This is a genomic window from Actinomadura fibrosa (assembly GCF_900659615.1).
Classification (GTDB): Bacteria; Actinomycetota; Actinomycetes; order Streptosporangiales; family Streptosporangiaceae; genus Spirillospora; species Spirillospora fibrosa.
Genome location: NZ_CAACUY010000060.1, coordinates 1 through 45,073, shown reverse-complemented (window position 1 = coordinate 45,073; position 45,073 = coordinate 1). Strand labels below are relative to the sequence as shown.

At 70.9% G+C, this 45,073-nt stretch carries 45 protein-coding genes; 16 read left to right on the top strand and 29 right to left on the bottom strand.

Annotated elements, in window-relative coordinates; translation table 11 throughout:
• From E1300_RS21535 to E1300_RS21525, 3 genes are all read left to right on the top strand, one after another.
• Positions 1-1,402 (top strand): GlnX family signal transduction membrane protein (locus E1300_RS21535; RefSeq protein ID WP_131758828.1); only part of this gene is annotated, 1,402 nt, incomplete at its 5' end.
• Between the two features lie 17 nt (positions 1,403-1,419).
• Positions 1,420-2,280, top strand: coding sequence for a glutamate ABC transporter substrate-binding protein (locus tag E1300_RS21530; RefSeq protein ID WP_131758827.1), 861 nt, complete (start codon positions 1,420-1,422; stop codon positions 2,278-2,280).
• A 161-nt stretch (positions 2,281-2,441) separates the two neighbouring features.
• The gene (locus E1300_RS21525) at positions 2,442-3,635 is read left to right on the top strand and encodes a hypothetical protein (RefSeq protein WP_131758826.1); all 1,194 of its coding nucleotides are present in this window, start codon (positions 2,442-2,444) and stop codon (positions 3,633-3,635) included.
• A gap of 54 nt (positions 3,636-3,689) precedes the next feature.
• Here E1300_RS21525 and E1300_RS21520 read toward each other — a convergent pair whose 3' ends face one another.
• A complete protein-coding gene (locus E1300_RS21520) occupies positions 3,690-4,319 on the bottom strand; it encodes a hypothetical protein (RefSeq protein ID WP_242619302.1) in 630 nt (209 codons plus the stop codon).
• A 196-nt stretch (positions 4,320-4,515) separates the two neighbouring features.
• Here E1300_RS21520 and E1300_RS21515 point away from each other — a divergent pair, with 196 nt between their 5' ends.
• Entirely contained in the window at positions 4,516-5,019 is a 504-nt protein-coding gene (locus tag E1300_RS21515) for a PH domain-containing protein (RefSeq protein WP_131758832.1), read from the top strand.
• 86 nt (positions 5,020-5,105) lie between these two features.
• Positions 5,106-6,287: a serine hydrolase domain-containing protein gene (locus tag E1300_RS21510; protein WP_131758825.1), complete on the top strand. Its 1,182-nt coding sequence runs from the start codon at positions 5,106-5,108 to the stop codon at positions 6,285-6,287.
• 24 nt (positions 6,288-6,311) lie between these two features.
• On the opposite strand, the gene E1300_RS21505 is transcribed toward E1300_RS21510, so the two are convergent.
• The 5 genes from E1300_RS21505 to E1300_RS21485 form a co-directional block, all read right to left on the bottom strand.
• On the bottom strand, positions 6,312-7,154 hold the full coding sequence (locus tag E1300_RS21505) for an ABC transporter permease (RefSeq protein ID WP_131758824.1): 843 nt from the start codon (positions 7,152-7,154) through the stop codon (positions 6,312-6,314).
• Positions 7,151-8,032 (bottom strand): ABC transporter permease, encoded by an 882-nt coding sequence (locus E1300_RS21500; RefSeq protein WP_131758823.1) that lies wholly within the window; start codon positions 8,030-8,032, stop codon positions 7,151-7,153. Before E1300_RS21500 ends, E1300_RS21505 begins: the two co-directional genes overlap by 4 nt.
• A complete protein-coding gene (locus E1300_RS21495; RefSeq protein ID WP_242619301.1) occupies positions 8,032-9,276 on the bottom strand; it encodes a polyamine ABC transporter substrate-binding protein in 1,245 nt (414 codons plus the stop codon). Before E1300_RS21495 ends, E1300_RS21500 begins: the two co-directional genes overlap by 1 nt.
• Positions 9,273-10,424, bottom strand: a complete 1,152-nt coding sequence (locus E1300_RS21490; RefSeq protein WP_131758822.1) for an ABC transporter ATP-binding protein — start codon at positions 10,422-10,424, stop codon at positions 9,273-9,275. The genes E1300_RS21495 and E1300_RS21490 overlap by 4 nt, the downstream gene beginning before the upstream one ends.
• 166 nt (positions 10,425-10,590) lie before the next feature.
• On the bottom strand, positions 10,591-12,024 hold the full coding sequence (locus E1300_RS21485) for a gamma-aminobutyraldehyde dehydrogenase (protein ID WP_131758821.1): 1,434 nt from the start codon (positions 12,022-12,024) through the stop codon (positions 10,591-10,593).
• Between the two features lie 163 nt (positions 12,025-12,187).
• Between E1300_RS21485 and E1300_RS21480 the strand changes: the two genes are divergently transcribed.
• Positions 12,188-12,676 (top strand): Lrp/AsnC family transcriptional regulator, encoded by a 489-nt coding sequence (locus E1300_RS21480; protein ID WP_131758820.1) that lies wholly within the window; start codon positions 12,188-12,190, stop codon positions 12,674-12,676.
• A gap of 81 nt (positions 12,677-12,757) precedes the next feature.
• Positions 12,758-13,015 carry a type II toxin -antitoxin system TacA 1-like antitoxin gene (locus E1300_RS21475; RefSeq protein ID WP_131758819.1) on the top strand — a complete coding sequence of 86 codons (258 nt, stop codon included), beginning with the start codon at positions 12,758-12,760 and terminating at the stop codon, positions 13,013-13,015.
• Positions 13,016-13,025: 10 nt separating this feature from the next.
• On the opposite strand, the gene E1300_RS21470 is transcribed toward E1300_RS21475, so the two are convergent.
• Positions 13,026-13,451 carry an HIT family protein gene (locus E1300_RS21470; RefSeq protein WP_131758818.1) on the bottom strand — a complete coding sequence of 142 codons (426 nt, stop codon included), beginning with the start codon at positions 13,449-13,451 and terminating at the stop codon, positions 13,026-13,028.
• A gap of 89 nt (positions 13,452-13,540) precedes the next feature.
• On the opposite strand from E1300_RS21470, the gene E1300_RS21465 reads away from it, so the two are divergent.
• From E1300_RS21465 to E1300_RS21455, 3 genes are all read left to right on the top strand, one after another.
• Entirely contained in the window at positions 13,541-14,254 is a 714-nt protein-coding gene (locus E1300_RS21465) for an ABC transporter ATP-binding protein (protein WP_131758817.1), read from the top strand.
• Positions 14,251-14,940, top strand: coding sequence for a hypothetical protein (locus E1300_RS21460; protein WP_131758816.1), 690 nt, complete (start codon positions 14,251-14,253; stop codon positions 14,938-14,940). The genes E1300_RS21465 and E1300_RS21460 overlap by 4 nt, the downstream gene beginning before the upstream one ends.
• A gap of 194 nt (positions 14,941-15,134) precedes the next feature.
• Positions 15,135-15,650, top strand: coding sequence for a GNAT family N-acetyltransferase (locus tag E1300_RS21455; protein ID WP_131758815.1), 516 nt, complete (start codon positions 15,135-15,137; stop codon positions 15,648-15,650).
• Between the two features lie 38 nt (positions 15,651-15,688).
• On the opposite strand, the gene E1300_RS21450 is transcribed toward E1300_RS21455, so the two are convergent.
• The 6 genes from E1300_RS21450 to rlmN form a co-directional block, all read right to left on the bottom strand.
• Positions 15,689-16,408 (bottom strand): helix-turn-helix domain-containing protein, encoded by a 720-nt coding sequence (locus tag E1300_RS21450; RefSeq protein WP_131758814.1) that lies wholly within the window; start codon positions 16,406-16,408, stop codon positions 15,689-15,691.
• A gap of 1,267 nt (positions 16,409-17,675) precedes the next feature.
• Entirely contained in the window at positions 17,676-18,200 is a 525-nt protein-coding gene (locus tag E1300_RS52645; RefSeq protein WP_242619300.1) for a DUF2064 domain-containing protein, read from the bottom strand.
• 5 nt (positions 18,201-18,205) lie between these two features.
• The gene (locus tag E1300_RS52640) at positions 18,206-18,361 is read right to left on the bottom strand and encodes a hypothetical protein (RefSeq protein WP_242619299.1); all 156 of its coding nucleotides are present in this window, start codon (positions 18,359-18,361) and stop codon (positions 18,206-18,208) included.
• Positions 18,362-19,099: 738 nt separating this feature from the next.
• Entirely contained in the window at positions 19,100-19,927 is an 828-nt protein-coding gene (locus tag E1300_RS21430) for a DUF1963 domain-containing protein (protein ID WP_131758813.1), read from the bottom strand.
• An 80-nt stretch (positions 19,928-20,007) separates the two neighbouring features.
• Complete coding sequence (locus E1300_RS21425) at positions 20,008-20,514, bottom strand: DivIVA domain-containing protein (RefSeq protein WP_131758812.1); 507 nt, start codon at positions 20,512-20,514, stop codon at positions 20,008-20,010.
• Positions 20,515-20,575: 61 nt separating this feature from the next.
• On the bottom strand, positions 20,576-21,778 hold the full coding sequence (gene rlmN, locus E1300_RS21420; RefSeq protein WP_131758811.1) for a dual-specificity RNA methyltransferase RlmN: 1,203 nt from the start codon (positions 21,776-21,778) through the stop codon (positions 20,576-20,578).
• Positions 21,779-21,905: 127 nt separating this feature from the next.
• On the opposite strand from rlmN, the gene E1300_RS21415 reads away from it, so the two are divergent.
• Positions 21,906-23,051, top strand: a complete 1,146-nt coding sequence (locus tag E1300_RS21415) for a suppressor of fused domain protein (protein ID WP_131758810.1) — start codon at positions 21,906-21,908, stop codon at positions 23,049-23,051.
• A 64-nt stretch (positions 23,052-23,115) separates the two neighbouring features.
• Here E1300_RS21415 and E1300_RS21410 read toward each other — a convergent pair whose 3' ends face one another.
• The 5 genes from E1300_RS21410 to rpsB all read right to left on the bottom strand — a co-directional run bounded on the left by E1300_RS21410 (position 23,116) and on the right by rpsB (position 27,585).
• Positions 23,116-23,889, bottom strand: coding sequence for a phosphatidate cytidylyltransferase (locus E1300_RS21410; RefSeq protein ID WP_242619298.1), 774 nt, complete (start codon positions 23,887-23,889; stop codon positions 23,116-23,118).
• A gap of 320 nt (positions 23,890-24,209) precedes the next feature.
• Positions 24,210-24,767 (bottom strand): ribosome recycling factor, encoded by a 558-nt coding sequence (gene frr / locus E1300_RS21405; protein ID WP_131758809.1) that lies wholly within the window; start codon positions 24,765-24,767, stop codon positions 24,210-24,212.
• Positions 24,768-24,821: 54 nt separating this feature from the next.
• On the bottom strand, positions 24,822-25,616 hold the full coding sequence (pyrH, locus tag E1300_RS21400; protein WP_131758808.1) for a UMP kinase: 795 nt from the start codon (positions 25,614-25,616) through the stop codon (positions 24,822-24,824).
• A gap of 54 nt (positions 25,617-25,670) precedes the next feature.
• Positions 25,671-26,507: a translation elongation factor Ts gene (gene tsf / locus E1300_RS21395; RefSeq protein ID WP_131758807.1), complete on the bottom strand. Its 837-nt coding sequence runs from the start codon at positions 26,505-26,507 to the stop codon at positions 25,671-25,673.
• A gap of 85 nt (positions 26,508-26,592) precedes the next feature.
• Positions 26,593-27,585 carry a 30S ribosomal protein S2 gene (rpsB, locus tag E1300_RS21390; RefSeq protein ID WP_131758806.1) on the bottom strand — a complete coding sequence of 331 codons (993 nt, stop codon included), beginning with the start codon at positions 27,583-27,585 and terminating at the stop codon, positions 26,593-26,595.
• 398 nt (positions 27,586-27,983) lie between these two features.
• Here rpsB and E1300_RS21385 point away from each other — a divergent pair, with 398 nt between their 5' ends.
• The gene (locus tag E1300_RS21385) at positions 27,984-28,670 is read left to right on the top strand and encodes a murein hydrolase activator EnvC family protein (RefSeq protein WP_242619297.1); all 687 of its coding nucleotides are present in this window, start codon (positions 27,984-27,986) and stop codon (positions 28,668-28,670) included.
• A 227-nt stretch (positions 28,671-28,897) separates the two neighbouring features.
• Here E1300_RS21385 and E1300_RS21380 read toward each other — a convergent pair whose 3' ends face one another.
• The gene (locus E1300_RS21380) at positions 28,898-29,809 is read right to left on the bottom strand and encodes a tyrosine recombinase XerC (RefSeq protein ID WP_242619296.1); all 912 of its coding nucleotides are present in this window, start codon (positions 29,807-29,809) and stop codon (positions 28,898-28,900) included.
• A 154-nt stretch (positions 29,810-29,963) separates the two neighbouring features.
• Between E1300_RS21380 and E1300_RS21375 the strand changes: the two genes are divergently transcribed.
• The 3 genes from E1300_RS21375 to dprA are packed head-to-tail and all read left to right on the top strand — an operon-like array spanning position 29,964 to position 33,023.
• Positions 29,964-30,317, top strand: a complete 354-nt coding sequence (locus E1300_RS21375; RefSeq protein WP_131758803.1) for a YraN family protein — start codon at positions 29,964-29,966, stop codon at positions 30,315-30,317.
• A gap of 1 nt (position 30,318) precedes the next feature.
• The gene (locus tag E1300_RS21370) at positions 30,319-31,866 is read left to right on the top strand and encodes a YifB family Mg chelatase-like AAA ATPase (RefSeq protein ID WP_131758802.1); all 1,548 of its coding nucleotides are present in this window, start codon (positions 30,319-30,321) and stop codon (positions 31,864-31,866) included.
• Entirely contained in the window at positions 31,863-33,023 is a 1,161-nt protein-coding gene (gene dprA, locus E1300_RS21365; RefSeq protein ID WP_131758801.1) for a DNA-processing protein DprA, read from the top strand. The genes E1300_RS21370 and dprA overlap by 4 nt, the downstream gene beginning before the upstream one ends.
• 135 nt (positions 33,024-33,158) lie before the next feature.
• Here the strand turns inward: dprA and E1300_RS21360 are convergent, their stop codons facing one another.
• Entirely contained in the window at positions 33,159-33,473 is a 315-nt protein-coding gene (locus tag E1300_RS21360; RefSeq protein WP_131758800.1) for a DUF2469 domain-containing protein, read from the bottom strand.
• A complete protein-coding gene (locus E1300_RS21355; RefSeq protein WP_131758799.1) occupies positions 33,470-34,195 on the bottom strand; it encodes a ribonuclease HII in 726 nt (241 codons plus the stop codon). The genes E1300_RS21360 and E1300_RS21355 overlap by 4 nt, the downstream gene beginning before the upstream one ends.
• A 979-nt stretch (positions 34,196-35,174) precedes the next feature.
• Here E1300_RS21355 and E1300_RS54000 point away from each other — a divergent pair.
• Complete coding sequence (locus tag E1300_RS54000; RefSeq protein ID WP_165502923.1) at positions 35,175-35,348, top strand: integrase core domain-containing protein; 174 nt, start codon at positions 35,175-35,177, stop codon at positions 35,346-35,348.
• 300 nt (positions 35,349-35,648) lie between these two features.
• On the opposite strand, the gene lepB is transcribed toward E1300_RS54000, so the two are convergent.
• The 8 genes from lepB to E1300_RS21315 form a co-directional block, all read right to left on the bottom strand.
• Positions 35,649-36,524 (bottom strand): signal peptidase I, encoded by an 876-nt coding sequence (lepB, locus tag E1300_RS21350; RefSeq protein WP_242619295.1) that lies wholly within the window; start codon positions 36,522-36,524, stop codon positions 35,649-35,651.
• Between the two features lie 169 nt (positions 36,525-36,693).
• The gene (rplS, locus tag E1300_RS21345; protein WP_131758797.1) at positions 36,694-37,044 is read right to left on the bottom strand and encodes a 50S ribosomal protein L19; all 351 of its coding nucleotides are present in this window, start codon (positions 37,042-37,044) and stop codon (positions 36,694-36,696) included.
• A 117-nt stretch (positions 37,045-37,161) separates the two neighbouring features.
• A complete protein-coding gene (gene trmD, locus E1300_RS21340; protein WP_131758796.1) occupies positions 37,162-37,944 on the bottom strand; it encodes a tRNA (guanosine(37)-N1)-methyltransferase TrmD in 783 nt (260 codons plus the stop codon).
• Complete coding sequence (gene rimM / locus E1300_RS21335; RefSeq protein ID WP_131758795.1) at positions 37,941-38,453, bottom strand: ribosome maturation factor RimM; 513 nt, start codon at positions 38,451-38,453, stop codon at positions 37,941-37,943. The genes trmD and rimM overlap by 4 nt, the downstream gene beginning before the upstream one ends.
• Positions 38,454-38,614: 161 nt before the next feature.
• Entirely contained in the window at positions 38,615-38,857 is a 243-nt protein-coding gene (locus E1300_RS21330; RefSeq protein WP_021598307.1) for an RNA-binding protein, read from the bottom strand.
• A gap of 1 nt (position 38,858) precedes the next feature.
• Entirely contained in the window at positions 38,859-39,305 is a 447-nt protein-coding gene (gene rpsP, locus E1300_RS21325; protein WP_131758794.1) for a 30S ribosomal protein S16, read from the bottom strand.
• A gap of 785 nt (positions 39,306-40,090) precedes the next feature.
• The gene (gene ffh, locus E1300_RS21320; RefSeq protein WP_131758793.1) at positions 40,091-41,671 is read right to left on the bottom strand and encodes a signal recognition particle protein; all 1,581 of its coding nucleotides are present in this window, start codon (positions 41,669-41,671) and stop codon (positions 40,091-40,093) included.
• Between the two features lie 677 nt (positions 41,672-42,348).
• Positions 42,349-45,073, bottom strand: a 2,725-nt coding sequence (locus E1300_RS21315) for a [protein-PII] uridylyltransferase family protein (protein ID WP_242619294.1), incomplete at its 5' end; no start/stop codon positions are given.

Here is a 45,073-nt window from a genome sequence, read left to right as displayed (position 1 = left end):
CGAGCCGGCACCGGCGCCGCGGGGGCTGCGGCGGGCGCTGCCCCGCACGGTCGCGGGACGCGTCCGGGCGCTCACGGCGCTGACCGTCGTGCTGCTCGTGGTGCTCCTCGCGGTCACCTGGGCCGCCGTCGCGAACGCCCGCGAGGGCGTGCGCGTCATCGGGCACGACGCGGGCCCGCAGGTCGTCGCGACCGGCGACCTGTACTTCCAGCTCACCAACATGGACGCCCAGCTCGCGAACGCGCTGCTCACCGGCGACGCGGCGGGCGGCGGCCGCGACCGGGCCCTCGCCGGCTACGACCAGAGCCGCTCGAAGGCGGGCCAGGCGCTGCTCCAGGCGTCCAAGCTCGCTGACGAGACCACCGAGGACAACACCGCCCGCGAGCTCGTGTACGGGCTCGGCCAGTACGAGCGGCTCGCCGGCCAGGCGATCCTGCTCGACCAGCAGTCCTCGCACGGGCCCGGGTCGCCGCCGGAGAACGTCCTCAAGCTGTACCGGCAGGCGACCGACCTGATGAAGCTGGACCTGCTGCCCAAGGCGTACAACCTGACGCTCGACAACGGCACGCTCGTCCGGCACACCTACGAGGACAAGCGGTCGAACGTCCTCGCGGGGCGCACGTGGATCCTCGTCTCCGGGCTCGCGCTCCTCGCCGCGCTCGCCGGCCTCCAGGTCTACCTGGCCGTCCGCTACCGGCGGATGCTGAACCCGGCGCTGGCCCTGGCGACGCTCGGCACGCTGGTGCTGGTCGTGGCGGCCACCGTGATGCTGTCCGGGCAGGCGAGCCATCTCCGGGAGGCCAAGGAGGACGGGTTCGACTCGATCCTGGCCCTGTCCCGGACGCGCGCCATCAGCAACAGCGCCAACGCCGACGAGACGCGCTTCCTGCTCGACCCGCAGCGCGCCGACGCCTACGAGCAGGTGTTCCTGAGCAAGTCGCAGACCGTCCTGTACCTGAAGGCCGGGAACCTCAACGAGTACAACACCGCCGTGCAGAAGGGGCTCGCGTTCGAGCCGGGGCGCGCGCCGTTCCTCGGGTTCCTCGGCACGGAGGCCAACCGCTCCGACGAGCCCGAGCAGAGGCAGGCGCTCGTCAGGGTGCTGGACGAGTTCAAGCGGTTCCAGCAGAACGACCGCGCGATGCGCAACCTCGTGAACGGCGGTCAGCGGGCCCAGGCGGTGTCGTCGCGCGGTACGGCCGCCGCGGACTACGTCCGCTACGACAAGGCGCTCCAGGACCTGATCGGCACGCACCAGGCGTCGTTCAGCGAGGCCGTCGACGACGGTGACGGCGGGACGAAGGGCTGGTACGCGGTCCTGCCGATCGCGGGCGTGGTCATCGCCGGGCTCGTGCTGGCGGGCGTGCGGCCCCGCCTGGCCGAGTACCGGTGGTCCAAGTGAACCGGAGGGGGACGGCCATGCGCCGCGCAATGTGGCGGGGGACGCGGGCTCGGCGTTCCGGGGCGGCGCTACTCGCGGCGGGCTCCGTCCTGGCGGCCGGGGCGTGCGGCGTCGCCGACGCGGGCGAGACCTCCGTCGCGAAGAAGGACGCCCTCGTCATCGGTGTCAACGCCGACCAGCCGGGCGTCGGCCTACGCAGCGGCGACGGCTACGCGGGCTTCGACATCGACGTCGCCAGGGAGGTCGCCCGGCGGCTCGGCGTCACCGGAAAGAACGTGACCTTCCGGACGGTGACGTCGGCGACCCGCGAGTCGCTGCTGCGGACCGGCCGGGTCGACCTCGTGGTCGCGAGCTACTCCGTCACGCCCGAACGCAAGGTGAAGGTGGCGTTCGCGGGTCCGTACTACGTGGCGCACCAGGACATCCTCGTCCGGGCGTCCGACGACTCCATCAAGACCGTGCACGACCTCAAGGGCAAGCGCCTGTGCCGGGTCTCCGGTTCGGTGTCGTTCCCGCGCGTCCACGACGAGAAGGGCGTCGCCGCCGTCCCCGTCGACGCGGACGGCTACGAGGGCTGCCTGCGGGCGCTGTCCGCGGGACGGCTGGACGCCGTCTCCACCGACGACCTGATCCTCGCCGGGCTCGCCGCGCAGGCCGCTCGGGACGGCGGCAAACTGAAGGTCGTGAACGCGCCGTTCTCGGACGAGCCGTACGGCATCGGCATCAGGAAGGGCGACACGGACGGCTGCGAGGCCGTCAACAAGGCCGTCACGGGGATGTACCAGGACGGCACGGCGCCGCGGCTGCTGGCGAAGTGGTTCGGGCCGGTCCGGCTGAGGGTCACCACGACCGTCCCGCAGTTCGAGGGATGTGACTGACCGCGCCGCGCCCGCCACGGCGCGTCGCCCGTCGGACAGGTCGGACCGGACGGTCACTGAGATCAGTCGGTTACGTAAGTTCCGGTCGGCGCGCGTGATCGTAAGTTATGGTCGCGATCAAAACCCGCATCGGTGAGAAATCGGGCCGGCCGAGGAGTGGCATGACGACGGTCATCCTGGTGGTGATGTGCGTCGTGGTCGGGGCGCTTGAGCTGTACGCGGGCAAGCAGAGCCGCGATCAGGCCAACGCGTTCACGCGCCGGATCGACGAGCTGAACGAGCAGGTCACCAAGCAGAACAACGTGCTCGTCACGGTGGGCGAGCAGCTCACCGCCGAGCTGTCGCGCGTCAAGCGCGAGGTGCTGCCCGCCCTCGACACGCGGCTGCGGCAGAACACCGGGCAGGTCGAGGAGCTGGCGGACCTCGTCCACCAGGCCGACGACTACCTGCGGACGCAGGCCGGGCGGCTGCACGACCTCGAACAGCAGCGGATCACGCTCGCGGCGCTGCGCCGCAAGCTGACCGAGGTCGAGACGTCCGTGCGCGGCGCGGTGGGGACGGCGCAGGGCGGCGCCGTGGAGGGCAAGGTCGACGCCGCGCTGGACCGGCTCGCCGACCTGGAGCGCGGCGGCGAGGAGATCCTGGAGCTCCAGCGGACCCTCACCCGGACGCTGGAAGGCGTGGAGGACGTCGTCGCCGAGCTCCTCCAGTACACCGAGGGCGAGCTGGACGACATCGTCGCCGCGGCGCTGACCGGCCGTCCGCGCCCGTCCGCCGACGGCGCCGCGGTCACCGCCACGGGACGGCTGTGGACGCGCGACGGGCAGCTTGAGGACATCCTCACCGACATGTACGAGCGGTGCGTCCGCGCGAACCGGCTGAACGTCCGGTTCCGCACCGCCGAGGGGACGGACGGCACCGCGCCCGGCTCGCCGGAGCGCCGCCGCTACTTCCTCGGCGGGCAGGCGGCCGAGGACCTCGCGGGCGCGTTCACCGCGCTGCTCATCTCGACGGGCGCCGACCTCCCCCACAACGGCAACGGCAGGCGCGGCCTCGCCCGGGTGGAGGCGGGCATGCCGTCGGGCGTGGAGCCGGTGCGCCGCCCGGAGGACGAGGCGGCCCTCAAGGCGCTGCTCCGCACTCTGTACGAGAGCACCGGCGCGGTCGCGCAGATCGGTCCGCTCATGGCCGTCCGCACGCGGGACGAGCTGCTCTGCGCGGTGCTGACCGCGGGCCAGTCGCTGGAGCTGGAGAGCGACGAGGTGTTCTGGGATCCGTCGGCGGCGACCGTCCGGCTGCGGCGCCTGCCGTCCCATCAGCTCTGGGATCTGACCGCCTGGGCCTCGACGCCCTGAGACCGGCCGCGGGGGCCGCGCCCGGAGGCGTCCGGGAACGGCTGAGGCGGTCCGTCAGGCCATCGCGTAGGCGCGGACGGTCCGGTCCACCGGCGTGCCGAGGCGGACGTACAGCGGGCATCTGAGGGACCGCGTCACGGGCTCCACCTCCGCGCACAGCCCGATCCCGGCCGCCCGGTCGAGGAACACCACGTTCTCGACCGCGCGCGCACCGCGCACCGCGTACGGCACCGACTCGGCGTCGGCGGTGTCGAAGAGCTCCTCGAACGTCAGCCGCCGCGCGAACCGCATCAGCGCGGACGCGTCCACAACCCGGCTGCCGATCGCGGCCGACGGCCCCGCGACGACGATCCCGAAGCTCGGGTTCTCCCGCCCCCGGACGTAGATCTCGCGGTCGGGCTCCAGCCCGCGCCGCCGCTCCGGCACCTGCACGCCGAACCCGGCGTCGCCGTTCAGGAAGGCGGGCGGCCCGAAGCCCCGCGCGGAGCCGCCGGGCACGGGCAGCACCCCCGCGGGCGTCTGCCAGCCCGGCAGGTAGACGCCGAGGCCGCGGAGCAGGAGCCGCCAGATCGGCCGCGCCGTCACGTCCCGCCCCGGCTCGGGCCGCGGGGCCCCGCCGTCCGCGAACCCGTCCGCGAACCCGCTCCCCGGCTCCGTCACGGGCTCCCCCCGAACGCCGTCCATGTCCAACATCATCAGGTTCCCGCGTCGCGCGCACAAGGCCGGTGGCCGCGCATCGGCGGCGCCCTTCACGGGGCCTCCGCCGACGCCGCCGGAGGCCCGTGGCCCTTACCGTGCGGCCTCTGCGACGGCGCCGCCGCGTCGGCTACGGTTGGGGCACCCGGATCATGACGAGGACGCCGCCGTGAATCTGCAGGACATGATGGTGTACCGCGACAACTCGACGCGGACCATCGACAAGTACCTGATGGCCTACGAGGGGCGCGTCATCGCTGTGCGCAGGCACCCCGCGGTCCTCAGCGTGCCGGTGGCGATCGTCGTCGGCGGGCTCGTCGCCTGCAGTGCCGTGGGCGTGGTCACCGGCGTGCTGTGGATCTGGTGGCTGTGGGTGCTGACGCTGCTGTACCTGGTGTGGAAGGTCCTCGCCTGGTCGATCGAGTTCTTCCTCGTCACCGAGCACCGGGTGATGCTGATCAGCGGCATCCTCAACCGCAACGTCGCGATGATGCCGCTGGCGAAGGTCACCGACATCGCGCTGGAGCGGTCGGTCGCCGGCCGGATGCTCGGGTACGGCGAGTTCATCATGGAGTCGGCCGGGCAGAAGCAGGCGCTCCGCAACGTCGGGTTCATGCCCTACCCGGAGCAGCTGTACCTGGAGGTCTCGTCCGTCATCTTCGGCACGATCGACCAGTCGCCCGACTGACGGCGGTGAGTTCCGTCCCCGCGCCGGGTCTCCCCTGAGGAGCACGTAGCGGCCAGTACGCACGGAACAGGGACGGAGCACGGGACATGACCTTCGCCAAGGCACGGCTCGACCAGATGCGCGACATCCTGCGCGGCCACATCGAGCGGGACGCGGCGCCAGGCGCCGTCACGCTGCTGGCCCGGCACGGGGAGGTCCACGTCGACGCGCTCGGGGCGACCGCGCTCGGCGGCGACGCCCCGATGCGTCCCGACACCGTCTTCCGGATCACGTCGATGACCAAGCCGGTCACCGCGGCGGCGGCGCTGATGCTCGTCGAGGAGTGCCGGCTGCGCCTGGACGACCCGGTGGACCCGCTGCTGCCCGAACTGTCCGGACGGCGCGTCCTGCGCCGCTTCGACGGCCCCCTGGACGACACCGTCCCGGCCGCGCGTCCGCTCACCCTGCGGGATCTCCTCGACTACCGCAGCGGCCTCGGCTTCGCCCTGGACGGCTCGACGTTCGGCACCCCGTTCGACGACGCCGTGCGCGAGATGGACCTGATGGGTTTCGGACCCCCGCGCCCGGACGCGCCACACACGACGGACGAGTGGCTGAGGGCAGTCGGGACACTGCCCCTGCTGTTCCAGCCCGGCGAGCGATGGCTCTACAACACCGGGTCCACCATCCTCGGAATCCTCATCGAGCGCGCCTCCGGGCAGCCTCTGGAGACCTTCCTCCGCGAACGCCTTTTCGGACCGCTGGGCATGAAGGACACCGGTTTCCACGTCCCCGCCACCGACGTGCACCGCCTCGCCGACGCCTACCTGTGGGACGAGAACGGCGCGCTCGCGCACCACGACGCCCCCGGCGGCCGGTGGAGCCGGCCGCCCGCCCTGCCCGACGGCGCGGCCGGGCTCGCCTCCACCGCCGGCGACTATTACGCGTTCGCCCGCATGCTCGCGGACGGCGGCGTCCACGACGGCGAGCGCCTCCTGTCGCGCCGCACCGTCGAGCTCATGACCACCGACCAGCTCGCGTCCGGCCAGCACGCCGCCGCGCTCGGCCGGAACCGCGGCTGGGGGCTCGGCGTGTCCGTCGTCCTGCACCGCGACGACCTGCATGCCACGCCCGGCCGCTACGGCTGGGACGGCGGCTTCGGGACGTCCTGGGCCAACGACCCCGCCGAGGACCTCGTCGCGATCCTGCTGACGCAGACCCCGATGCCCCCGGGAGCCGCCCCCATCTACACCGACTTCTGGACGTCGGTGTACCGCGCGCTGGACTGACCAGGATCAAGCGGATCAGCCGGATCAGCGGGACGCGCGGAGGCTTCGCCGCGCGGACACCACGGCGATCACGACCCCCACCGCGAAGATCAGCGTGCCCATCACGTTGACCTGCGGCGGCGTCCCGGTCCGCGTCGACCCGTAGATCCACAGCGGGAACGTGACGGTGGCGCCGCTGGTGAAGTTCGTGATGACGAAGTCGTCGATCGACAGCACGAACGACAGCAGCGCCCCCGCGACCACCCCCGGCATGATCATCGGTAGCGTGACCAGCCGGAACCGGGTCCACGGCCCGGCCCCGAGGTCCTGCGCGGCCTCCTCCACGGCCGGGTCGAGGCCCACCACCCGGGCGCGGACGGTCACCGCGACGAAGGCGATCGAGAACATCACGTGCGCGACCAGGATCGTCAGGTAGCCGCGCGGCAGGTTGAACGTCACGAACATCGACAGCAGCGAGGCGCCCATCACGATCTCCGGGCAGGAGATCGCCATGAACAGCACGAGGTTCGTCACCCCCTTGCCGCGGAACCGGTGACGGCCGAGCGCGAGGCCCGCGAGCGTCCCGATGACCGTGGTGATCAGCGTGCTGAGCAGCGCGATCGTCAGCGAGTTGACCAGCGCGGTGGTCAGGTCGCTCTTGTCGAACAGGTGGACGTACCACCTGAGGGTGAAGCCCTCCCAGCGGAAGTTCTGCTTGCTGTGGGTGTCGTTGAACCCGAACAGGATCATGATGGCGATCGGCAGGATCAGCCACGCGATCAGCAGCAGCGTGTAGACGTGCAGGACGGCCGGGCGGCGGCGCCGCCGGACGGCCGGCGCCGGGTCCGCCGGCGGCGCGGGGGCCGGGTCCGTGGTCAGGGTGGTCATCGTCCCGCCGCCTCCAGAACGTCCTGGGTACCGAGGGCCCGCGCGTAGGCGAAGATCCCGAGCAGCAGGATCGCCATCAGCACGAACGACAGCGCGGACGCGACCGGGTAGGCGCTGTTGTCGAAGTACTCCGACTGGATCACGTTGCCGATCATGGTGTTGCGGGGGCCGCCCAGCACCTCGGCGTTCACGTAGTCCGCCGAGACCGGCACGAACGTCATGATCACGCCCGCGAAGACGCCGGGCAGCGACAGCGGCAGCACGACCCGCGCGAACGCCTGGACGCGGCTCGCGTACAGGTCGTGCGCCGCCTCGACCAGCCGCGGGTCGATCCGCTCCAGCGCCACGTAGATCGGCAGCACCATGAACGGCAGGAAGTTGTACGTCAGCCCGGACACCACCGCGAAGCCCGTGTCGAGGACGTGGAAGCCCGACGGCAGGACGCCGTGGTTCCGCAGCGGCCCGAGGACGGGCCCGTTGTCGGTCAGCACCAGCTTCCACGACACCGTCCGGAGCACGAACGACACGAAGTACGGCAGCAGGAGCATGAACAGGTACGTCGACTTGTGGCGGCCGCCCCGGAACGCGATCCAGTACGCGGCGGGATAGGCGAGCACGATGCACGCGACCGTCGCGAGCAGCCCGTACCAGAGCGACCGGCCGAACTTGTCGCCGTAGGTGCTGAGGCCGTCGGTGTAGTTCTGCCAGTGGAACGTCTGCCGGAATCCGTCGACGAGGTTGCCGGTCTGGAGCGACAGCGACACCATCAGCACCATCGGGATCGCGAAGAACGCCAGCAGCCACAGCCCGCTCGGCAGGACCAGCAGGTACGGCGTGAACCGGCCCCGCCCGCGGGCCCGCCCGAGTCCCCCGGCCATCACGACCCCTTGGCGATGGGCTCGAAGATCTTCTGGTACTGCGTCTCCTCCGCCTGCGTGAGCCGCCGGTAGTGCCGCAGCCGCGCCATGTCGGCCGGGGACGGGTACACGAGCGGGCTGGTGCTGAGCCTCGTCAGCTCCTTCTTCTCGTCGCCCGTCGCCTTCGCCGCCTCCGCCGCGATGATCTGCTGCGTGCCGGGGACCGGGGTGATGTAGTTGACGAACTCCGTCAGCGGCGCGTTGTTCGCCGGGACGTACAGCCAGTCCATCAGGGTCAGCGCGTCCACCGGGTTCTCGGCGGTCTTCGGGATGCACATGTTGTCCGTCCAGATGGTGCCGCCCTCCCTCGGCACGACGAACTTCACGTCCGGGCTCGTCAGGCTGTAGACGTCACCGGACCACGCCATCGTCATCCACACGTCGCCCTTGCTGACGGCGTCGACGTAGTCCTGCGTGTAGTACTTGCGGACGATGCCCTTGTCGCGCTGCTCGCGGAGCTTCGCGGCGGCCTTCTCCCAGTCGGCCGGGGTCGACTTCTCGGGGTCGATCCCGAGCAGGAACATCCCGAAGTTCCCGAGCTCCTGGGAGTCGCCCATCATCCCGACCTTGCCCTTGTACTTCGGGTCGAAGAGCTGGGCGATGCTGGTGATCTCGTCCTTGACGTACTTCGTGTTGTAGGCGATCCCGGTGATGCCCGACTCGTACGGGATCGTGAACGCGTTGCCGGGATCGTAGGACGGGTTCTTGAACCCGGCCCCCGCGTTCGCCGCGAAGTTCTTCAGCCGGGACGGGTCGAGCGGCGCCAGGTAGCCGAGCTGCCGGCACTTCTCCAGCTGGATCCCGTTGGTCATGACCATCAGGTCGAAGCCGATCGACTGCCCGGCGGCCAGCGGGGCCTGGATCTTGCCGAACCACGGGCCGCTCTCCTGGATGACCTCCTTGTAGGTCACCTTGATGCCCGTGGCCTTCTCGAACGCCTTGATCGTCGCGTGGTCATCCTGCATGTACCCGGGCCAGTTCGCCCAGTTCAGCTTGCCGGTCTTCGCCTTGCCCGCCCAGTACTTCTGCACGTCGGACTGGTCGACGTTCGCCTTGCCGCCCTGCCCCTTCACACCGCAGGCGGACAGGGCGAGGCCGGCGCCCGCGGCGCCCATGAGCCGCAGGACGTCCCGGCGGGACGCGTCGGAACGCGCCAGGCGCGGACGGGTGAGTCCGCGCAGCAATGCGGGGTCGATGTGGGTCACCGGGCTGCTCCTATGGCGTACGAGTGGCGCGGCTCCCACGACAGCCAGACGCTGTCCCCGCGCACGGCGATGTCCTCCGCCGACGTGGCGTTCTGCAGGAACACCACGACGTCGTCCCCCGCGGACGTGGTGACGTTGTAGTTGGTCGAGGTGCCGAGGTAGACCACCTCGGTCACCGTCCCCCGGACGCCGCACAGGCCGTCCGCCGGCTTGTCCGGCCCGATGCAGATCTTCTCGGGGCGCACGGTCAGCTCCAGCCGCTCCCCCGCCGCGGGCCGCGTCCCGTCCCGCAGCGGCACCTCGATCCGCCCGTCCGGGCCGAAGGAGATCACCGCGCGGTCCCCGGCCAGCTCGCCGACCTCCCCGCCCAGCAGGTTCGACGTCCCGATGAACCCGGCCACGAACCGCGTCGCCGGATGCTCGTAGATCTCCCGCGGCGAACCGAGCTGCTCGATGAGCCCCTCGTTCATCACCGCGATGCGGTCGGACATGGTGAGCGCCTCACCCTGGTCGTGCGTCACGTACACGAACGTGATGCCGACCTCCCGCTGGATCCGTTTCAGCTCCACCTGCATGGCCTGGCGGAGCTTCAGGTCGAGCGCCCCGAGCGGCTCGTCGAGCAGCAGGGCCCGCGGACGGTTGACCAGCGCGCGCGCCAGCGCCACCCGCTGCTGCTGCCCGCCGGACAGCGCGGCGGGACGGCGCCGCTCCCGCCCGCCCAGGTCGACGATGTCCAGCATCGCGCCGACCCGCTCCTTGATCTCGTCCTTCGGGACGCCGCGCCGGCGCAGGCCGAACGCGACGTTGTCGAAGACGCTCATGTGCGGGAACAGCGCGTACGACTGGAACACCATGTTGACGTCGCGGCGGTTCGCCGGGACGCCCGTCACGTCCCGCCCGTGCAGGCGGACGCGGCCCGCCGTCGGCTCCTCGAAGCCGGCGATCATGCGCATGGTCGTCGTCTTGCCGCAGCCGGACGGCCCGAGCAGCGAGAAGAACTCCCCCTGCGCGATGTCCAGGTCGACGCCGCGGACGGCGGCGACGGTCTCACCGAAGGCGTCGTACGCCTTCCGGACTCCCGTGAGCTCGATGGCGGGAACGGCGCGGCCCGGGTCGTCGCGCGCCGGGGCAGGCTGGGTCTCGGTCATGGCTGGGGTTTCCTTCACGGGCTCGGTGCGGCGCCTGACCGCGCGATCTGCTACTTCCTGGGGCCCCTCCCGGCCCCGGCCGGACGTGACCCGCCGGCGCTCCCGCGTCCACCGGCCGGCCGTCCCGCGGACGCCCCCGCGGCCGGCCGGTGCCCCGGGCCGCCGGTCAGCCGCCGATGTAGTGCATGACGTGCTTGACGCGGGTGTAGTCCTCGATTCCGTACATCGACATGTCCTTGCCGTAGCCGGAGTGCTTGAAGCCCCCGTGCGGCATCTCCGACACGAACGGGATGTGGGTGTTGACCCACACCGCGCCGAAGTCCAAGGCCTTGCTCATGCGCATGGCGCGGCCGTGGTCGCGCGTCCACACGCTGGCGGCCAGCCCGTACCTGACGCCGTTGGCCCACTCGACCGCCTGCTGCTCGTCGGAGAAGCGCTGGACGGTGATGACGGGCCCGAACACCTCGTCCTGGATCAGCTCGTCGTCCTGGCGGAGCCCGCCCACGACGGTCGGAGCGAAGAAGTACCCGCGGTCACCGATGCGCTCTCCCCCGGCGAGGACCTCCGCGTGGTCGGGTGCGCGCTCGATGAACCCCTGCACGCGCTCCAGTTGCGCGGCGCTGTTCACCGGACCGTAGAAGGCGTTCTCGTCACTGGGCGGACCGACCACCGTCCCCTTGGCGGCCTCCACCAGAGCCTCCGTGAAATCGTCGTGGAGACGATCCGCCACCAGGACGCGCGTAGCGGCCGTGCAGTCCTGCCCCGCGTTGAAGTACCCCGCCTCGGCGATTCCCGCCGCGGCGGACTCGACGTCCGCGTCGTCGAACACCACGACCGGCGCCTTACCGCCGAGCTCCAGATGCACACGCTTCAGGTCCTTCGCCGCGGACGCGGCCACCTCCATACCCGCGCGTACGCTCCCGGTGATGGAGACCATCTGCGGGGTCGGGTGCTCGACCAGGGCCCGGCCCGTGCTCCGATCGCCGCACACGACGTTGAACACGCCCGGCGGCAGGAACTCCGCGGCGATCTCGGCGAGCATCAACGTGCTGACGGGCGTCGTGTCCGACGGCTTCAGCACCACCGTGTTCCCCGCGGCCAGCGCCGGACCGATCTTCCAGACGGCCATCATCATGGGGTAGTTCCAGGGCGTGACCTGAGCGCACACCCCGATCGGCTCGCGCCGGATGGACGACGTGTGGTCCGGCATGTACTCGCCGGTGGCCTTGCCCTCCAGCACACGGGACGCGCCCGCGAAGAACCGGAGGTTGTCCACCATCGGGGGCAGCTCCTCGTCCAGGGTGAGCTGGACGGGCTTGCCCGTGTCGCGGCTCTCCGCCTTCACGAGCTCCTCGCCCCGCGCCTCCACCGCGTCCGCGAACCGCAGGATCGCGAGGCTCCGGTCCTTGGGCATCGCGTCCCGCCAGGCGGGGAAGGCCTCGGCGGCGGCGCGGAACGCGGCGTCGACGTCCTCGGCGCCCGACACGGGCGCCTCCGCGTACGCGTCGCCGGTGCTGGGGTCGACCACCTCCAGGGTGCGCCCGTCCTTGGCGTCCACATACTCGCCGCCGATAAAGTTGCGCAGCCGCTCGCCGCTCATCCTCGACCCTCCCTGGGCGCGATCGCCCGATGTGTCCCTGTTGGCCCGACCCTTACAGACGTGCCGACCCAATACAAGTGATTCCGTTGTTACGATCCAGTTTCACGACTGATTCACTTGGCATGAACGCTTTCGACCCTCGATGCCGCAGCTAGGAGACCCCATGACGGGACAGCCGCCCGCCCGCCGAGGCTCCGCCCGGCCCTCCGTCCAGCTCGACGAGACGGCCAAGCAGATCATCGAGCAGCTCCAGCAGGACGGCCGCCGCTCCTACGCCGCCATCGGCAAGGCCGTGGGGCTCTCCGAGGCCGCCGTCCGGCAGCGCGTCCAGAAGCTCCTCGACGCCGGCGTCATGCAGATCGTCGGCGTCACCGACCCGCTCATGCTCGGCTTCTCCCGGCAGATGATGATCGGCGTCAAGTGCGAGGGCGACCTGGAGAAGATCGCCGACGAGCTCGCCTCCGTCGACGAGATCGACTACGTCGTCATCACCGCCGGCTCCTTCGACGTCCTCCTCGAACTCGTCTGCGAGGACGACGAGCGCCTCCTGGAACTCCTCGGCCGCATCCGCGCCGTCCCCGGCGTCGTCTCCACGGAGAGCTTCGTCTACCTCAAGCTGAGGAAGCAGACCTACTCCTGGGGAACCCGCTGACGCGCACCGGCTCACGCGGGAGGGATGTCCGAAACACCTCTTCCGGCGTACGTTGAGGTGCCGCAAGGAAGGAGACCGGCCATGTCTGAGTCGGTTCGCCCCAGCCTTCCCGCCGCCCCCACCGACGACTTCGCGTTCCGGACGTCGGCGGAGCAGCGGCTCGTCATCCGCGAAGCCGCCAGGCTGACCGGCTGGTCGGTACGCGACTACGTCCTGTCCGCGGCCCTCGACCGAGCCGAACGCGACCTCCACGAGCACGCCGCCCGGACGGACCCCGCCCCTCCGCCGGGCCACGCGTCCGGGGAGCCCTTCATCGCCGCCCTCCTCGCCATGGGCTGACGCCCCCGGCTCATCCCGCGAACGCCGCAGCCAGCCGCGCGGCGTACTCGGCGGCCTCCGCATCGGAGCCGTACTTGTGGCGCGGCCAGAAGAACCCCCGCAGCCCGTCCTTCTTGTTGCGCGGGACCACGTGCACATGCAGATGCGGCACGCTCTGGCTGATCCGGTTGTTCATCGCCACGAACGACCCGGCCGCCCCGAGCACGTCCTCCATCGCCGCCGCCAGCCGCTGCGCGTACCCGAACAGCGGCCCGACCATGTCCCCCGGCAGGTCCGTCAGCGTCTCGTAGTGGACGCGCGGAACCAGCAGCGTGTGCCCCTTGAACAGCGGCCGGACATCGAGGAACGCCATCGCGTCGGGCGCGTCCAGCACCACATGCGCGGCCACCTCGCCCGCGACGATCCCGCAGAACACGCACCCCTCAACGGCACCCATGCCCCCATTGTCCCGCCCGGCGCACGCGGCGGCGCCCTCCGGCCCGCCTAACGGCCCCCTTACGCCCGGCGGGCTACGGTCCGTGGGCTATGCGGCTGGAGAACGTCGCCTTCCGGTACCGGCGGCGCGACCCCTGGGTGCTCAAGGACGTCACCCTGTCCCTCACGCCCGGCGGAATCACGGAGGTGACCGGCAGGAACGGAGCGGGAAAGTCGACCCTGCTCCGGCTCATCGCCGGCCTGCGCCACCCCCACCGCGGCACGATCGAGGGACGGCCCCGCCGCGTGGGATACGCACCCGAGCGCTTCCCCGTGGACCAGCCGTTCACCGTGGGCTCCTACCTGCGGCACATGGCCGCCATACGCCGCGTCCCGTCCCGCGCCATCGGCCCGTGGGCGGAACGGCTCGCCTTCCAGCACCTCCTCGACGTGCGACTGCCGGAACTCTCCAAGGGCAGCGCCCAAAAAGTCGGACTGGCCCAAGCCCTCCTCGCCGACCCCGCCCTCCTGATCCTGGACGAACCCTTCGCCGGCCTGGACGCCACCACCCGCGACGCGCTGCCCGCACTGATCACCGAACTCACAACACGGGGCACGACCGTGGTCGTCAGCGACCACCAGCGCTGCATCGAGGCCCTCCCCGACGTCACCCGCCTGCACGTCGCCGACGCGACGGTGACTCCCCTGACCCCCACTTCCCCTAACACCCGGGTGCTGGAGGTCATCGTGCGCGAGGACGAGATCGACACCGTGGAGACCAAACTGCGCGCCGACGGCTACGACGTGCGGCGGCCCGACCGATGATCGCACTCGCCCGGTTCCAGATGGCCGGCTACGTCCGCTCGCTCCGCGTCCTGCACCCCCTGCTCGCCGTCCTGCTGATCGTCGGACTGGTGCTCCTCCAGGGCCCGAGCGGCCCCGACGCCTCCGACCTCGCCGTCGGAACGCTCGGCGACACCCCGGCGTTCATGTTCCCGATCTGGGCCTGGGCGGCGCGCGCGCTGCTCGACACCCAACCGGACGAACAACGCGCCCTGTCGGCCACAGCCGCACGCCACCGCTCCACCCCCACCGTGGCCGGACTCCTCGCGGCCTACACGGTGAACCTCGCCCTGGGCGCCATCGCCCTGATCGTCCCCCTCCTACAGGCCGTCTCCGTAAAGGCCCCCGGTAAGGCGATCGCAACAGGCTGCGCACTCTGCCTCCTCGTCGCCCTCGCCGCGACACTCCTGGGAGCCTGGACGAGCCGCGCGATCATCCCTGACCCGGGCGTATCCCTCCTCGCCCTCCTCGCCGGCGCGGCGGCGCTGCTCCTCCTGGGCCTGGGCCGCCTCTCCTGGCTGGCCGTCCCCATGATCGAGTGGCTCCGCGCCGCCCACCACGGCCCGAACGCGTTCGTCTCCGACTTCCCCGCAGTGGCCCTGCACCTGCTCGCATGGTCGACGATCGTCGGCACCGCCTACTTCATAAAGACCCGCACCAACCGCTGAGTAACCCCCTCCCGTAACCCTTTTGCACACAGCCATCAGCGCTCGCTAGGTTCACAGCGGCGTACAAGACGCCTGATCGCCGCATCCCGAGGGGGCTGATGAATATGGCTGCCCAGCAGCTCTCATCGGCATGCCCTCGAACGGCCCGCGCCGCCTGACATGCGCCGGGTCGTCCCGACGACCAGGAGTCTCACGTGTCCTCCTTCATTCCCGTGTCCACCCCAGAACTGTTCACTGACCGCCTCATCCTGCGCACCTGGCACCCGGACGAGATCACCGCCGTCCTGGACGGCACCCGCCTGCCCCACTGGGCCGACGACTTCCCCGCCGAAGGCGACCACGTCATCGCCGGTCTCTGCGGCGACCACCCCGCATGGCTCGGCGAGTACGGCCACCGCCAGATCATCGAACGCGCCGGCGGCCTCGTGATCGGCTCGATCGGCCTCTTCTGGCCGCCCACCGGCGGCACCATCGAGATCGGGTACGGCATCGTGCCCTCCCGGCGGGGCCGCGGCCACGCCACCGAGGCCACGCGCCGCCTGACCGAGTTCGCCTTCACGGCACCGGGCGTCCACACGGTCAAGGCGGGTGTCGAGCTGTCGAACCCGTCCTCGATCCGCGTCCTGGAGAAAGCCGGCTACCGGCGCTCAAGCACTGACGCCGCCCAGAACACGGCCACCTACACCGCCACACCACCGTCCCGGAAGTAACAACCCAAGGGTCCGGCAGCACCCGCTGCCGGACCCGCCTACTCACCCTCGGCCTTGGTGTAGAGAACATCGCGAGCTTGCTCGGCCGCGCGCATGATGGCCTCACCGACGAAGTCCAGATAACGGGCGATGTTCTCCAACCGGACGGCGGCAGGGGTACCCGGGCCGAGGACACCCACGCCCTCACGCGCGGTCTCCACCAGCCGGGCGTTGTCCTGCGCGCTGCGAATCATCGACTGGTACCAGAGCTCGTCATCAACGACGTACCGCTCGCGCCGACGCTCGTCACGCTCGCGGCGGATCAATTCAAGACTGTCCAGAGCAGTGATCGCCTTGGACACCGTAGCCGGACTGACCTGCAACCGCTCAGCGAGCTCGGCGGCGGTGAGACTGCCGGAGTCGGTGGTGTACAGAGCGCCCAGCACCCGCGACATCATCTTGGGCAGGCCCGAGGTCATGAAAACCGTGGTGAGCATCTCCTGGTACTGGTGCACGGCCTCGGCGTCACGCCCGTAGGGCTGCGCCGCCGCCTGCGCCCTACCGGCCGCGGCGCTCCGCCGCCGCTGTGTGCGCTGCTGGGTGGCACGGTGCGCCAGATCAGCGCGGTAACCGGCCGGGCCACCGTTGCGCATCACCTCCCGCGTGATGGTGGAGGTAGGACGGTCCAGCCGGCGAGCGATCTCGGCGTAAGCCAAACCGTCGGCCAACCCCAGCGCGATCTGCTGCCGATCCTGCTGGGTGAGCCTGCCTCCCGGCATCACGATCCCCCGAGGTGTTCAATAAGCAACGCCACAAACCCTCAACCTACCGAAACCACACACCCCGTTGCAATGAACACCCCCCACCATTGCACCCACACCCATCAAAACCCGAAACAAGAAGCCCTACGAACTGCACCAACTCCTCACCCAAGCCCATTGCAGGTCCCCCGAACGCAACGTAGCGTTCACACCCCCAGAAACAAACCCCAGCGAACCCTAACCCCCAAACCCCCGACCACCAAACCCCCCGACCACCACCCAAGCGCCACACCCCACCCAAAGCACCACGTCCCCGAAACGCCACGCCCCCGAAGCGCCAACCACCCAAGCAACACGACCCCCAAAACACCACAACACCCAGAGCGCCAGCCACAGAAGCGACACGACACCAGAACACCACGACGCCCAAATCACGTCCGTAGAAGCGACACGACACCCAGGGCAGCATGCCCAAAGCAGCATGACGCCCAAAGCAGCGTGACGCCCAAAGCAGCGTGACGCCCAAAGCAGCGTGACGCCCAAAGCGCAGCCCGCGGAAACGACGCGCCAAGTCGGGCTCAGCGTCGAGACGAGTCGAAAACGGCCTCGCTAACTCCCGACACCCAGTGAACAACGCAGGCGACAATTGGCTGCCCAGTCCCCAAGCCCCGTTACCGTCCTCACGTCCCCGCCCATGGTGGGGAGCCAGATCACCCGGTCCTGCATGACTCAAGCCCCTGTCGCAGACATGATCCGGGGGTCTTGTCACCGGGCCCGAGCGGCGTCGGTGGACCGCTCATAGGGACACCCCCGCAGCTCAAGCGGCTCGCGCGCCTCACGCGGAGCTGGGGCAACCCAGCCGGGTTGAGGCTGCGGCCCAGGCGGCTTGCGCGCTCAAGCGAATAGAGCGGCCTGCGCAACCTGAGCGGCCTGCACCGGTCGAACGGCCTGCACCGGTCGAACGGCGTGCACTGGTTGAACGGCCTACGCGCCTTGACGGCCTGCGCAGCTTGAACGGCCTGCGCGCTTGAAACGGCTTGCGCTGGTTAAACGGCTCGCACGAGCTGCGCGAACCGTCCGACTCGCACAGCTCGCGTGCCCTAGACGGCTGACGCGACCTAGACAACTCGCGTCACCGGGGCGGCTCGCGTCGTTTAGGTACCCGATCACGCCAGCACTCCCCTACCGCCCAACCTGCCACCCGACCTACCGCTCAATCTGTGCGAGCCGTCGACTCGCACAGCTGGCGTGGCCTGGACAGCTCACGCGTCTTGGACGGTTCACGTCACCGGGGCGGCTCGCGTCGTACAGGTGCCCGACCACGCCAGCACCCCCTGCCCGCCCAACCTGCCACTCGACCTGCCACCCGACCTGCCGCCGAGGCTGCGGACGGTGGCCGCGAACCGCCCGTGCGGCCCCCGTGCGGCCTCCCTGCGGCCCCCGTGTGGGGGTCCCGTGTGGGGCCGCCCGGTGTGCCCCCCGTGTGCCACCCGTTCGGCGCCCGTTCGGCGGCGTGCGGCGGTCGTGCAGCGCCGCTGCGGTGACGGCCTCGGCGTCCCCCGCGGTGTCCACATCGGTCAGCTGGGGCAGCACCGCCACCTCCAGCCCGGCAGCCCGCAGCCGCCCCGAATTGAATTGCGCCGGTGTCCGGACGCGACATCGGGACGCCGCGCAGCAGCCGCGCGTCCGGACGCCGCAGGCCCAGCAGCCAGAACCCGCCGTCGGCCGCCGGACCGAACACCGCGCCGCGCCGCGCCAGCGCACGGCGGGCCCGGCCGAGCAGCGCCGGGGTGACCTGCGGCGTGTCCATGCCGATCAGGACGAGCGGACGCCTGGCGTAGGCGTCCTCGAACGCCGCGCCAGCCGCTGGTCCAGCCCGCCGCCGCGCTGCCGGACGACCCGGACACTGCCGTTCGGCAGCCACGGGCCCGGTTCGCCGCCCGGTCGGGCCCTGGCGATGAAGCTCGTCACGACCTGGCCCACCTTAGGCGGCTGGGTCGCTAGCCAGCCGCCTAAGGTGGTCCCGACGACCATGGCGGCGGAGGACGTCCTGCACGACCTCGCCACGATCTCCATGATCGGCTCGGACCGCCTCCGGCGGCTGGGTCGCTAGCCAGCTCGGCACCCGCCGGTCGTAGCCAGCACCAGCGTCCATCGCACGGCCGGGGTCGCGGCGACCGCGGCTAACGTGTCGCCCAACGCCGCCGCGGCGCGCGTGTCGGCCAGCGGCGACCGCAGCTAGCGTGTCGGCCAGCGCCGCCGGGGCGAGAGCGCGGCGGCCCCGGCGGGCGAGTCGGCTGGTGTCAGCCGCGTCTTCACCCGCCCCGGCACAAGCTCCCTGGCGATCACGTCCAGGTCCGCCGCGAGATCCACGCCAACGTCTACGTCCGCGACCGCATCAGCGCCCGCCGTCAACCCCGAACCCGTGCGTGAGTCTGCCAGCGTCGGGCGGTCACCAGCCGGGCGTGGCTTGAGCGGCTCGACGGCTCGTGGGACTGCGCGGGTTACGTGGGTTGGCTCGGTGGGTCGTCGCCAGGTGGCTTGAACGGCTCGCGTGGGGTGGAGGCGCGCGGGTTAGGGGGCTCACATGCGTCGAGCAGGTTGGGCGGCTCACGCTGGATGGATTGCTTGCGCGGGATGGATTGCTTGCGCGGCTTGCGGAGCTGGGTGGGGTGCGCGAGGCGGGTGAGTTGGGGTCGGCGGGTTTCGTCAGGTGGCTTGGACGGTTAGCCATGTCTGCTCCAGGGGTTGGTTCTGGCGAGCGCAGAAGTAGACGCGACCTGGGTCGCCCCAGTGCCAGCCGAGGCGTTGGTCGGAGTCGAGTTGGAGGAGCAGGCGCCATTCGGCGACGGCCGCTTCCTCGTCCATGGAGAGGGCGGGGACGGTGGTGGAGCCAAGGTCGCGGCCGGACGAGGCGAGCTGGCAGTCCGGACCGACCGGGCGCTGGACGAGGGCCGGCCAGCCGCCCAGTTGGTGGACGGGCATGTCGTCGGGCCAGGCGTACTGCGACCAGGCCACATGAAGTTGCTCGTAGACCGACAGGATGCCGCTGTAATGCTGTTCCAGGCGCCGGACGGCGGGTTCCTGCGGGGAGGGAAGCGACAGGAACGGAGCGGCTCCGAGCCGGCAGCTCGGGTACGCCGACGCTCCTGGCGGTGCTGTGGTCGGCTGGAGTCGGCCGGTGAACACGCGCCAGCCGTCGCGCTGGCCGACCTGGTCGCCCCAAGGACGTGGTGCCTCGCTCGCGTAGTAGAACGCGGCCGTTCCGGTGGCGGGTAGCCCGGGGACCTCGCCGAGCTCGGAGAGAGCGGTGAAGTCGAATGCGCCGAGGAAGTCGAGTGGACGTCCGTTCCACTCCGGCCACGGTTCGCCTGGGGGCAGGAGCGGGGCGCCGCCGAGGTGGACGGTGACCTCGCCGTCGAGGCCGAGCCGCAGGGCGGGTCTGGCCAACGGCAGCAGGTCGGCGGTGACCTCGGGGGCGAAGAAGAGGCCGAACAGGGAGCGCAGGCGCTGAAGCTGCGCGGCGAAGTGGTCCATGTCACGTAGCGTGGCGTGCCCCGATGCCGCACGCCACCCCCGAACGAAATTGTGGATAACTCCGGGTGACCAGAAGACGATCAGCGGCGTTCGAGGGCGCCCGCGAGCTGGACGAGGAAGCGGTCGACCTCCTGCTCGTCGTAGCCCGGCCCTAGACGAACCACGCGGAAGGCACTTTCCCGGACGTCACGGGCAGTCACGGCCGGGGCGACACCGCGGAGGCCGACGACCACGCGGTCCAGGAAGGCGTCCACGTCCCGCACGTCGTAGCCGGGGCGCATGCCAGCGCCGGCGAAGCGCGCGTTCTGGATCCAGTTGATGAGCCAGCCGGGGTTCACGCGAGGCCGGCCGGGACGTTCACTGAACGGCGCGACGCTCTGCAGTTCCAGGATGCACTCGCGTACCAGTTCATCCACGGCGCGCTGTTCGTAGCCGCGTAGCACGACGTCGAACCGGGTGGCGCGGACCTCCTCCGCGGACACCGGCGATCCGCCTTTCAGAGCCCCCGAGATCCGCTTCAGCAGGCCGTCCACCTGGGCTCGGTCGTAGCCCCGCAGCGCCACCGGCAGCCGCGTACCCGTCTTCACCGGCACCGTGCTCCTCAGCCCGCGCGCCCGCGGGACGCCGGTAGCACGCCCGCCGGCGCGCTCAGTCCTTGGTCGCCGCGGCCAGCTGCCCGCAGGCCCCGTCGATCTCCCTGCCCCGAGTGTCGCGCACCGTGACCGGGACTCCGTGGGCCTCCAGCCGCCGGACGAACTCGCGCTCGTCCTCGGGCCGCGACGCGGTCCACTTGGAACCCGGCGTTGGGTTCAACGGGATCAGATTGACGTGTACGCGATGCCCGCGCAAGAGCCTGCCGAGAAGGTCGGCGCGCCATGCCTGGTCGTTCACGTCCTTGATCAGGGCGTATTCGATCGAGACGCGGCGCCCGCTGCGTTCGGCGTACGCCCACGCGGCGTCCAGGACCTCCGCGACCTTCCACCGGTTGTTGACCGGGACGAGGTCGTCCCGGAGGTCGTCGTCGGGGGCGTGCAGGGAGACGGCCAGCCTGACGGACATGTCCTCAGCGGCGAGCTTCTCAATGGCGGGGACGAGCCCGACCGTGGAGACGGTGACCGAACGCTGGGATATCCCCAGACCGGCAGGAGCGGGGTCGGTGATGCGCTTGACCGCGCCTATGACGGCTTTGTAGTTGGCCAGGGGCTCGCCCATGCCCATGAACACGATGTTGGAGACCCTCCCGGGACCTCCTGGAATCCGTCCACGGGCCAGTGCGCGCGCGCCCGCGGCCACCTGCTCGACGATCTCGGCCGTCGACAGGTTGCGGGTCAGGCCCGCCTGGCCGGTGGCGCAGAAGGGGCAGTTCATCCCGCACCCGGCCTGGGACGAGACACACATCGTCGCGCGGTCGGGGTAGCGCATCAGGACCGACTCGAACAGGACGCCGTCGAAGGCCTTCCAGACGGTCTTCAGCGTCCTGCCGCCGTCGCAGTCCATCTCGCGTACCGGCGTGAGCAGCGAGGGCAGCAGCGTCGAGACGAGCCGCTCGCGGACGGCGGCGGGCAGGTCGGTCATCTCGGCCGGATCGTCGACCAGGCGGGCGAAGTAGTGCCGCGAGAGCTGGTCGGCGCGGAACGGCTTCTCCCCCAGCTCCGCGACCGCCTCGCGCCGTTCGGCGGCGGTGAGGTCGGCGAGGTGCCGCGGCGGCTTGCCCCGGCGCGGCGCGGCGAAGACCAGCTTGGCGGGGGTCTTCTTGGGGGCGGCCTCGGGCGCGCCCTGCGCCTCGACGGCGGCGGGCTCGGCGGACCGTTGCGCCCGCTCGGCGGCAGGAGAGTCGGTGGTGGAAGACATGGTCCTTCCAGTGTCGCAAACACCTGCCCATGCCTCGTCCGTGCGCGGTGCCGTTCTCACCTGAGACGGAACACAAGCGAGACGCGACGACCTGCGCATGACCTTGTGTGCGACTAAGGTGCCGATCATGTCGGTATTGCGCAGGGGGACCGCTTCACCCCGGAACCCCGCCGCCACGGTCGTCCACGCCGAGGCCAGCCCGTACGGGAGCCGGCGGCTCGTCCTCGAGAACGACGGTGACGTCACCGCGGCCTACCTGAAGGACGCCCGCGACTCGGTCGTCGGGGCGGTGTGGGTCGCGAACCACCGCAAGGCGCCCGCCGAGCTGGACCGGTCACGGCTGGACTCGGGCAGCGCGCCGCTCCTCCCGGAGTCCCACGTGAGGCACCCGGACGGACGGGAGGCGCTGGACACCGCCGCCCTGGAGGTCGTCTGGTTCGAGGAGGGCGACGGCGCCGCCGTCCTGGAGGCGGGTGACCTCCTCTTCGTGATCCCCGGCTGGTCCGACATGGGACGGGGGATCCCCGGTTACAGCCGGGACGCGACGGCGCAGAGTCCTTTCGCCTTCCCCCTCGATGAGGAGATCGAGGAGTTCGGACCGCGTATCGAACGGGCGCGCGAGCACTGGAAGACGTGCCGTGCCGAGGGCTCGTGGGCGGAGTTCCAGCAGTCCATTCTCGGGCACCTGCTACAGAGGCTCGGCCCAGGTGGTCACTACTGGCATGATGTCGGACGCCAACTGGCGGGTAACCGGCCGAGTGTGGCCCCGACTGTGGGTGTGTCGGAGCGTCCCGCCCGCAGCGGCCGGGACTTCACTGTGCTGAGCACGGTAGGGATGAGCCGCCAGCGGATGCCCACGGTGGAGCTGTACGAGGACGACGTCGCTCCCTACAGCCGTATCGAACTGGCCGTGGCGAGCACTCTGCCGAGCCAGCGGGCAGGCAGCATCTTCCCTTGGCTCGCGCAGTACCCGTGGCGGTCGGTGACCTGGTTCGCCCCGGGCGATGTCGTCAAGTGGTACCACGAGGCCCGAACGTTCCCGCTTGGCACAGGCGAGACGGCTTGGGAGGGCGTCCTCCTCCTGGAGGACCCGAACAGGCTGGCCGGTCCTGCCGCGCCGCCCATGACGGGATTGCCGATCAACGGTGACCCGGTCCGGTGGCTGTGGCTCGTCCCCATCACTGGTGACGAGCACCGCTTCGCCAAGAGCGAGGGTTCGGACGCGCTGGTACGGCGTCTAGCTCAGCAGGGACGTTCCTGGGTCGTTTCCTAGCGGGTCCTGTGGGCCTGTGAGCCCTGCCTCGACCACGCCGATCCTTAATCGCCCCTACTGGTCCTTAACTGGGGACGAACAACTCCAGCAGCAGCCACACCACCGGGGCCGTCGCCACGAGGGAGTCCAGGCGGTCCATGACACCGCCGTGGCCGGGCAGGAGCGTGCCCATGTCCTTGATGCCGAGGTCCCGCTTGATCATGGACTCGATCAGGTCGCCGACGGTCGCGGTGACCACGGCGGCGAGGCCGACCAGCACGCCGTGCCAGATCTGCCCGCCGTCGAGCAGCCACGCCACGAGCCAGCCGCCGACGACCATGCAGGTGAGCGCCGAGCCGGTGACGCCCTCCCAGGTCTTCTTCGGGCTGATCGTGGGCGCGAGCTTGTGCTTGCCGAGGAACGATCCGGCGAAGTACCCGCCGATGTCGCTGGCGACGGTGACCGCGATGAAGATGACGGTGCGGTGGTCCCCGTCGTCCGGGCGCATCAGCAGCGCCACGATCCCGCCCATCAGGACCAGGTATCCGGTCAGGAAGGTGCCCGCGGTCACGTCGCGGACGTAGCCGTCCGCGCCCTCGGGCATCCGCACCATCATCAACGCGAGGACGGTGAGGGACACCGCGGCGACCGCGGCGGTCGACCCCCACACGTAGGCGGCGACCGGTGTGACGACCATGCCCGTCGCGAGCGGGATGAACGGCACGCGGATGTCCCGGCACTTGAAGGCGTCGGTGAGCTCCCGCATGCCGAGGGACAGGAAGATCACCATCACCGCCAGGAAGATCTCCTTGACGGTGTAGAGCGACAGCAGCGTCAACGCCCCGAGGGCGATGCCCACGCCGATGGCGAGCGGGAGGTTCCGGCCGGTCCTGCTTGCACGCTTCCCCTCGGGAGGCGGTGTCCCTTCCGGGGCGACCTCCACTCCGGGGAGGGGCTCCCCAGAGACAGGGACGGAAGCGTCCGCTCCGGCGTCGGCGGCATCCGAAGCGGGAGCGGAAACGTCCGGGGTGGGGACGTCCTGAGGTGAGGCAGCAGAGGGAGGAGTGTCCGGTGCCTCGCCGGAGGGTGAGTCCAACGCTTCCCCGGGGGGCGGGCCGGGCATGGCGACCTCCGGCTCATCCGGGGAGCCCGCGGGCTCCCCGGCGTCGTCGAGTTTCATCAAACCTCGAGCAGTTCGGCCTTCTTGTGCTCGAGCAGTTCGTCGATCTGCGCCACGTACCGGTGCGTGGTGTCGTCGAGTTCCTTCTCCGCACGGCGGACGTCGTCCTCACCGACCTCGCCGTCCTTGGCGAGCTTGTCGAGGGTGTCCTTCGCGCGGCGGCGGATGTTGCGGATGGAGATCTTGCTGTCCTCGGCCTTGCCGCCGGCGACCTTGATGAACTCCTTGCGGCGCTCCTCCGACAGGTCGGGGAAGACCACCCGGATGACGTTGCCGTCATTGGTGGGGTTCACGCCGAGGTCGCTCTCCCGGATCGCCTTCTCCACGGCCTGCATCGACGACTTGTCGAAGACCTGGACGATCACCATCCGCGGCTCCGGCAGCGTGAACGACGCGAGCTGGTTGATCGGCGTCGGGGTCCCGTAGTACTCCGCCGTGATCTTGTTGAACATGGCGGGGGTGACCCGGCCGGTGCGGATGGCCTGGAAGTCCTCCTTGGCGACCGCGACCGCCTTCTCCATCTTCTCCTCGGCCTCGAGGAGGGTCTCGTCGATCACTGCGACTCCCATGTCATCTGGTCGGCCCTGGTCACTGCGGTTTCCGGGCCGAAGTCAGCCTTCCGCCGGGCTGACCAGCGTGCCGATCTTCTCACCCCGGACGGCCCGGACGATGTTGCCCTGCCCCATGAGGTCGAAGACCACGATGGGGAGCGCGTTGTCCATGCAGAGGCTGATGGCCGTGGCGTCCATGACCTTCAGTCCCCGCTGTAGAACTTCACCGTAATCCAAACGGTCGAACTTGACTGCGTCTGGATTCTTTCGGGGATCGGCATCGTAGACACCGTCCACCTGAGTGGCCTTCAGAACCGCCTCCGCACCGATCTCCAGCGCGCGCTGGGCGGCCGTCGTGTCGGTGGAGAAGAACGGCTGCCCGAGGCCCGCGCCGAAGATGACGACACGGCCCTTCTCCAGGTGCCGGATGGCGCGCCGCGGGATGTACGGCTCGGCCACCTGGCTCATGGTGATGGCGGTCTGCACGCGGGTGTCCATGCCGAGCTTCTCCAGGAAGTCCTGAAGGGCCAGGCAGTTGATGACCGTCCCGATCATCCCCATGTAGTCGCCGCGGCCGCGGTCCATGCCGCGGGCCGCGAGCTGGGCACCGCGGAACATGTTGCCGCCGCCGCACACGACCGCCACCTGCACGCCGTCCTTGACGGCCTCGGAGATGGCCTCGGCCACGTGCTGCACGACCTCGGGATCGATCCCGAGGGGGTCGCGCCCGGCGAACGCCTCGCCGGAGAGCTTCAGCAGTACCCGCTTCCAGCCCGCGCGGGGCGCGTGCTGCTCGGGCGCGCGCCCGTCCGACGACGAGGCCGCCGTCGCGCTAGTGGTCGTCTTGTCCGGCACGTCGGCGGCCTCCTCGTTGCGTCGCGATATCCAGGGTTCCCTCTCAGGGGCGCCCTAGGCCTGCCCGACCTTGAACCGGGCGAAGCGAACGACCTTCACGCCGGCCTCGTCGAGCACCTTCGCGATCGTCTTCTTGTTGTCCTTGACGAACGCCTGCTCCACGAGCACGAAGTCGCGGAAGTAGGCGTTCACGCGGCCCTCGACGATCTTCGGGATGGCCTGCTCGGGCTTGCCCTCGTCGCGCGTGAGCTGCTCGGCGAGCGCGCGCTCCTTCTCGATCGCCTCGGCGGGGATCTCCTCGCGGGTGAGGTACTTCGGGGCCATCGCCGCGATCTGCTGGGCGACGTCCTTGGCGACCTGGGGGTTCTCGGTGTCCAGCTCGACCAGCACGCCGGTGGTCGGCGGCAGGGAGGGGTCGGACTTGTGCAGGTAGCTGGCGACGTAGGCGCCCTGGAAGTGGGCGAAGCGGCGCAGCTCCAGCTTCTCGCCGATCTTGGCGCTGTTCTCCTCGATCAGGGCCTGGACGGTCTTGCCCGGCTCGATCTCGGCGCCCAGCAGGGCGGCCGCGTCGGCGACGCCGCTGCCCGCCGCGAACTTGACCAGGCGGTCGGCCAGCTCGATGAACGAGGCGTTCTTCGCGACGAAGTCGGTCTCGCAGTTGAGCTCCAGGAGCGCCCCGTCACCGGAGTTCTCGAAGTGCTCGGCGACGAGGCCGTTCGCCGCGGTGCGCTCGGCGCGCTTGCCCACGTCCTTGGCGCCCTTGAGGCGCAGCAGCTCCGTGGCCTTCTCGAAGTCGCCGTCGGCCTCGGTCAGGGCGTTCTTTACGGCCATCATGCCGGAGCCGGTCAGCTCGCGAAGCCGCTTGACGTCAGCGGCGGTGAAGTTAGCCATCGCTCTCTTCGCTTCTCTCGTCGTTGGTCGTACGACCCGCGACGGTCCCGGCGGCCCCCGTCGTGGGGCCGCCGGGACCGCGGGATCAAGCCTGCTCGGTCTCGGCGTTCGCGGTCTCGGCGTTCGCCTCGGCGGCCTGCTCGCTCTCCGTGGCCTCCGCGGCGGGGGCGGCCTCGGGGCCCGTCTCGGCGGGCGCGGCGCCGTCGCCGGCGGAGTCGGCGGGGGTGGTCTCGGCAGGGGCGGTCTCGTCGGACGCGGACTCCGCGGGCGCGGACTCGTCGGCCTGCTTGCCCTGGAGCAGGTCGCGCTCCCACTCGGCCAGCGGCTCGTTCGCACCGGACGCGGCGCCCTCGGCCGGCTTCTCGTCGCCACCGGACGCGGCGCCGGCGCGGGCGATGAGGCCGTCCGCGACGGAGTCGGCGACCACGCGGGTCAGCAGGCTGACGCTGCGGATGGCGTCGTCGTTGCCCGGGATCGGGTAGTCGACCTCGTCGGGGTCGCAGTTGGTGTCGAGGATCGCCACGACCGGGATGCCGAGCTTCTTCGCCTCGTTGACCGCGATGTGCTCCTTCTTGGTGTCCACGATCCAGATGGCGCTCGGGACCTTCGCCATGTCGCGGATACCGCCGAGGGTGCGCTCCAGCTTGTCCTTCTCGCGGCGCAGGCCGAGGAGCTCCTTCTTGGTCATGCCGGAGCCGGCCACGTCGTCGTAGTTGATCTCCTCCAGCTCCTTGAGCCGGGTGAGCCGCTTGTGGACGGTGGAGAAGTTGGTGAGCATGCCGCCCAGCCAGCGCTGGTTGACGTACGGCATGCCGACCCGGGTGGCCTGCTCGGAGATGGCCTCCTGGGCCTGCTTCTTGGTGCCGACGAACAGGATGGTGCCGCCGTGCGCGACCGTGGCCTTGACGAACTCGAAGGCACGGTCGATGTAGGACAGCGACTGCTGCAGGTCGATGATGTAGATGCCGTTGCGCTCGGTGAAGATGAAGCGCTTCATCTTCGGGTTCCACCGGCGGGTCTGGTGGCCGAAGTGAACGCCGCTCTCGAGGAGCTGCCGCATCGTGACGACGGGTGCCATAGCCCGTGCTCTCCTTCTCTGGCCCTGTGGGCCGATTTGGTTGTCTGCCTACGCCCGGACACCGCCCCACCGCCATCTGCGATGACGGACCGAGGGACGGCGCCCCACCCATGTCTGCGGTGGCATGCGGACGCGTGAAATCAGCCGCCGGGATACCCCAGGCGGCTGTGGCCCGGAACCTTTCCCGGACCTGTGGCCCTTCCGCTCACCGGGAGCGGCTTCTCACGTCTCCGACCGAGGAGGCGGATCAGCGACGGCCTAGCCCTGGCCGGTGTCCTTACGGGCACGTTCACAGATTATCAGGGCTCGGACGCGTCCGGGAATCAATGGTCGCGGGAGTTATCCACAGTTCGGCGGACCGCTCACGCGGGGCGTGCGGGCAGGGCAGGCTCCGGGGTATGGCCTTGCTCACACTGCTCCTCACCTGCATGATCGTCCCCGGCGCTCCGGGGCCGCACGTCTGGCAGTGGCCGCTGGGGCCGCCCGTCCCGAAGGTCCTCCGGGCGTTCTCGCCGCCCTCCGTGCCGTGGGCTCCCGGCCATCGAGGTGTCGATCTCGCGGCCCGTCCCGGCTGGCCCGTCCGCGCCGCCAGCGCAGGCCGCGTCTCCTATGCCGGACGCCTGGCCGGCCGTGGCGTGGTCGCGATCGATCATGGCCGCTTGCGCACCACGTACCTTCCCGTCCGTCCGGGCGTCCGTGTCGGCCGTCAGGTGGCCACCGGCACCCGCATCGGCGTCCTGGAGGACAGCCCTTTCGACTGCCCGACCTCATGCCTGCACTGGGGCCTCCTGCGCGATCACCTCTACCTCGATCCCCTCAGCTTGGTCAGACCCCAGGTACGGCTTCTCCCCCACTGGACACCACCCGCCCCAAAGAAGGAGCAACCCGTGCAGCCCTCAATATCGCGGGAGCCGAGCATGAGCCTCCGCGACGCCACGACCGCGACCGGCGGTGCCGTAACCGGCATGGTGCTGGCTTACGCCCTCGCCTTCGCCTGGCGCAGGACCCGTCCCCGCCGCCGGCGGCGTCCCCCGGCGGGTGTCATCGACCTCACCAGGGAGCGCCGCCTCCGCCGCACTCCCTGACCTCAGCCCTCTCGCTCCCTGACTCCGGGTCTGGCCACAATCGACCGCCCACAACGAGCCCCTTCGGGTTCACGTCCGGACACCACATCCACCGTTCCCCCCACGCGTCCGGACGTGGACCCGAAGGCACCCATGGACCGCCCATCCATCCCGAGGAGCCGCCCCCGCCTGACGGCGCCGAAACACCGCGACGAGAAGCTCACAGACGCGCTCCGGCTCGGGGCCGCCTACTCGTCTCGGGCGCCGCGAGGGTGAGCTTGACGATGGACTTGCTTAAGCCGCTCGGCGGAAACGTGCGTATAGAGCTGGGTGGTCTGCAGGGACGCGTGCCCGAGGATCTCTTGGACGCTCCGTAGATCGGCGCCGCCCTCCAGCAGATGGGTGGCAGCGCTGTGACGCAGTCCGTGCGGGCTCAGGTCCGGCACTTGGCCGACTTCAGCGATCCTGTTGTGGACGATCCGGCGGGCACTCGTCGGGTGAAGGCGTCCTCCACGGGCACCCAGGAACAGCGCGGGTCCACTTCCTTCGTTCGCCAGCGCCGGACGACCCGCCCGCAGCCAATCCTGGACGGCGCGCATTGCCGGTTCGCCCATGGGGACGATCCGCTCCCGTCCACCCTTGCCGAGCACGCGGACGGTCTGGCGAGCGGGTTCCAGGTCGTCGATGTCCAAGCCGCAGAGCTCGCCGACGCGTACGCCGGTGCCGTAGAGCATCTCCAGCACCGCCAGGTCACGCAGGCCCAATGGCCCTTGGGTATCCACCTTGTCGAGGAGGCGGGCGGCGTCGTCCTGTGTGAGCACGCTCGGCAGGTCCCGTTGCCGCTTGGGGGTGCCCAGGAGCAGCCCCGGATCCTTCTTGAGCAGACCTCGCCGGTGCAGGTGATGCGTGAAGGCTCTCGCTGCGGCCGTCCGGCGGGCCAAAGTGGCCCGGGACCGGCCTAGAGCGTGCTGGCGGGCGAGCCAGGCGCGCAACAGGGAGACGTCCAGTTCCCCTGGCTCGCTCACGCCCACCTCATTCGCATAGCCGCACAGGTCCCTCAAATCACCGAGATAGGCCCGCATGGTGTGCGGCGAGACGTCGCGTTCGGCGCGTAGATGGCGCGCGAAATCCGCAGCGGCCTCCTCCAGTGCGTTGCTCACGCCGCCACGCTGCGGCAACGGCCCCGCCGAAGCAAGCACCGGGTGCCGGTTTCCGCCAGATCGCCGTGATTGCACCTCCGACTTATCCACAGAACGAGGTTCTAGTAGTGGTCCGACCGCGGCTCCGGCAACGTCGAAGCCGGAGGTGAGGCCCATGAACGCCCACATCGACCTCGGTCGCCGCGGCGAGGACGCTGCGGCCGCCTACCTGCTCAAGCTCGGCTGGACGATCCTCGACCGCAACTGGCGCTGCCGGGACGGCGAGGTCGACATCGTCGCGCACGACGGTCGCCGCCACGTCGTCTGCGAAGTGAAGACGCGCGCCACCGTACGGTTCGGCGATCCCTTGGAAGCGATCACCCGGACCAAGGCCGTCCGGTTGCGGCGCCTGGCCTGGCAATGGGCCGCCGCCCACGGCCTCAAGGGCGCTCCCGTCCAGGTCGACGTCCTGGGCCTCGTCATCGACGGCGACGGCTTCACCGTCGACCACCTGCGGGAGGTGTGCTGACATGACACTCGCCAAGACCCGCTCGGTCTCCCTGGTCGGTGTCGACGGTTTCGTCGTGGACGTCGAGGCGGCGATCACGAGCGGCGTCCCCGGGCTGCACCTGGTCGGCCTGCCCGACACCGCGCTCAGCGAGGCCCGCGACCGCGTCCGTGCCGCGATCTACAACTCGGGGGAAGACTGGCCGAACCGCCACGTCACGGTGTCGCTGTGTCCCGCGAGCCGACCGAAGAAGGGCTCAACGTTCGACGTCGCCATAGCAGTCGCCTTGCTCGCCGCGGCCGAGGCGATCCCCGCGCAGTCGTGCGCCGGCCTGGTGCTGATCGGCGAGCTGGGGCTCGACGGACGGCTCCGTCCGATCGCGGGCGTGCTGCCCGCGGTACTGGCGGCCGCCAACGCCGGATGCCACACGGTCGTCGTCCCGCAGGCGAACGCCGCCGAGGCGCAGCTCGTCCCGGGCGTGGAAGTCGTCTCCGCGGTCAGCCTGCGCGGCCTGCTCTGCGTGATCCGCGACGAACCGCCTCCCGTCGAAGAGGAGGAGTCCAACGCGCCCTCCGGCACCGCCAACGGGCTGACCGTCCAGCGGAGCAACGCCCGCAACGATCTCGATCTGGCCGATGTCAAGGGCCAGGCGGAGGCCCGTCGCGCCCTGGAGATCAGCGCGGCGGGCGGTCATCACCTCTTCTTCTCGGGACCCCCGGGCTGCGGGAAAACGATGCTGGCCGAGCGCCTGCCGACGCTGATGCCGCCGCTGGAACCCGAGTCGGCCTTGGAGGTCACGGCGATCCACTCCGTCGCCGGCACCCTTCCTCCGGGCCAGCCCCTGATCGTCCAGCCTCCGTTCTACGCCCCTCACCACACCGCCACCCGCGTCTCCATGGTCGGCGGAGGTTCAGGTCGGACGCTGCAACCCGGCGCCGTCTCACTCGCCCACAAAGGCATCCTCTTCCTCGACGAGGCTCCCGAATTCCAGCACGGGACGCTCGACGCCCTCCGCCAACCCCTTGAGGAAGGCAACGTGCGCATCTCGCGAGCCGAGATGACGGCGAACTTCCCTGCCCGCTTCACGCTGGTCCTCGCGGCCAACCCATGTCCCTGCGCGGCTGCCAAGCAGATGGACTGCGCCTGCGCTCCCGGGATCCGCCGCAAGTACACGTCCCAGATCTCCGGCCCCCTTCTCGACCGCATCGACCTCAAGCTCGAACTGGCACCCGCCAGCCGGGCCGAACTGCGCTACGACCTCGAATTCGCCGAGTCCAGCGACGTGGTCGCCGAACGCGTCCTGCTCGCCCGCGAGAGGACGCTCAAACGGCTGGCCGACACTCCATGGCGCTCCAACTCGGAGATCCCCGGTCCCGAACTCCGCCGCCGTTTCACTCCGAATCCCGAAGCGATGCAGGCGGCGGACGAAGCCCTGCAGAGGGGCAACCTCAGCGCGCGCGGCCTCGACCGCGTCCTGCGCGTCGCGTGGACCATCGCCGACCTCACCGGACACGACGAACCGAGCGCCGACGACATCGGCGGTGCGCTCGCGCTCTGGACGCGATCATGAGTACCGAGCGGACCGCTCGCGCCACCCTCACCGCCATCGCCGAACCCGGCGACACCCTCCTCAACCGGCTCATCGACCACATCGGCCCCGCCGAGGCGGTCGAGACGATCCGCGGCGGGCTGCTCCCCGACGAGATGCCCGTCACGGAGCAGGAAGTCCAGCGCCTCGACCGGTGGCGCATCCGTCTCGCGACCACCGACCCCACCCAGGATCTGGCCGTCTGTGCCCGGTTCGGCGGTCGCCTGATCTGCCCAGGAGAACCGGAATGGCCCACCACGCTCGACGATCTCGGACCCCATCGTCCCTACGCGCTCTGGCTGCGCGGTCCGAGCGACCTCCGGCACGGATGCCTGCGGTCCGTCGCCGTCGTCGGTTCCCGTGCCGCGTCCCCCTACGGCGTGCGCACCGCAGCCGACCTCGCCTCCGACCTCGCCGACGACGGCTGGACCGTGATCTCCGGCGGCGCCCTCGGCATCGACGCCGCGGCCCATCGCGGCGCCCTGGCCGCCGACGGCCCCACCGTCGCGGTGTTCGCCAACGGCGTCGACGTCCCCTACCCCGCCTCCAACGAGGGCCTGTTCGCCGAGATGGCCCGACGTTCACTGCTGGTGAGCGAGTCCCCTCCCGGCGCCACCCCGCACCGCCTGCGCTTCCTCGTCCGCAACCGCGTGATCGCGGCCCTCTCCCGCGGCACGGTGATCGTGGAGGCGGAGGCCCGCAGCGGCGCGCTCAACACCGCGTCGTGGGCCCGCAAGCTGGGCCGCATCGTCATGGCCGTACCGGGCCCGATCACGTCCCGCTCATCGGTCGGCTGCCACAAACTGCTCCGTGAGGAGGGAACGATCCTGGTCACCCGCCCCGAAGAGGTGATCGAGGCCGTCGGCCGGATCGGCGCCGACCTGGCCCCGCCCCCGCACACACCCGTCCTCCCTCGGGACCGTCTGGAACCGGTGACCCGGTCCGTCCTGGAAGCATTCCCTGCCCGCGGTCAGGCGGGCCCCGCCCAGCTCGCCGCCAAGGCCGGCGTCGCCCTCACCACCGTCAACGCGAAACTGGGCCTCCTGGCCGCCGCCGGCTTCATCGAACGCGCCCCCGCAGGCTGGCGCCTCACCCGATCAGCCAGGCAACCCCACATCACAACCCCGGAGACGAGATGAACCACCACCCGTCCAAGCCCCACACCCACGCCACGCACCGACGTCAGGGTGTCTCATGGATAGCGCTCAACCCCGAAAGAGGTATCGCACGGCACCACGCCGAGGCCCCCTCACCGGGGCGGCAGGCACGACGAATCACTGCTCGGAGGGCAGCTCGAAGTCGCTCTTGGCCAGTTCCTCGACGTTGACGTCCTTGAAGGTGACGACACGCACGTTCTTGACGAACCGCGCGGGACGGTACATGTCCCAGACCCATGCGTCCTGCATGGTGACCTCGAAGTAGACCTCGCCGTTCTCGGTGCTGCGCACCTGGAGATCCACGGAGTTGGTGAGGTAGAACCTCCGCTCGGTTTCGACGACGTAGGTGAACAGCCCGACGACGTCGCGGTACTCCCGATAGAGCTGAAGCTCCATCTCGGTCTCGTACTTCTCGAGATCCTCCGCGCTCACGCTCGTGCCCCTTCCGTCCAGCCTTCGCCGGGGACCTCCCCCTCGGTCTCCTCCCCCAAGGCCACCTCTCCATTGTTACGCAAGGCACGCCCCACATTGACGTAGGAGAACCGATGCTCAGGACATGGCCCATGCGCGGTGAGAGCCGCGCCGTGCGCACGCGTCACATAGCCCTTGTGGACGTCGAACCCGTACTCGGGATACCGCTCATGAAGGTCCACCATGATCCGGTCCCGGGTGACCTTCGCGACGATCGACGCCGCCGCCACGCACGCCGCCACCTGATCGCCCTTGATCACCGCAAGGCCGGGTACCTCCAGCCCCGGAACCGCGAAACCGTCGCTCAGGACGTACGCGGGACGCTTGTCCAAGGCGGCCAGCGCCCGCCGCATCCCGGTGATGTTGCACCGGTGAATCCCGATCCGGTCAATGTCATGGCACGGGATGACGATCGCGCTCCACGCGTAGGCGCGCTCTGTGATCTCCGCGTACAACTCCTCCCGGCGGGCGGCCGTGAGGAGCTTGGAGTCGGTGAGGCCGTCGATCCGGCCGCGTCCTCCCTGGAGGATCACCGCACCGACGACCAGCGGCCCTGCGCAGGCTCCCCGACCCGCCTCGTCCACGCCGGCCACCGGACTGAACCCGCCATGCTCCAGAGCGCGCTCGTAAGCATGCATCCCCGCGTCGCGACGCGGTGTGAACCGGAGTGGACGACCGTTCATGCTCCGCAGCGTACGTGCCCCGAACCCCCCGCTGCGCCCCAAATGCCGCCCTTCCCCACGGTCTCCGATCATTCCAGGCGTCCCCCGGCAACCGCTCCTCCCCGCCACGACACTCGGGCCATCCAACCAACCCGCCGAAGACCATGGAACTCCTGAACGCGCGCGCCCGAGCCCCGTCCACCACAACCAGCCCGAACCGGCAACGTCGCCTCCCTCGCCCCGCCAACATGCTCCGCACAACCCCGCTGAAACCATCCACCCGCGACCAAGCCCCACCCACCCGAAGACCACAACCACAACCCGCCACAAGCAACAACCGCCCAGGCAACATGGCCCTACCGAGAACGCCACACCTGCCCCAGACACACCCCTGCGCGCGAGACGGGCCAGCACGGGCGAGACGAGCCGGGCACGGATGGGCCGGGCCAGGCACGCGCGGATGAACAGGCGCCTACGGGCGGGCCGAACGCGTCCAGGCGCAACCACGCGCGCAGGCAGACCAAGGCGTGCAGGCTAATCAGATGCGCGCAGGTCGGGCTGGGCGCGCGCAGGCGAACCATGCGCGGACGATACGTGCCGGATGCAGACGGGTCGGGCCGGGTGCGGATGGATCGGGCCGGGTGCGTGCAGGCCGACCAGGGAGGGCAAGGCCGCCGGGTGCAGATCGGCCGGGCGCGTGCGAGGCGGGCCGGGCGCGTGCAGGCGGACCAGGCGTGCAGGAGACCTAGCCGCGTGGGGTTTGGCGCAGGCGGGCAGACCAGGGGAAGGCGAGGCTGCCGGGTGCGGATGGGCCGGGCGGTGCGGGTGGGGCGCGTGCGGGCCGATCAAGCGCGCGTTGGAAGACTGCCGCGTGCGGGTGGGGCGCGTGCGGGCGGGCCAAGCGGGGGCGAGAAGGGCCGGGCGCGGATGAGCCGGACGCGGATGAGCCGGACGCGGATAGGGCGGCCGGACGCGGATAGGGCGGGCGAGTCGTGGGCGGGTGCGTTCCGCATGGGCATGCGGGCGGGTATTGCTGCTCTTGTGCGGATGGAGCCCGGCGCACGACCGTTGGCACGCTTGCCTCGCCCGCTGGCTCCAGTACTACAACAGCCAGCGCTCCCACGCAGCCCTCGGCGGTCAGCCACCCATCACCCGCCTGTCACCAAGATCATGATCGAGTACAGCTCGCTGTCGGCATGTGCGTCCGCACTACCGGGGCCGGGCTCGCATCACCGATCTGCGCTGGCCCTGTCTCGCGTCCCAGGATTAGGTGATGGGGGCAGCGGTTGTTCTTGCAACTGCTCGGCAGGGAGCAACCGGCAACGTTCCAGCGCGTTCGGGGTGTGTGGGGGTGTGCTGGCGGGGAGCCGGGGGCGTCGTTGATGCGTAAGGCGGTGAGGTGGCGGTGGGGCGGTGGGGCGGTGGGGCGGTGGGGCGGTGGGGCGGTGGGGCGGTGGGGTTGCGTTTGTGGGATTTAGGAGCGTCTGCGGCGGCGGAGGTGGGTTAGGGGGAAGGCCAGGGTCAGGCCTAGGACCAGGGGGGTTGGGGGGGTCGCGGCGGCGGCGGTCTTGAGCGCGGACTGCTTGAAGGTGCCGGGGATCGGGAGGGTGTCCAGGCGGTTGAGCGGCCAGACGATCACGAAGGCGCGGCCGATGACGCGGTTCGTGGGGATGGTGCCGCCGCCCGGGTCGCCGCGGTGGGAGCGGGAGTCGTAGGAGAGCTCGCGGTGGTCGCCCATGACCCAGAGCTGGCCCGGCTTCACGACGACGTCGAACTGCTCGTTGGACGGCTTGTTCTGCTCGTGGGTGATCGGGTCGGTGTAGAGGTAGGACTTCTCGTCCAGGGGGACGCCGTTCACGGTGACGCGGCCCTGGGCGTCGCAGCATTTGATGTGGTCGCCGGGGATGCCGATGACGCGCTTGATGTAGTCCTTCTCGTTGGGCGCGACACCGAAGGCGCTGCCGACCGCGTGCAGGGCCTTCGAGACCGGGTTGCTCGGCTCCTGGACCTGCGTCTCGGGATCCCAGGAGTCGAGGCCGTTGAAAACCACCACGTCCCCGCGGGCGATGTCGCGGGTGTGGTAGACGATCTTGTTGACGAGGACGCGGTCGCCGACTTGGAGGGTGTTCTCCATGGAGCCGGACGGGATGTAGAAGGCCTGGACGGCGAACGCCTTGATCACGAGGGCGAGGACGACCGCGACGACGATGAGGACGGGGAGTTCCTTCCAGAACGACCCCTGCTTCTTCTTCGGCTTCTCCTCTTCGGGAGAGTCGTCGTCGGCCGTCTCCTCGGCGGAGGTCACGGTCTGCTCTTCTTCGGGCACCGCGCCCTCGGCTTCGGATCGCACGTCTCTCCGATCGTCCTCGTCAGTCATCAGAGCGAAAGCCTAGCGGCGCCGGGCCCCGGGAGGCCCGCCCACGGGCGTGTCGCCGGAGACCGAGCCGGTCAATCCTGTCCGAAACGGGCAACGCCCCGGTGACCGCGCAGGGTTCCCGGGGCGTTGCGGAGCCATCGGCTCAGAAGTCGCGCTTCTCCTTGATGCGCGCGGCCTTGCCGCGCAGGTTGCGCAGGTAGTACAGCTTCGCGCGGCGGACGTCGCCGCGGGTCACGACCTCGATCTTCTCGATCGAGGGGCTGTTGAGCGGGAAGGTCCGCTCGACGCCGACGCTGTAGCTGACCTTGCGGACGGTGAAGGTCTCGCGGGCGCCGCCGCCCTGCCGCCGGATCACCACGCCCTGGAAGACCTGGATACGGCTCCGGTTGCCTTCGGTGACGCGGACGTGCACCTTCAGCGTGTCGCCCGGACGGAAGTCCGGGACGTCGGCGCGCAGAGCGGCCTTCTCGATCTCCTGGATCAGGGTGTGCATCGCAGCGGTTCCTCAAGGTCGAACGCGGGCGTCGAGAGGCCCCGGTGGGTCTGTCGTGGGGGCGTCGCGCCGCGGAATGGATCTTCGGTGCCGGGCGACTGGGCGCACGGCGACGCTCTAGTGTGCCATATCTTCGCCGTCAACCGGAAAACCGGCCTCGCGCAGGACGTCCCGATCATGGCGGTCGAGGGTCTCGGGCACGAGGCGGGCGAGCAGGTCAGGGCGATTTCGGGCCGTCCGGCGGAGGGCCTCGTCGCGGCGCCAGCGGGCGATGGCGCCGTGGTGGCCCGACAGGAGCACGTCCGGGACCGGTCGTTCGCGCCACACGGGGGGCTTCGTGTAGACGGGGCCCTCCAGGAGCGACTCCATCGCGCCTGGGGCGAAGGAGTCGTCGGTGACGGAGTCGGCGTTGCCGAGGACGCCGGGCAGAAGCCGTCCGACGGCTTCGACTATGACGAGGACGGCGACCTCGCCGCCGGCGAGCACGAAGTCGCCGAGGCTGACCTCGTCCACGGGCATGCGGGTGCGGGCCTCGTCGACGACGCGGGAGTCGATGCCCTCGTAGCGTCCGCAGGCGAACAGCAGCCAGGGTTCCGCGGCGTACTCGACGGCGAGGGCCTGGGTGAAGGGGCGGCCGCTGGGCGTCGGGACGATCAGGCGGGGAGCGGCCGGGGGCGGCGCGACGGTGTCGAGGGCCTCACCCCAGGGTTCGGGTTTCATCACCATGCCGGGCCCCCCGCCGTACGGGGTGTCGTCGACGGTGCGGTGCCGGTCGTGGGTCCATTCGCGCAGGTCGTGGACGTGCACGTCGAGGAGGCCGGTGCGCCGCGCCTTGCCGAGGAGGGAGACGTCCAGCGGCGCGAAGTACTCGGGGAAGATCGTGAGGATGTCGAGTTTCATGATTCGTCGAGCAGTCCGGGGGGCGGATCGATGACGAGCCGCCCCCCGGGGACGTCCACCTCGGGGACGAGCGCGGCCACGAACGGGACCAGCGTCTCGCCTCCGGCGCCGCGGACGACCAGGAGGTCCTGGCCGTGGTGGAGGACTTCGGCGACCCGGCCGACGTCGGTCCCGTCCGCGGTGACCACGGCGAGTCCGACAAGTTCCTGGTCATGGAAGTCGTCCGGGTCCGCGGACGGGGGGATGTCGGCGGGATCGACGACGAGCCACGTGCCGCGGAGCGCCTCCGCGGCGTCGCGGTCGTCGATCCCGGTGAAGCGCACGAGCAGGCGTCCCGAGTGCCAGCGCGGGCGCTCGACGGTGAGGGGTCCGGCGGACGCGGGGTCGGTGGCGATCACCGTGCCCGCCGCGAACCGGGTGTCCGGTTCGTCGGTACGGACGTCGATGGTGACCTCGCCGCGGATCCCGTGCGGCCGGCCGATCCGGCCCACCACGAGCTGCTCGCTCATCGGGGCTGCTCCGTCCGGATCCGGCCGCCGTTACGGAAGGGACCTTCCGGGACGGCGGTCTCCCGGGCGTCTCTCCGGCACGCGGATGCCTTAGGGGCGGTGCCGGAGAGGGGGCCCGTCGAGCTGAGGGCCCCCCGGCATGCGTGATGCCAGGGGCCCACTCAGCGGACCTCGTTGACGTCGAGCAGGTCCACGCGCACGTAGCGTCCTCCGGAGAGGGCGCTGATCACCGTGCGCAGGGCCTTGGCGGTGCGACCGCTTCGGCCGATGACCTTGCCGAGGTCCTCGGGGTGCACGCGCACCTCCAGGACCCGGCCGCCCCTGATCCGGCGGGCGCGAACCCGGACGTCGTCCGGATTCTCGACGATCCCGCGGACCAGGTGCTCGAGCGCTTCTTCGAGCACGTCAGCCCTCGCTCTTGACTTCGGTGGTCTCGGTGGCCTTGGCCTCGGACTTCTTCGGCTCGGCCTTCTTCTTGGCCCGGGTCGCGGCGGCGCCCTCGTCGTCGCCCAGCGACTCCTTGACGGCGGCCTCGAACACGGCCTTCCGGTCGGCCTTGGGCTCGGCGACCTTGAGCGTGCCCTCGGCGCCGGACTCGCCCTTGAACTTCTGCCAGTCACCGGTGATCTTGAGCAGGTTGAGCACGGGCTCGGTCGGCTGCGCGCCGACGCCGAGCCAGTACTGCGCGCGCTCGGAGTCGATCTGGATGAGCGACGGCTCCTGCTTGGGCTGGTAGAGCCCGATCTCCTCGATGGCGCGGCCGTCGCGCTTGGTGCGCGCGTCGGCGACGACGACCCGGTACTGCGGGTTCCGGATCTTCCCCAGACGCTTGAGCTTGATCTTGACTGCCACGGGTGTGGTGTACTCCAGACTTCATTACAGGGTGAGCGGCCCGTACCAGGTGGGGAACACCGGCTCACGGCCGCCCGAAGGACTCCGGTCGCGCAGGACGAGAGAGGGCGCCTGGCGATTCCGGGGTTTCCAGCCTGTCATTCTGCCAGACGATTCGCGGAAACGCGCAATCGCGCGGAGACACGCGGCCGCGCCTCTCCGTGATCACGCGATCAGCCGCGCGTGACGCTTTGGGCTTGCCACGCGCCCGCATCCCAGGCGCGTGCGTGATGCTCCGGCCTTGCCCGCGTCCGCCCGCGGGAGTGGGTGATGCTCTGGCCTTGCCCGCGTCCGGGTCATGGGCGCGGGCGTGAGGCTCCGGCTTTGCCTGCCTCCGCCCGCGGGCGCGTGGGTGGTGCTTTGGTCTTGCCCGCGTCCGGATCGTGGGCACGGGCGTGATGGTTTGGCCTTGCCCGCGTCCGCGCCGCAGCCCGCAGACGTGACGCTATGGCCCGTTTGCGCCCGCATCGTCGGCGCGTGGGTGATGCTCGGACCCCGCCCGCGCTCGTGCCTCGGGCGCGTAAATGATGCTCTGGCCTTGCCCGCGTCCGGATCGTGGACGCGTGGTGATGCTTTGAGCCCGCCCGCGTCCGCGCTGCGGGCGTGCTGCTTTTGCCGCGGGTGCGGGTGCGGGCGTGGTGATGGCCTTGCCCTCGTCCGTGCCATAGGTGGGTCGCATCGCGGCACGGTCGTGGCGCGGGGTGATGAGGCCGCGCTGTGCGGAGGATGTGGGTGCGAGGCTGCGGTTACTTCTTTTTGCGGTTCTGGAGGTTGTTGAGGTCGGGCATCTGGAAGCCGGGCGGGAGCTTGCCGCCGAGGCCGGGGGGCAGGCCACCGGGACCGCCGCCGAGGCCGGGCGGGAGGCCCTTCGGCATGGCGTCGGCTGCGGGCTGCTCGACCTGCCGGCCGCCGCCGGCGCGCTTGCGGGGGTCGCCGCTGCGCTGCTTGCCCTTCTTGTTCTTGGCAGCCTTCGCGGCTTTGGCGGCCTTGCGGCGGCCGCCGCCGGGCATGCCGGGCAGGCCCATGCCGCCGGCCATCTGGCGCATCATCTTCTGGGCGTCGAAGAAGCGGGTGACGAGGCTGCTGACCTCGCCGACGCTGACGCCGGAGCCCTTGGCGATGCGGGCCCGCCGCGAGCCATTGATGATCTTCGGCTGGGCGCGCTCCTGCGGGGTCATCGAGCGGATGATCGCGGCGACGCGGTCGAGGTCCTTGTCGTCGATCTGGCTGATCTGGTCGCGGACCTGCCCCATCCCGGGCATCATCCCGAGCAGGTTGCCGATCGGCCCGAGCTTGCGGATCATCATCATCTGCTCGAGGAAGTCCTCGAGGGTGAAGTCCTCGCCCGAGGCGAACTTGCTGGTCATCTTCTCGGCCTGCTCGGCGTCGAACGCCTGCTCGGCCTGCTCGATCAGGGTGAGGATGTCGCCCATGTCGAGGATCCGGCCCGCCATGCGGTCCGGGTGGAAGACGCTGAAGTCCTCGAGCTTCTCGCCGGTCGAGGCGAACATGATCGGACGGCCGGTGACGTGCCGGACCGAGAGGGCCGCGCCGCCGCGGGCGTCACCGTCGAGCTTGGTGAGGACGACGCCGTCGAAGCCGACGCCGTCCATGAACGCCTGCGCGGTGTTGACGGCGTCCTGGCCGACCATGGCGTCGACGACGAACAGGACGTCGTCGGGCTGGACGGCGTCGCGGATGTCGATGGCCTGCTGCATCATCTCGGCGTCGATGCCGAGGCGGCCGGCGGTGTCGATGACGACGATGTCGTGCTGGGCGTTCCGGGCCTGCTCGATGGAGCGGCGGGCGACGTCGACGGGGTCGCCGACGCCGCTGCCGGGCTCGGGCGCGAAGACGGGAACACCGGCGCGCTCGCCGACGACCTGGAGCTGCTGGACGGCGTTCGGGCGCTGCAGGTCGGCGGCGACGAGCATCGGCGCGTGGCCTTCGGACTTCAGCCAGCGAGCGAGCTTGCCGGCGAGGGTCGTCTTACCGGCGCCCTGGAGGCCCGCGAGCATGATCACGGTGGGCGGGTTCTTGGCGAACCTGATCCGGCGCGTCTCGCCGCCGAGGATGTTGATGAGCTCCTCGTTGACGATCTTGACGACCTGCTGGGCGGGGTTCAGCGCCTGCGAGACCTCCTCGCCGCGCGCCCGCTCCTTCACTTGGGCGATGAAGTCCTTGACCACGGGAAGGGCGACGTCGGCCTCGAGCAGGGCGATGCGGATCTCGCGGGCCGTCGCGTTGATGTCGGCCTCGGAGAGCCGGCCCTTGCTGCGCAGCGACGAGAAGACCGTCGTCAACCGGTCGGAGAGCGTCTCGAACACGTGTCTGGCCCGTCCTTGAAGAAGCTTCTGGGTGCTCTGGGTGCTTCGGGGATCGCCTATCAGCGTATCGGTTCACCGGCGAGACCCCGCCCGGTCACTGCGGCCCGCCCGGAACGGCCTTCCCCTCCGGCTCACCGCCGGGCCGGACGGAGCGACCGTCGGGCCGGGTGAAGTGAGCTGCAGGCCGGGCATTGCGACCGTCGGGCCGGGTGGAATGAACTGTGGGGCGGGCGGAGTGACGGTGGGGCTGGCCGGGTGACCGTCCGGGAGGGCGAAGCGACCGGCGGGACGGGCAGCTAGGTGACTGGCGGAACGGGCGGCGGAGGAGCGGTGTGACCGGCGGGCGGGGCGTAGTAACCGGCGGGCGGGACGGACGGCGTGACCGGCGGGCGGGGCGGCGTGACCGGCGGGCGGGAATGACGGAGTGACCGGCGGGCGGGGCGTAGTAACCGGCGGGCGGGACGGACGGCGTGACCAGCGGGCAGGGCGGCGTGACCGGCGGGCGAGACGGACGCGGTGACCGGCGGGCGGGATGGACGGGGTGACCAGCGGGCTGGGCGTAGTGGCCAGTGGGACGGGTGAGGTAGTCGGCGGGTTGGGCGCGGTGGGCGGCGGGACCGGTGGAGTGACGCGGGGTGAGCGGCGGGGGGCTGGTGGGGCGGGTGGTGTTGGGGGACTCAGCTCAGTGCGGCTAGGACTGCGGCTCGGACGGACGACAGTGCCGCGGGGTCGGTGAGCGGGCGGTCCTCCTCGTCCACGACGTAGAAGACGTCGACGGCCTCGGCGCCGAGCGTGTCCACCCGGGCGGCGCGGACGTGGAGGCCGCATGTCCCGAGGGCCTGGCCGATTCTCCACAGCAGGCCGGGGCGGTCGTGCGCGCGGACTTCGACGACCGTGGCGGTGCTGGACGCGTCGTCCACGATCGAGACGCGGGGCGGCGGGACGGTGACGCCGGGCCGGACGCGGACGGCGCGGGCTCGGCGTTCGAGGCGGGCGGCCACGTCGAGCCGGTCGGCGAGCATCCGGCGTAGGTCGGCCTCCAGCGTGGCGGGGTCCGGCGGCGTCCCGTACTCGGGGACGGCGGTGAAGTCGAGGACGGCGGTGCCCGCGCCGGAGTGCGGTGGCGAGACGGTGCGGGCCGTCCGGACGACGAGGCGGTGCAGGGCGAGGACTCCGGCGGCGCGCCAGAGCAGCCCCGGGCGGTCGGGGGCGGCGATCACGATGTGGGAGCCGGTCACGCGGACCGCGGCGCCGTCGTGCCGGGCAAGGGCGAGCTGGTCGGGACCGAGCTCGGGGGCGGGCGGCGGGGTGCCGCCGGAGAGCGCGGCGGTGACGCGGCGGGCGAGCTCGGCGACGAGCCCGGCCTTCCACGGGCCCCAGGCGGCGGGGCCGGTGGCGTTGCCGTCGGCGATCGCGAGCGCGGCCAGCAGTTCGAGGATCTCGCGTTCGCGGCCGGGCACGGCGGAGACGGCCGAGATGACGGTCTTGACGGTGGCAGGGTCGTCGATGTCGCGCCGGGTGGCGGTGTCGGGCAGCAGGAGGTGGTGCCGGACGACCGTTTCCAGCACCTGAACGTCACCTTCAGGGAAGCCGAGACTCGCGCCGAGGTCACGGGCGACGACGGCGCCGCTGGTCGAGTGGTCGCCGGGCCAGCCCTTGCCGATGTCGTGCAGCAGCGCCCCGACCAGCAGCAGGTCCGGCCGGGCGACCTCGCGGGTGAGGGCGGCGGCGCCGGCGGCGGTCTCCACCAGGTGGCGGTCGACGGTGAAGCGGTGGACGGGGTTGCGCTGCGGGCGGTTGCGGACGCGTTCCCAGTCGGGGATCAGCCGGACGATCAGCCCGGCCTGGTCGAGCGCCTCCCAGACGCCGATGGCGGCGGGGCCCGCGCCGAGGAGGGAGACGAGCGCGTCGCGTGCGCCAGCGGGCCACGGTGTGCCGGGCAGGGTGGCCTTCTCGGCGAGCCGCGCCACGGTGGCGGGCGCGAGGGGCAGCCCGGCCTGCGCGGCGGCCGCGGCGACGCGCAGCACGAGGGCCGGATCGCCGAGGTCGGCACCGCGGGCGAGGACGACCTCGCCCTCGTGCTCGACGGCGCCGTCCCCGACAGGCCGCCGCTCGACACCCCGGGATTCCGACGAGCTGAGATACCCGGAACGGACGTACGAGCCGCGTGAGCCGGTCCCCAGGGCGGCGGCATTGGACTTGCCGGACGTGTGGCTGCGGGGCCCATTCGCGCTGGAGGTGCTCGCGCCAGCACCACCGGACGTACCCGTGCCGGATGTCCCCGTGTCGGAGGTGCTCGTGCCTGACGTGCTCGCGCCGGGCGTGCCCGTGGCGGGCGTGCCAGCGTCCGGGGCGCTCGTGCCCGACGTGCCCGTGGCGGGCGTGCCAGCGTCCGGGGCGCTCGTGCCCGACGTGCCCGTGGCGGGCGTGCCAGCGTCCGGGGCGCTCGTGCCCGACGTGCCCGTGGCGGGCGTGCCAGCGTCCGGGGCGCTCGTGCCCGACGTGCCCGTGTCGGGGGTACTCGCGTCCGGGGTGTTCGTGTGGGGCGTGCTCGTGGCGGGGTTGCTCGTGTCGGACGCGTTTGTGGCTGAGGTGTTCCCGTCGGACGTGCTCGGGGTGGGGGGGTTTGGGGACGGCGTGTTCGTTTCCGGGTTGGGTGTGCGGCGGGGGGTGGTGAATCTTTCGACGCGTCGCCACAGGTGGTCGCCTGTGTAGGTGATGGTGCGGGCCGCTTCGGCTATGGAGCGTTGGAGGACGTCCGCGTCGAGTACGCCGAGGGTTTGCGCGACCGCTTCCTGCTCCTGGAGGACAAGGCGGTCGGTGGAGCGGCCCGTGACCTCGTGGAGGGCGTGGCGGATGTCGAGGAGGAGGTCGTGGGCGGCCTTGACGCGCGCGTCGGGCGCTGAGGCGACCCAGGAGGCGGCGACGGCCTGCATGACGTGGACGTCGCGGAGGCCGCCGTGGGCCTCTTTGAGGTCGGGTTCGAGGAGGAACGCGAGTTCGCCCTGCTTCTCCCAGCGTTCGCGGCACATCGCGGCCAGTTCGGCGAGCCGGACGCGGGCGTCGGCGCGCCAGTCGGTGAGGACGGCGGCGCGGAGCTCGTCCACGAGGGCGTGGTCGCCGGCGACGCGGCGGACCGACAGCAGGCCGAGGGCGGCCTTCATGTCGCCGCGGGCGACGGTCCTGGCCTCGTTGACGGTGCGGACGGAGTGGTCGAGGCGGAGGCCGGAGTCCCAGACGGGGTACCAGACGCGGTCGGCGATCTCCGCGACGTCCGCGCGGCCGCGGTGCAGCAGGACCAGGTCGAGGTCGCCGCCGGGCGTCAGCTCGCGGCGGGCGTGGCTGCCGACGGCGGCGAGCGCGACGCCGTCGGCGCCGGCGGGGAGGGCGCCGGCGAGCAGG

Coding starts and splice junctions, on each gene's coding strand:
- E1300_RS21430 (WP_131758813.1), bottom strand. CDS start 19,927: ATGGACCACTTCGCCGCGCAGCTTCAGCGCCTGCGCTCCCTGTTCGGC.
- E1300_RS21370 (WP_131758802.1), top strand. CDS start 30,319: ATGACACTCGCCAAGACCCGCTCGGTCTCCCTGGTCGGTGTCGACGGT.
- E1300_RS21470 (WP_131758818.1), bottom strand. CDS start 13,451: ATGGGTGCCGTTGAGGGGTGCGTGTTCTGCGGGATCGTCGCGGGCGAG.
- rimM (WP_131758795.1), bottom strand. CDS start 38,453: ATGAGCGAGCAGCTCGTGGTGGGCCGGATCGGCCGGCCGCACGGGATC.
- E1300_RS21375 (WP_131758803.1), top strand. CDS start 29,964: ATGAACGCCCACATCGACCTCGGTCGCCGCGGCGAGGACGCTGCGGCC.
- E1300_RS21465 (WP_131758817.1), top strand. CDS start 13,541: ATGCGGCTGGAGAACGTCGCCTTCCGGTACCGGCGGCGCGACCCCTGG.
- E1300_RS21510 (WP_131758825.1), top strand. CDS start 5,106: ATGACCTTCGCCAAGGCACGGCTCGACCAGATGCGCGACATCCTGCGC.
- E1300_RS21480 (WP_131758820.1), top strand. CDS start 12,188: ATGACGGGACAGCCGCCCGCCCGCCGAGGCTCCGCCCGGCCCTCCGTC.
- E1300_RS21525 (WP_131758826.1), top strand. CDS start 2,442: ATGACGACGGTCATCCTGGTGGTGATGTGCGTCGTGGTCGGGGCGCTT.
- E1300_RS21520 (WP_242619302.1), bottom strand. CDS start 4,319: ATGGACGGCGTTCGGGGGGAGCCCGTGACGGAGCCGGGGAGCGGGTTC.
- E1300_RS21485 (WP_131758821.1), bottom strand. CDS start 12,024: ATGAGCGGCGAGCGGCTGCGCAACTTTATCGGCGGCGAGTATGTGGAC.
- E1300_RS21415 (WP_131758810.1), top strand. CDS start 21,906: ATGTCGGTATTGCGCAGGGGGACCGCTTCACCCCGGAACCCCGCCGCC.
- rplS (WP_131758797.1), bottom strand. CDS start 37,044: ATGCACACCCTGATCCAGGAGATCGAGAAGGCCGCTCTGCGCGCCGAC.
- dprA (WP_131758801.1), top strand. CDS start 31,863: ATGAGTACCGAGCGGACCGCTCGCGCCACCCTCACCGCCATCGCCGAA.
- E1300_RS21450 (WP_131758814.1), bottom strand. CDS start 16,408: ATGCCGGGAGGCAGGCTCACCCAGCAGGATCGGCAGCAGATCGCGCTG.
- E1300_RS21500 (WP_131758823.1), bottom strand. CDS start 8,032: ATGGCCGGGGGACTCGGGCGGGCCCGCGGGCGGGGCCGGTTCACGCCG.
- E1300_RS21490 (WP_131758822.1), bottom strand. CDS start 10,424: ATGACCGAGACCCAGCCTGCCCCGGCGCGCGACGACCCGGGCCGCGCC.
- E1300_RS21515 (WP_131758832.1), top strand. CDS start 4,516: ATGATGGTGTACCGCGACAACTCGACGCGGACCATCGACAAGTACCTG.
- rpsB (WP_131758806.1), bottom strand. CDS start 27,585: ATGGCACCCGTCGTCACGATGCGGCAGCTCCTCGAGAGCGGCGTTCAC.
- E1300_RS21475 (WP_131758819.1), top strand. CDS start 12,758: ATGTCTGAGTCGGTTCGCCCCAGCCTTCCCGCCGCCCCCACCGACGAC.
- rlmN (WP_131758811.1), bottom strand. CDS start 21,778: ATGTCTTCCACCACCGACTCTCCTGCCGCCGAGCGGGCGCAACGGTCC.
- E1300_RS21530 (WP_131758827.1), top strand. CDS start 1,420: ATGCGCCGCGCAATGTGGCGGGGGACGCGGGCTCGGCGTTCCGGGGCG.
- trmD (WP_131758796.1), bottom strand. CDS start 37,944: ATGAAACTCGACATCCTCACGATCTTCCCCGAGTACTTCGCGCCGCTG.
- E1300_RS21355 (WP_131758799.1), bottom strand. CDS start 34,195: ATGAACGGTCGTCCACTCCGGTTCACACCGCGTCGCGACGCGGGGATG.
- E1300_RS52645 (WP_242619300.1), bottom strand. CDS start 18,200: ATGGACACGCCGCAGGTCACCCCGGCGCTGCTCGGCCGGGCCCGCCGT.
- tsf (WP_131758807.1), bottom strand. CDS start 26,507: ATGGCTAACTTCACCGCCGCTGACGTCAAGCGGCTTCGCGAGCTGACC.
- E1300_RS21385 (WP_242619297.1), top strand. CDS start 27,984: ATGGCCTTGCTCACACTGCTCCTCACCTGCATGATCGTCCCCGGCGCT.
- E1300_RS21460 (WP_131758816.1), top strand. CDS start 14,251: ATGATCGCACTCGCCCGGTTCCAGATGGCCGGCTACGTCCGCTCGCTC.
- E1300_RS21505 (WP_131758824.1), bottom strand. CDS start 7,154: ATGACCACCCTGACCACGGACCCGGCCCCCGCGCCGCCGGCGGACCCG.